This is a genomic window from Mesorhizobium sp. M0048 (assembly GCF_040323405.1).
Classification (GTDB): Bacteria; Pseudomonadota; Alphaproteobacteria; order Rhizobiales; family Rhizobiaceae; genus Mesorhizobium.
Genome location: NZ_JAMYUV010000014.1, coordinates 54,833 through 103,363 on the forward strand (window position 1 = coordinate 54,833; position 48,531 = coordinate 103,363).

Annotated in this window: 49 protein-coding genes and 1 pseudogene; 23 read left to right on the top strand and 27 right to left on the bottom strand. The window is 62.6% G+C overall.

Translation table 11 applies throughout. The annotated features are described in order from the left end of the window. Nucleotides 1-146 precede the first annotated feature (146 nt). Entirely contained in the window at nt 147-896 is a 750-nt protein-coding gene (locus NKJ84_RS15365) for an SDR family NAD(P)-dependent oxidoreductase (RefSeq protein ID WP_352507134.1), read from the bottom strand. A 96-nt stretch (nt 897-992) separates the two neighbouring features. Between NKJ84_RS15365 and NKJ84_RS15370 the strand changes: the two genes are divergently transcribed. Beyond that, entirely contained in the window at nt 993-1,886 is an 894-nt protein-coding gene (locus tag NKJ84_RS15370; protein ID WP_254819431.1) for a LysR family transcriptional regulator, read from the top strand. Nucleotides 1,887-1,966: 80 nt separating this feature from the next. Here NKJ84_RS15370 and NKJ84_RS15375 read toward each other — a convergent pair whose 3' ends face one another. After that, nucleotides 1,967-2,386: a VOC family protein gene (locus tag NKJ84_RS15375; RefSeq protein WP_254819430.1), complete on the bottom strand. Its 420-nt coding sequence runs from the start codon at nt 2,384-2,386 to the stop codon at nt 1,967-1,969. Between the two features lie 217 nt (nt 2,387-2,603). Between NKJ84_RS15375 and NKJ84_RS15380 the strand changes: the two genes are divergently transcribed. Beyond that, complete coding sequence (locus NKJ84_RS15380; RefSeq protein WP_352507135.1) at nt 2,604-3,806, top strand: MFS transporter; 1,203 nt, start codon at nt 2,604-2,606, stop codon at nt 3,804-3,806. 121 nt (nt 3,807-3,927) lie between these two features. On the opposite strand, the gene NKJ84_RS15385 is transcribed toward NKJ84_RS15380, so the two are convergent. Next, a complete protein-coding gene (locus NKJ84_RS15385; RefSeq protein ID WP_352507136.1) occupies nt 3,928-4,830 on the bottom strand; it encodes a sigma-70 family RNA polymerase sigma factor in 903 nt (300 codons plus the stop codon). A gap of 204 nt (nt 4,831-5,034) precedes the next feature. Here NKJ84_RS15385 and NKJ84_RS15390 point away from each other — a divergent pair, with 204 nt between their 5' ends. Further along, the gene (locus NKJ84_RS15390) at nt 5,035-6,441 is read left to right on the top strand and encodes a DHA2 family efflux MFS transporter permease subunit (RefSeq protein ID WP_352507137.1); all 1,407 of its coding nucleotides are present in this window, start codon (nt 5,035-5,037) and stop codon (nt 6,439-6,441) included. Nucleotides 6,442-6,566: 125 nt separating this feature from the next. On the opposite strand, the gene NKJ84_RS15395 is transcribed toward NKJ84_RS15390, so the two are convergent. Beyond that, entirely contained in the window at nt 6,567-6,725 is a 159-nt protein-coding gene (locus NKJ84_RS15395; RefSeq protein WP_352507138.1) for a hypothetical protein, read from the bottom strand. Here NKJ84_RS15395 and NKJ84_RS15400 point away from each other — a divergent pair. The 5 genes from NKJ84_RS15400 to NKJ84_RS15420 all read left to right on the top strand — a co-directional run bounded on the left by NKJ84_RS15400 (nt 6,724) and on the right by NKJ84_RS15420 (nt 12,133). Continuing rightward, on the top strand, nt 6,724-7,002 hold the full coding sequence (locus NKJ84_RS15400) for a hypothetical protein (RefSeq protein WP_352507139.1): 279 nt from the start codon (nt 6,724-6,726) through the stop codon (nt 7,000-7,002). The two genes, NKJ84_RS15395 and NKJ84_RS15400, sit on opposite strands and share 2 nt — an antisense overlap. Continuing rightward, entirely contained in the window at nt 7,002-8,195 is a 1,194-nt protein-coding gene (locus NKJ84_RS15405) for an acyltransferase family protein (RefSeq protein ID WP_352507140.1), read from the top strand. Before NKJ84_RS15400 ends, NKJ84_RS15405 begins: the two co-directional genes overlap by 1 nt. Nucleotides 8,196-8,197: 2 nt before the next feature. Further along, the gene (locus NKJ84_RS15410) at nt 8,198-9,301 is read left to right on the top strand and encodes a glycosyltransferase family 2 protein (protein ID WP_352507141.1); all 1,104 of its coding nucleotides are present in this window, start codon (nt 8,198-8,200) and stop codon (nt 9,299-9,301) included. A 63-nt stretch (nt 9,302-9,364) separates the two neighbouring features. Beyond that, nucleotides 9,365-10,336, top strand: a complete 972-nt coding sequence (locus tag NKJ84_RS15415; protein WP_352507179.1) for a glycosyltransferase family 2 protein — start codon at nt 9,365-9,367, stop codon at nt 10,334-10,336. 9 nt (nt 10,337-10,345) lie between these two features. Continuing rightward, entirely contained in the window at nt 10,346-12,133 is a 1,788-nt protein-coding gene (locus NKJ84_RS15420) for an ABC transporter ATP-binding protein (RefSeq protein ID WP_502896217.1), read from the top strand. Between the two features lie 851 nt (nt 12,134-12,984). Here the strand turns inward: NKJ84_RS15420 and NKJ84_RS15425 are convergent. Beyond that, the gene (locus NKJ84_RS15425; RefSeq protein ID WP_352507142.1) at nt 12,985-15,183 is read right to left on the bottom strand and encodes a sensor domain-containing diguanylate cyclase; all 2,199 of its coding nucleotides are present in this window, start codon (nt 15,181-15,183) and stop codon (nt 12,985-12,987) included. Nucleotides 15,184-15,483: 300 nt separating this feature from the next. Between NKJ84_RS15425 and NKJ84_RS15430 the strand changes: the two genes are divergently transcribed. Continuing rightward, complete coding sequence (locus tag NKJ84_RS15430) at nt 15,484-15,705, top strand: hypothetical protein (protein WP_254819423.1); 222 nt, start codon at nt 15,484-15,486, stop codon at nt 15,703-15,705. A 112-nt stretch (nt 15,706-15,817) separates the two neighbouring features. Then, entirely contained in the window at nt 15,818-16,522 is a 705-nt protein-coding gene (locus NKJ84_RS15435) for an SOS response-associated peptidase (protein ID WP_352507144.1), read from the top strand. On the opposite strand, the gene NKJ84_RS15440 is transcribed toward NKJ84_RS15435, so the two are convergent. Next, complete coding sequence (locus tag NKJ84_RS15440) at nt 16,519-16,779, bottom strand: hypothetical protein (protein WP_023677293.1); 261 nt, start codon at nt 16,777-16,779, stop codon at nt 16,519-16,521. The two genes, NKJ84_RS15435 and NKJ84_RS15440, sit on opposite strands and share 4 nt — an antisense overlap. 3 nt (nt 16,780-16,782) lie before the next feature. Then, nucleotides 16,783-17,043: a hypothetical protein gene (locus NKJ84_RS15445; protein WP_352507145.1), complete on the bottom strand. Its 261-nt coding sequence runs from the start codon at nt 17,041-17,043 to the stop codon at nt 16,783-16,785. Nucleotides 17,044-17,179: 136 nt separating this feature from the next. Between NKJ84_RS15445 and NKJ84_RS15450 the strand changes: the two genes are divergently transcribed. Continuing rightward, on the top strand, nt 17,180-17,359 hold the full coding sequence (locus NKJ84_RS15450; RefSeq protein WP_352507146.1) for a hypothetical protein: 180 nt from the start codon (nt 17,180-17,182) through the stop codon (nt 17,357-17,359). Nucleotides 17,360-17,407: 48 nt separating this feature from the next. Here NKJ84_RS15450 and NKJ84_RS15455 read toward each other — a convergent pair whose 3' ends face one another. From NKJ84_RS15455 to msuE, 10 genes and pseudogenes are all read right to left on the bottom strand, one after another. Further along, complete coding sequence (locus NKJ84_RS15455; protein ID WP_352507147.1) at nt 17,408-18,859, bottom strand: ATP-dependent nuclease; 1,452 nt, start codon at nt 18,857-18,859, stop codon at nt 17,408-17,410. A 332-nt stretch (nt 18,860-19,191) separates the two neighbouring features. After that, nucleotides 19,192-19,290 (bottom strand): annotated as a pseudogene (locus NKJ84_RS15460) (BA14K family protein); the annotation flags it as partial. Between the two features lie 266 nt (nt 19,291-19,556). Then, nucleotides 19,557-19,706: a hypothetical protein gene (locus NKJ84_RS15465; protein WP_023677295.1), complete on the bottom strand. Its 150-nt coding sequence runs from the start codon at nt 19,704-19,706 to the stop codon at nt 19,557-19,559. 3 nt (nt 19,707-19,709) lie between these two features. Then, nucleotides 19,710-20,039 carry a DUF2934 domain-containing protein gene (locus NKJ84_RS15470; protein WP_352507148.1) on the bottom strand — a complete coding sequence of 110 codons (330 nt, stop codon included), beginning with the start codon at nt 20,037-20,039 and terminating at the stop codon, nt 19,710-19,712. Between the two features lie 123 nt (nt 20,040-20,162). Further along, nucleotides 20,163-20,792 (bottom strand): BA14K family protein, encoded by a 630-nt coding sequence (locus tag NKJ84_RS15475; RefSeq protein WP_352507149.1) that lies wholly within the window; start codon nt 20,790-20,792, stop codon nt 20,163-20,165. A gap of 168 nt (nt 20,793-20,960) precedes the next feature. Further along, nucleotides 20,961-21,731, bottom strand: coding sequence for an ABC transporter ATP-binding protein (locus tag NKJ84_RS15480; RefSeq protein ID WP_502896216.1), 771 nt, complete (start codon nt 21,729-21,731; stop codon nt 20,961-20,963). A gap of 32 nt (nt 21,732-21,763) precedes the next feature. Next, the gene (locus NKJ84_RS15485) at nt 21,764-22,762 is read right to left on the bottom strand and encodes an ABC transporter substrate-binding protein (protein ID WP_352507151.1); all 999 of its coding nucleotides are present in this window, start codon (nt 22,760-22,762) and stop codon (nt 21,764-21,766) included. Nucleotides 22,763-22,819: 57 nt separating this feature from the next. Next, on the bottom strand, nt 22,820-23,668 hold the full coding sequence (locus NKJ84_RS15490; RefSeq protein WP_352507152.1) for an ABC transporter permease: 849 nt from the start codon (nt 23,666-23,668) through the stop codon (nt 22,820-22,822). A gap of 40 nt (nt 23,669-23,708) precedes the next feature. After that, nucleotides 23,709-25,091: an LLM class flavin-dependent oxidoreductase gene (locus NKJ84_RS15495; protein WP_352507153.1), complete on the bottom strand. Its 1,383-nt coding sequence runs from the start codon at nt 25,089-25,091 to the stop codon at nt 23,709-23,711. 51 nt (nt 25,092-25,142) lie between these two features. Next, a complete protein-coding gene (gene msuE / locus NKJ84_RS15500) occupies nt 25,143-25,700 on the bottom strand; it encodes an FMN reductase (RefSeq protein WP_352507154.1) in 558 nt (185 codons plus the stop codon). Nucleotides 25,701-26,006: 306 nt separating this feature from the next. On the opposite strand from msuE, the gene NKJ84_RS15505 reads away from it, so the two are divergent. Then, entirely contained in the window at nt 26,007-26,216 is a 210-nt protein-coding gene (locus NKJ84_RS15505) for a hypothetical protein (RefSeq protein WP_254819408.1), read from the top strand. Between the two features lie 32 nt (nt 26,217-26,248). Here NKJ84_RS15505 and NKJ84_RS15510 read toward each other — a convergent pair whose 3' ends face one another. Further along, entirely contained in the window at nt 26,249-27,667 is a 1,419-nt protein-coding gene (locus NKJ84_RS15510) for an Nramp family divalent metal transporter (protein WP_352507155.1), read from the bottom strand. A gap of 138 nt (nt 27,668-27,805) precedes the next feature. Here NKJ84_RS15510 and NKJ84_RS15515 point away from each other — a divergent pair, with 138 nt between their 5' ends. Then, complete coding sequence (locus NKJ84_RS15515) at nt 27,806-28,111, top strand: hypothetical protein (protein WP_352507157.1); 306 nt, start codon at nt 27,806-27,808, stop codon at nt 28,109-28,111. A gap of 536 nt (nt 28,112-28,647) precedes the next feature. Here the strand turns inward: NKJ84_RS15515 and NKJ84_RS15520 are convergent. Beyond that, complete coding sequence (locus NKJ84_RS15520) at nt 28,648-29,502, bottom strand: aldo/keto reductase (protein ID WP_352507158.1); 855 nt, start codon at nt 29,500-29,502, stop codon at nt 28,648-28,650. Between the two features lie 230 nt (nt 29,503-29,732). Here NKJ84_RS15520 and NKJ84_RS15525 point away from each other — a divergent pair, with 230 nt between their 5' ends. The 4 genes from NKJ84_RS15525 to NKJ84_RS15540 all read left to right on the top strand — a co-directional run bounded on the left by NKJ84_RS15525 (nt 29,733) and on the right by NKJ84_RS15540 (nt 32,100). Next, nucleotides 29,733-30,368, top strand: coding sequence for an ankyrin repeat domain-containing protein (locus NKJ84_RS15525; RefSeq protein ID WP_352475611.1), 636 nt, complete (start codon nt 29,733-29,735; stop codon nt 30,366-30,368). A gap of 143 nt (nt 30,369-30,511) precedes the next feature. Continuing rightward, nucleotides 30,512-30,901 (top strand): ArsR/SmtB family transcription factor, encoded by a 390-nt coding sequence (locus tag NKJ84_RS15530; protein WP_254819404.1) that lies wholly within the window; start codon nt 30,512-30,514, stop codon nt 30,899-30,901. Continuing rightward, nucleotides 30,898-31,431 carry an SRPBCC family protein gene (locus NKJ84_RS15535; RefSeq protein WP_352507159.1) on the top strand — a complete coding sequence of 178 codons (534 nt, stop codon included), beginning with the start codon at nt 30,898-30,900 and terminating at the stop codon, nt 31,429-31,431. Before NKJ84_RS15530 ends, NKJ84_RS15535 begins: the two co-directional genes overlap by 4 nt. Before the next feature lie 93 nt (nt 31,432-31,524). Next, the gene (locus NKJ84_RS15540; RefSeq protein WP_352507160.1) at nt 31,525-32,100 is read left to right on the top strand and encodes a dihydrofolate reductase family protein; all 576 of its coding nucleotides are present in this window, start codon (nt 31,525-31,527) and stop codon (nt 32,098-32,100) included. A 122-nt stretch (nt 32,101-32,222) separates the two neighbouring features. On the opposite strand, the gene NKJ84_RS15545 is transcribed toward NKJ84_RS15540, so the two are convergent. From NKJ84_RS15545 to NKJ84_RS15570, 6 genes are all read right to left on the bottom strand, one after another. Next, entirely contained in the window at nt 32,223-33,023 is an 801-nt protein-coding gene (locus NKJ84_RS15545) for a class I SAM-dependent methyltransferase (protein WP_352507161.1), read from the bottom strand. A 152-nt stretch (nt 33,024-33,175) separates the two neighbouring features. After that, on the bottom strand, nt 33,176-34,087 hold the full coding sequence (locus NKJ84_RS15550; RefSeq protein WP_352507162.1) for a DUF930 domain-containing protein: 912 nt from the start codon (nt 34,085-34,087) through the stop codon (nt 33,176-33,178). A 184-nt stretch (nt 34,088-34,271) separates the two neighbouring features. After that, complete coding sequence (locus NKJ84_RS15555; RefSeq protein WP_352507163.1) at nt 34,272-35,021, bottom strand: glucose 1-dehydrogenase; 750 nt, start codon at nt 35,019-35,021, stop codon at nt 34,272-34,274. Between the two features lie 48 nt (nt 35,022-35,069). Continuing rightward, a complete protein-coding gene (locus NKJ84_RS15560) occupies nt 35,070-36,074 on the bottom strand; it encodes a sugar-binding protein (protein ID WP_352507164.1) in 1,005 nt (334 codons plus the stop codon). Between the two features lie 53 nt (nt 36,075-36,127). Beyond that, a complete protein-coding gene (locus tag NKJ84_RS15565; protein WP_352507165.1) occupies nt 36,128-37,189 on the bottom strand; it encodes an ABC transporter permease in 1,062 nt (353 codons plus the stop codon). Nucleotides 37,190-37,244: 55 nt separating this feature from the next. Beyond that, complete coding sequence (locus tag NKJ84_RS15570) at nt 37,245-37,985, bottom strand: ATP-binding cassette domain-containing protein (RefSeq protein WP_254819718.1); 741 nt, start codon at nt 37,983-37,985, stop codon at nt 37,245-37,247. Nucleotides 37,986-38,437: 452 nt separating this feature from the next. Between NKJ84_RS15570 and NKJ84_RS15575 the strand changes: the two genes are divergently transcribed. Then, a complete protein-coding gene (locus tag NKJ84_RS15575) occupies nt 38,438-39,871 on the top strand; it encodes a coiled-coil domain-containing protein (RefSeq protein WP_502900487.1) in 1,434 nt (477 codons plus the stop codon). Nucleotides 39,872-40,042: 171 nt separating this feature from the next. Then, nucleotides 40,043-41,566: a serine hydrolase gene (locus NKJ84_RS15580; protein ID WP_502904021.1), complete on the top strand. Its 1,524-nt coding sequence runs from the start codon at nt 40,043-40,045 to the stop codon at nt 41,564-41,566. 29 nt (nt 41,567-41,595) lie between these two features. Here NKJ84_RS15580 and NKJ84_RS15585 read toward each other — a convergent pair whose 3' ends face one another. Beyond that, nucleotides 41,596-42,531, bottom strand: a complete 936-nt coding sequence (locus NKJ84_RS15585) for a hypothetical protein (RefSeq protein WP_352507168.1) — start codon at nt 42,529-42,531, stop codon at nt 41,596-41,598. Between the two features lie 264 nt (nt 42,532-42,795). Between NKJ84_RS15585 and NKJ84_RS15590 the strand changes: the two genes are divergently transcribed. Then, a complete protein-coding gene (locus NKJ84_RS15590) occupies nt 42,796-43,236 on the top strand; it encodes a lipid-binding SYLF domain-containing protein (protein ID WP_352507169.1) in 441 nt (146 codons plus the stop codon). Between the two features lie 18 nt (nt 43,237-43,254). Here the strand turns inward: NKJ84_RS15590 and NKJ84_RS15595 are convergent, their stop codons facing one another. Then, nucleotides 43,255-43,887 (bottom strand): TetR/AcrR family transcriptional regulator, encoded by a 633-nt coding sequence (locus tag NKJ84_RS15595; protein ID WP_352507170.1) that lies wholly within the window; start codon nt 43,885-43,887, stop codon nt 43,255-43,257. A 719-nt stretch (nt 43,888-44,606) separates the two neighbouring features. Here NKJ84_RS15595 and NKJ84_RS15600 point away from each other — a divergent pair. The 3 genes from NKJ84_RS15600 to NKJ84_RS15610 are packed head-to-tail and all read left to right on the top strand — an operon-like array spanning nt 44,607 to nt 48,390. After that, on the top strand, nt 44,607-45,092 hold the full coding sequence (locus NKJ84_RS15600; protein WP_352507171.1) for a (2Fe-2S)-binding protein: 486 nt from the start codon (nt 44,607-44,609) through the stop codon (nt 45,090-45,092). After that, entirely contained in the window at nt 45,089-46,072 is a 984-nt protein-coding gene (locus NKJ84_RS15605) for an FAD binding domain-containing protein (protein ID WP_352507172.1), read from the top strand. The genes NKJ84_RS15600 and NKJ84_RS15605 overlap by 4 nt, the downstream gene beginning before the upstream one ends. Further along, complete coding sequence (locus NKJ84_RS15610; RefSeq protein ID WP_352507173.1) at nt 46,069-48,390, top strand: xanthine dehydrogenase family protein molybdopterin-binding subunit; 2,322 nt, start codon at nt 46,069-46,071, stop codon at nt 48,388-48,390. The genes NKJ84_RS15605 and NKJ84_RS15610 overlap by 4 nt, the downstream gene beginning before the upstream one ends. Nucleotides 48,391-48,531: the final 141 nt, after the last annotated feature.

Consider the following 48,531-nt stretch of genomic DNA (forward strand, 5'->3'; position numbering starts at 1 on the left):
CATCTAGCGGTCATCGATAGCGCACGGCGCTCCTCCCTTGCTGAGAAACATAGGGCTTGGATCCCCGTCGTCATCGATTGCGGTGTTCCTCGATGTCACGCTGCGGGGGCATGGTCCGTAAAACGGCAGGTCCGCGCCCTGCATATCTATCGCCAGCCGCCCGAGGCGGTGATGCGCTCGCCGGTCAGCCATGACGCTTCGTCGGAGGCGAGGAACACCGCGACGCGAGCGACGTCGTCGGGCCGACCGAAACGGCCGAGCGGGGTCATGGTGACGATCTGTTTTTCGAAGTCGCTGCCGACGATGCCGATACGCTCGAGGCCTTCGGTGTCGACGCCGCCGGGCGCAATGGCGTTGACGCGGATATTGCGGGCGCCGAGTTCCCGCGACATCGACAGCGTGATCGTGTCCACCGCGCCCTTGGTGGCGGCATAGACGAGCGAGTTCGGCTGCGGATTGCGGCTGGCGACCGAGCTTATGTTGATGATGCTGCCGCCGCTCGGGCCAAAATGGCTCACTGCTGCTTGCGTGGTCAGAATGATGCCCAGCACATTGGTGTCGAACTCACGGTGGAACTCGGCCTCCGTCACCGCTTCCAGCGGCTCGAATGCGAAGACGCCGGCATTGTTGACCAATATGTCGAGCCCGCCGAACTCCGACTTCGCCGCCTCAAACAGGCGGCGCACGTCGGCCGATTGCGATACGTCGCCCTGGACGGCGACGGCGCGGCCGCCACGGTCCTCGACCTCCGCGACGACACGGTCGGCGCCTTCCCGTGACGAGGCGTAGTTGACGACCACCGCGGCACCGGCCGTGGCAAGACCCTTGGCAATGGCGGCGCCGATACCCTTGGACGCGCCGGTGACGATGGCGACCTTGCCGTTCAGCTTGCTCATCAATCTCTCCTTTGTCGACGATGAGCGGTATTTAATGATGATCAAAAAGCGTATTAGGATCATAATGATCCATTCTTTCGTGCCTAGAATTCTGGAATGACCACCATTCTCGAAAAGACCGCCGGTCTCGTCGCCTTCGTCCGAACCGTCGATGCCGGCTCATTCCATGCCGCCAGCCGGTTGGTTGGCTCGAGCCCATCGGCGGTGTCGAAAAGCGTGGCACGGCTCGAGCGGCGGCTCGGGGTCAGGCTGATCCAGCGCTCGACGCGTCGGCTCGGGCTCACCAGCGAAGGCCTCGCCTACTACGAGCGGGTGGCGCCGCTGCTCAGGGCGCTGGACGATGCCGAAGACATCGTCCAGGTGGCCGATACGGCGCGCGGCCTGCTGCGCGTCACAGCGCCGGTCGAGCTCGGGCGCGGCCTGATCGCGACATGGGCGCAGGCGTTCCTTGCGCAGCATGGCGAAGTGAAAGTCGAGCTCAGCGTCACCGATCGGCACGCCGATCTGATCCGCGAAGGCTATGACGTTGCCGTGCGCATGGGGGCGCTGTCGGACACGGGGCTGGTTGCCCGCAAGATCGCCAATCTGCCGATCGTGCTGGTGGCCTCGCCGGCGTATGTCGAGCGGCGCGGCCGTCCGGCATCAGTCGAGGATCTGGCGAACCATGACTTCATCCGCTACCAGATGGCCGGCCGGCCTTATCCGGTCACCTTTGCCGACGGTACGATGATCGTGCCGGATGGGCGGCTCGATACCGATGATGGCGGCGCCATCCGCAATGCAGCACTTGCCGGTGCTGGAATAGCGCATCTGATGCGGTTTGCGGTGCAGGGCGATCTCGACGCGGGCCGCTTGGTCCGTATCCTGCCCGAGGTGGCAATGCCGACCATGCCGGTGCATATCGTCCATGCCTACGGGCGGCAGCTACCGGTCCGGGCACGGCTCTTCGTCGACTTCCTGGCGAGCCAGATGGCGGCGCTGACGCGATAGGGCAGACGCGGTCTGACGCAAGCACCCAGGTTTGGCAGAGACCAACCGTGCCGGCCGGTGCGAACCACCTTTACCGGAAGCTAGAAGGTGATCTTCACTGAATCGGCGCTGCGTTTGGCCGGGCCGTGGTGGACGGCCTCGATATTGTTGCCGTCGGGATCGAGCAGGAAGGCGGCGTAATAGCCGGGATGGTAGGATCGCTCGCCCGGCGCACCATTGTCGGTGCCGCCGGCCTCAAGCCCGGCCTTGTAGAAGGCTTCGACCATCGCACGGTCCTTTGCCTGGAAGGCAAGGTGATGGCGCCCGGTCAGCTTTCCCAGGGCCGCCGGGCTGTCGGGGCTGGAAATGAACAGTTCGTCGGCCCAAAAATAATCATCGCCGGCGCCACCGATCGGTATGTCGAGCACGTTGAGAACAGCCTCGTAGAAGCGGCGGCTGGCCTTGAGATCCCTGACCACCAGGTGGAGGTGGTCGATGAGACGGCCGCGATGAAGTTCCATACCCGATAGCTCCTGATGGCCAGGCTGGAAATCTAGCTCGGGACGATGCACGGTCAATGCATTGGAGCAGTTGAGCGGCGCAATTTTCTGACTGGATAAAAAATGCAACCGGATTGTCGGATTCAAAACATCTCCAACGTCCTTCGGACGCAAGCGGCTCGGCGAAGCTCGAAAAAGTCGTGCCGTATCAACGCTTCCGGCATGGGAGAAAATTGAAATGAGCCTTCCCTATCGTTGGGTTATCGTCGCGGCTGGCGCGCTGATGACCTGTGTCGCTCTCGGGGCGATGTTCTCACTGGCGATCTTCCTCGAACCGATGGCGCTCGACACACAATGGTCGCGCGCCGGCATATCGAGCGCGATGACGCTGAACTTCCTGGTAATGGGCCTCGGCGGCTTCGCCTGGGGCGCCATTTACGACCGCTTCGGCGCCCGCATCGTCGTCATGACCGGCGCCGTGCTGCTCGGCCTGGCGCTGGTGCTGGCCAGCCGCACCGGTTCGCTGCTCGTTTTCCAGTTGGCCTACGGCGTGCTCGTCGGCCTCGCGGCAAGCGCCTTCTTCGCGCCGATGATCGCGCTGACCTCCGCCTGGTTCGAAACGAACCGCAGCCTCGCCGTCTCGCTGGTCTCGGCCGGCATGGGCGTGGCGCCAATGACCATCTCGCCCTTCGCGCGCTGGCTGATTTCGGCCTACGACTGGCGCACCGCGATGTTCGACATCGGCATAACCGCGTGGGTGCTGCTACTGCCGGCCGCGCTTCTGGTGCGCCAGCCGCCCAAACCCGCGGCCGACGACGCTGCCCCAAGCGTTGCCGCCGAGGGTGCCGGCATGGCCGTTCCGCAGGCGCTGCGCTCGCCGCAATTCATCGTGTTGGGACTGACCTTCTTTGCCTGCTGCGCGGCCCATTCCGGGCCGATCTTCCATATGGTGAGCTATGCGATGCTGTGCGGCATCGCGCCGATGGCAGCGGTCAGCATCTACAGCATCGAGGGCCTGGCAGGGCTGGGTGGCCGGCTGCTTTACGGCGTGCTCGCCGACCGGCTTGGCGTTAAGCCGGTGCTGATCACCGGGCTGGCCATACAGGCCGTGGTTATCGCCGCCTATCTGGCGGTCAGCGAGCTTGGTCAATTCTACACGCTGGCCATCATCTTCGGCGCCACCTATGGCGGCGTCATGCCGCTCTATGCGGTGCTGGCGCGCGAATATTTTGGCCAGCGCATCCTCGGCACGGTGTTCGGTGCCGTAACCATGCTGTCCAGCCTCGGCATGGCTTTCGGCCCGCTCGCCGGCGGCATGGTGTTCGATGCCTATGCCAGCTATTCCTGGCTGTTCATCGGCTCGGCCCTTGTCGGGCTTGGCGCGATGGCGATTGCGATCGCCTTCCCGCCGCTGCCGCGCAGGGAGTTGCAACCGGCTTAAAGCAGGATCGGCGGAAAAGGGCGGCCGCTTGGATGGCAAGCGGCCGCGATCCAAAATAGCTGGTGCGTTTCCAAGGAAGCGGGCTGGCTCGTGCTCGGTTCGATATTCTGAAAGAGAATTGCTATGCTTGCAGGGCCACCACCTCGGCGCCATCAAGCGTGTAGCGCGCATAGCGGAAATCGCGAATTCTCGCCAATCTGTCGCCCGCCCATTCCAGCAGGATAAAGTATTTTGCCCCTCCGGCCGGGTCATCCGGATCGATCACAAGAATGGCTGGGTGCCGATCGACCAGGCCTGGAAGCAGTTGCCAATCGTGGATACCCGCGTAATTGTGGAAGTATCGGCCCACTTTCGCGCGGCCGCTCGCCCGGAGCCGGTTGACGAGGTCAAGCCGCACGTCCTCGGCCAGCATGTCGCGGATCGTATCGAAGTCGCGGGCGTTGAACCGCTCTACATAGGCTGCCAGACGCACTCGTTCGGGCTCGGCCAACACCGGCACAGGCCGGTCGTCAGGCTCGCCGGCGACCTCGCGCAGGCGCAGACGGCCGCGATGCAGTGCGGCTTTTACCGCTGGAACGCTGCTGTCGATAATGTTGCCGATCTCTTCGATCGTATAGCCGAGCACATCCATCAGGATGACGCTGCTACGCTGCGCCGCGGGCAGCCGCATGAAGGTCTGCAGGCTTGCGGCTGCAGTGTGTCGGCCCTCGGCCGACATGCCGGGGTCAGGTATCATATCGATATCCTCGACGGCATGCGCGGCATCCGCCCTGGCGCGACGGCGCAGGTGGTCGAGCGCTGCATTGTGCGCGATGCGGAACAGCCAGCCCTCGACATTGGCTATCGGCCCGCTCCCGGGGAACGCCTCGAGCGCCTTGACCGTAGCTTCCTGGACGACATCCTCGGCATCGATCACCGAACCGGTCATGCGGGCGCAATAACGGTGCAGTTTCGGCCGCAATTCGCCGAGCAGCCGGTCAAATGGCTCCCGTCCTTCTGGCGTGCCGATTGCGGATCCGGTCATCGCACAAGCGTCGATTTCATGCGTATCTCCCAGGCAGAGGCGCCCGCCATTGCGGGCAGCGTCCTATAGACGCTCGACGATGGCAAAAGGATTCGGTCGAAAAAACTTTCTTTAGCTGGAATCCTTTGGTGGTGCCTCCGCGTCACTGGATCACGGGCCCGCGAGACTGGCGGGCCATCTGTTCAAGCCGGAGGCGTCATAATCATGAGCAAGCAAAGTGCGGGATCAACGAAGATCTGGGTTCTCGCCCTCACGTCGATAGGCTCCTTGATGGTCGTTCTCGATGCGATGGTCGTGGCGACCGCATTAAGTACGATGCGGGTCGAACTCGATGCCTCGCTGGAGACGCTGCAATGGACGATGAACGCGTACAATTTGAGTTTTGCCGTCCTGCTCATGACCGGGGCGGCGCTCGGTGACAGGTTCGGCCGCCGCCGCATCTTCATCGCCGGATTGGCGCTGTTCGTCGCAGCGTCCGTTGCCTGCGCGCTCGCTGGAAATGCCGGATTGCTGATTGCGGCCCGCGCGGTTCAGGGCGCGGGTGCCGCAATGGTCATGCCGCTGGCCATGGCGCTGCTGAGCGTCGCTTTTCCTCCGGAGGAACGAGGCAAGGCGCTGGGTATCTTCAGCAGCATCACCGGCCTGGCCCTGATCATCGGCCCGATGGCGGGCGGTGCGATCTCCGAAGGCCTCTCCTGGCACTGGATCTTCTGGCTCAATGTTCCGGTCGGCATCGTTCTCATCCCGCTGGTGCTGCGTCGGATTCCGGAGAGTCACGGGCCGGGCACGGCAATCGATGTCCTCGGCGTCGTCCTGGTAACTGCGGCGGCATTTGGAGTGGTCTGGGGTCTGATGCGCGGCAACATCGTGGGCTGGAGCAGCTCTGAAGTGCTGTCGGCGCTGACGGCCGGGCTGGTTCTCGCCATCGCATTCGTCCTTTGGCAGTTGCGTACCCGTGAGCCCATGCTGCCTTTGCGGTTTTTTCGGGCGCGCGCATTCTCCTCGGGCGTAGGGGCGAACTTCCTGCTCTGCGCCGCCATGTACGGCCTCGTATTCCTGTTGCCGCAGTTTCTGCAGTTTTCCCAGAGCCGCGGGCCGCTCGGCGCCGGCATGGGATTGCTGCCCTGGACCGCCACGCTTTTTGTGGTCGCACCGATCGCCGGCAGCCTGATCAACCGCGTCGGCGAGCGGTGGCTTGTGGTGGCCGGATTGATCCTGCAAGCGGCTGGAATGGCCTGGCTGGCGCAGATCGCAGCACCTGATCTGCCCTACATCCAGCTCGTCGCGCCGCTGATCATTACCGGCGCAGGCGTATCGATGGCCATGCCTGCCGCGCAGAATGCGGTCCTCAATGCGGTCGCCCGGCCGGAGGTCGGCAAGGCTGCCGGCACGTTCAATACATTCCGCTTCCTCGGTGGCGTATCTGGGATCGCGATCGCCGGTGCAGTGTTCGCCGGGACCGGAAGCTTCGCGTCCACCGACGCGTTCAGTGATGGCTTCACCTCGGCAATCGACGTTTCCGCTCTGCTCTCACTCGCAGGTGCGCTCGTCGGAATGGGGCTGCCGGAGCGTCGCGCAGTGGTGGTCGCGAATGCCAGCAAGGAGGCGTAACTCGGAGGCGGGAAGCTTGCGCGTGAGTGGGTGCCGCGAAGCAGCCCCCTCCTTCAACACGCCCTCCTATTGCCCGGCGGATGCGAGGGTGCCGCTCGCCATGAGACCCCACAGATGGTCGGCGCTCAGGTGCCTGCGGATCCATCATAGGCCACGCGTCCGAGGCTGAGGACCACGATCCTGTCGGCCAGCGCCCGCACCGTGGAGAGATCATGCGTGACGAGGATGACGCCGGTGCTGCTGGCGGCGATCGAGCGGACGAGCTTCGCGGCGGCGGCGAGCATGTTGCATCGCAGCACCCCTGCCGCCGAAATTGGTCGGCCAAGGCAGCGTGTGAAAATCGTCAAAAATGGACAATTCGGGCTGGTTCCCGCTGTTTTTTGTGCTTTATTAGTCGCGTCTCACGTTCCTGTTTCAAATATGTCAACTTTTTGTGTTGCGTTGCACAATGGTGGCCCTATTCTCGGTGAGGGGGGCGCTACCGATTGGAAATGCGCCGTGAACGACGCCGCCATGTTGACCGATTGGCAGTTTCGCCGTCCCGCCGGCGTACGCCGCTAATGGGAAATGCGCGCGACACCCAATTGGACGCGCTGAGGGCCATCGCCGTGACGATGGTGCTGTACGCCCACTTCTTCGCGGCCGGCGGGGCCTCGTTCTGGGGTCATATTGGCGTGCGTCTGTTCTTCGTGCTGAGCGGCTTTCTGATCACGCGACTGCTGCTGGAAGCCAGAGTGGCCGCCGAATTCGAAACCGGACCGGCGCTGAAATCCTTCTATATCAGGCGGGCGCTGCGGATATTCCCGCCCTATTTTGCGGTGTTGGGTTTCGTCTGGCTGGTGGACCTGGAGCAGTCCAGGGGGTCGCTGGCCTGGCATGCGCTCTATCTGTCGAACTTCTGGTACGCATCGCAGAATGAATGGACGCCCTGGCTGCTCTGCCATTTCTGGAGCCTGAGCATCGAGGAGCAGTTCTACATCGCCTGGCCGCTGATAGTCCTGCTGGCGCCGCGCTGGCGCCTGGAAACGATCTGCATCGGCGTTATCGCGCTGTCGCTGGCCTATCGCTTTTATTGGCCGATCGCGGGAACGCCCAGCCTGGCGCGCGACCTGCTGCCGCCGGCGTCGATGGATGCACTGGCGTCAGGCGCGCTGCTCGCCGCCTACAGGTCAAGAGCTGCTGGCTTGCCGCAATGGCTTCGAGTTGGCTGGCCGGGGCTCGCTGCGGCGTTTTTCGTTCTGCAGTGGTTTGCGCCGGCGCCGGCAAATCCGGTGCAGGAATGGGGCCTCTGGCTGCTGTTGCAGATCCTGCCTGTCGCGCCGCTGGTGGTCATCGTTGCAAACTGTTCAACGGGCATTGGCGGTCGCGTCGGAAAACTTCTCGAACTGCCGCCGCTGCTCGGTTTTGGCCGCATCAGCTACGGCGTCTATCTCTACCATCCGATAGTGCTGGCGCTGGTCGTCAAATCGCAGCCGTGGATTCCGCTCAACGTCTCGGAGCAAGGGCCTGGGCGGTTCCTGGTGGCGGGAACGGCAACGCTCATGCTGGCCTCGGCTTCGTGGCTGCTTTTCGAAAAGCCGCTCAACAGCCTCAAGCGCCACTTCCCCTATGTTGCTCGAAGAGTCCCAGGCGCCGCCCCGGCAGGCATCGACGTGGGCAATGCCGGATGGCTTACGGCCGGAGCATATCTGGGTGGACCGCCTGATGGCCCCTCACGCTTGCCACGCAAGCTGCAACGAACCGATCGGGGCTGATCATGGCTGCTCCCTTAGTCTCCGTTCTGCTGCCGATCTACAATGCGGGACCTTATCTGGCAGCTGCGCTGGGCAGCATGCTGCGCCAGGATTACAAGCATCTTGAGGTCATCGCCATCGATGACGGCTCGACCGACAACTCGCTGCAGATCCTGCGGAAATACCGCCAGGCCGACAGCCGCATCTCGATCGTCTCACGCGAAAACCGCGGCCTGATCGCAACGCTGAACGAAGGCTTGGCCATGGCCCGCGGCGATCTGGTCGCCAGGATGGATGCCGACGACATCGCCTATCCCCAACGCCTGTCGCGGCAGGTAGCACTGTTCGACCAGCAGCCTGACCTCGCTCTGTGCGGCGCAAGCTTCGATACCTTGCTCGGCAACCGCATCGTTAGGGGGTCGCCCGATCCGATATTCCACGACAATAGCCTGCGCATATTGTCGATGTTCTTCACGATCTTCATGCATTCAACGGTCGTTTATAACCGGAAGGTCATCGAAGACGGCGTTCTACATTATGACGAGAGCTATAAGCACGCCGAGGATTTCGACCTGTTCAGGCGACTGACCGACCGCTACCCGGCGGCCATGATCCCCGAAAGCCTGATCGCTTATCGAATCCATAACGACAGCGTGACCAACCGGCACAAGCGCGAAATGCGCAGGACGCATTTGAAGATCGTCGCCGAGAACCTCGAGCGCGAAGGACTCGCACAAGAGACGCAAGACCTCCGCGCCATCGGTGAGGTCCTGTCGATGGAGACGATTCGCCGTGCCGCCGAATGGATCCTCGCGCTGGAAGAAAGGATAGCCGCGCTTCCGGCCGAGACGAGGCCGAGCTACCAGGCCGGCACGCTGAACCTGTTCTATTTCCTCTATCAGCTGATAGCGGGAGAAAGGCAGCCGCTGCTGATGCATGAATTCCTGACACGGACGGCGAAATGGAAGCTCATCCGGCGCCGCGAGCAGTACGTGTTTCGCACCGGTGCTTTCGCGCCGCGCTTCAGTCTCGCCTCGATGTCGGTCACCAGGCAGGTGGATGCCCTGTCGCGGTATCTGCAGTCCGTGCCGGCCGCGGCGGTGTTGCCTTCGAACCAGTTGAGCTAGCAACCCATGTTCGTCAAATCGCACCAGCTCCAGCAACGCGGCCGCTCGATGATGCCGGCGGCCATGTCGCCGCGGCCGCAGCAAGGACCGGTCCCGGCGGCCAGCTTCATTGTCTGCACCCGCGACCGTGTCGCCGTACTCGAGCCCTGCATCAGCTCGATCCAGGCCGCGTGTCGTGCCCATGCCGACTTTGCCGCCGAGCTGGTGGTTGTCGACAACGGCTCGACCGACAGCACGGCCAAACGCCTGGCCAGCATCGCCGAACTGTCGGACATCCCGTTCACTGCCATTTGCGAGCCGCGACCCGGATTGGCGGCCGCGCGCAACGCCGGGCTGGAGCGGGCGCGGGGCCGCGTCCTGGTCTTCGTCGATGATGATTGCGCGGTCCACAAGGATTATCTGCGCGATCTGCAGCGGCACTATGCGGCCGGCGAACGGGTCATCCGCGGTGGCCGCGTCGAGCTTGGCGATCCCCGCGACCTGCCGTTCACCATCAAGCGGTCACCGGTGCGCGCGCGGCTCACGCCGGATGTCCATCCTGGTGGCTTCGTGCTCGGCTGCAATATGACGATGCACCGCGATGTTGCCGCCCGAATCGGGCGTTTCGACGAACGCTTCGGCGCCGGCGGTCCGCTGCGCTCCGCGGAAGATACGGACTATCTCGTCCGGGCCGTGCTGCTCGGCATTCCGGTCGAATACGTGCCCGACATGACCATCTATCACCATCACGGCCGGCGCGACCGCAAGGCCATCGAAAAGCTGCATCGCGATTACAGCATGGGCAATGGCGGGCTTTGCCTGAAGCATATCCGCCACGCGCCGTGGCTGCTTCGGCATTTCTACTGGTCGATGAGGGCAGCCTTGCGCGAACTAAGGAAAGGCCCGCTGTTCGATCGTGAACTCAAGCTGTCGCACTGGCCGATCATCGGCATGAATCTGCTCGGCGCGGCCAAGTTCGCGGTGCTTTTGCTGGCGAGATCGCCAAAGACAACGGAAATGCGACAGGAGCAGCAGGCAAATGCCGAAGCGAGGTGATCCGTCATCATGCGACTGATGCCGCCCTGCCTGCCGATGCTGCGCCGCGCGCTCGGGCAAAAGCAGTTGCGCCTGCTTCCGGCCGTCGTGGTGCTCGGGCTGCTCAGCGCCGCGCTCGAAGGCTTCGGCATCGGCCTGATCATCCCGTTGCTGAACATAATCATGGGGCAACAGGGGCAGACCGGCATGGCTGGTTTTTCCGCCGTCTTCCAGCATGTCGGAGCGAGCCTGAGCGAGCGCGACCGGCTGATCGCCATATCGGTCGCCATCCTCGGCTCGATCGTTCTGAAAAATCTGTTCGCCTACGCCAACACGCTGCTGACCACCTTCATCTACGGCAAGGCCAGCCATTCGATCCGCAGCGCGCTGTCGGAGCAGCTGCTTAGGGTAGGCTACCCGTTCTTCCTGCAGCAAAGCCCTGGACGGCTGCTCAACATCATCTCCAACGAATCCTGGCGGGCCTCGGATGCCATCCAGATCACGCTGGGTGCAATCGTCAACGCATCGGCCGCGATCATCCTCCTCACCTTCCTGCTGCTCCTGTCGTGGCAGATGACGTTGCTGGTCACGCTGGGCCTGGCGCTGGTGCAGGTCGCGCACGCCATGCTGTCCGCCAATCTGAAGGCGCCGAGCCGCAGCGTCGCCTCCCGCAACAGTCAGCTCGCCTCACAGATGCTGCATCTGGTGCATGCCGGGCGGCTGATCCGCATCTTCGGCCAGGAGCAACGCGAGAAGGCGGCATTCGACCAGGCATCGGATGCGGTGCGCCGGGCGGCGTTCGTGCTTTTGACGCGTCAGGGAGCGTTGCCGCCGCTGACCGAGGTTCTGCACGCCATGCTGTTCCTGGCGGTGGTGATCGGCGCCTGGTTCGCCAATGTTTCCTTCCCGCTGATCGTCGCCTTCGTCATCCTGCTCTACAGGCTGCAGCCCTATATGCGGTCTTTGCAAATGGCCTGGACACAGCTGCAGGGCCTGAGCGGATCGCTGGAAGAGGTGACGTGGATGCTGGACCCATCCGACAAGCCCGCGCCGCCGCAAGGCAGCGCAGCGTTCCCCGGGCTCAGCCAAGGCATCAAGTTCGAGGACGTCACCTTTACCTATTCCGGCTCGGAGCAGCGCGCGGTGGTGCTGCATGCGGCGAGTTTCGATATCCGCAGCGGCCGCTCGACCGCGCTGATCGGCCGGTCGGGCGCCGGCAAGACGACGATCGTCAACCTTTTGTGCCGCTTCGTCGAACCGGATAGCGGTAGGATCCTCGTCGATGGATCGCCGCTGGACCGCATCGACCCCAGCCAGTGGCGAAAGCACATTGCGCTTGCCAGCCAGGAACTGGAACTGGTCGACGGCACGATTTTCGAAAACATTGTCTACGGCCAGGACGCGGCCTCATCCGACGATGCCGAGCGCGCGGCAAAACTGGCCGAGGCGCATGGCTTCATCGAGCAACTGCCGCAAGGCTACAGGACCGTCGTCGGCTACCGCGGCGTCAATCTCTCGGCGGGACAGCGGCAGCGGATCGCACTGGCCAGGGCCCTGGTGCGCGATCCCGATATCCTGATCCTCGACGAAGCCACCAATGCGGTAGACGGACTGTCGGAGGCGGCGATCGTCGAGACGCTGAAGTCGCGCGCCGGCCGCCGCACCACCATCGTCATCAGCCATCATCGCAGCACCATCTCGTTCTGCGACGACGTGGTGATCCTGAGCCACGGCCGCGTGAAAAAGCAGGCGCCGTTCGCCGCGCTGGCGACGCTCAGTATGGACGAGCTTTACCAGCACGAGGCGCTGGAGGGCTGAGGCCTCGATCCTGCTGCGCGCATTCTGGCCGTCGTGCCGGGTGCAAAGCCAAGCATCTCAGGGGCGAGGAGCCCTCCGCCATGCCTCTCTGCAGGATTTCTGGGATGATGAGTGATCCCGAGCTTACCCCGCTTTCGATCTGGACCATACAGAACCAAGGGTCCGCCTGCCAAATCCAGCAATGGCGAGCGGACCCCAATCAGCGCATGAAGGGACTGATTCTGCGCCGATGTCTCCTCGAGGAGGTGACGCCATCAACTGAAGACGGGCGCAGTTGTTCCCGAAGTTGCCTGTGCACGGGACCATTGCGCAGGCAGGTCAGACTTAGGTCCCTGCGAACGGGCATCGCTGGCTGTGAGTGAAGATCGGATCGGCTCGGCGGTAGCGAAACTTCGTCCGGAGATAGATGCAGCCATCGGGTTCCGGGGCATGCGGCTCGGCGCTGATCATGGGCGTCGATCGATCCCCGCACGGCTGATGCGGAGGGCGCCTGCATTCCTGCGGAATGCGCATCCAATCCGGCGCCAACTGAAGTTGTCCAGGCGGTACAGGGCCCCAGCGGTCGTCAAGCTGTTGCTAATATGCAGCACAGGCAGCGCTCTATGAACAGCGTCGCTTGGAACCGCTACCTCCGGCCAACCGTTGGTGCCACAATGACAAAATAAAAAAGTGAGGCTGACGATGGACCCGCGGCAAAACAACACGTTGGAGATCTGGTGTCTTGCAGCCGTTCCGCTGTCACTGCTCCTTACGGTGCTATTAGCCGGATTTATTCTTTAGCCGAACCCAACGAGGCGGGCTTGGCCTTCCTGCGAACGTCGCTTGGCAATCAGCGGCAAGATGGCGTCCGGCTATTTTTTGGGAGCCGTTACCAACTGGATTTGTCGCTCGCCGGGGGCGCTGTTGCGCGCAACCACGACCCGATCGCGACCCTCACCCTTGGCCTCGTAGAGCGCATGATCCGCGGCATTTGTGAGTTCGGCCCAGCCCGCTCCGTGGTCGGGGTAAGCGGCCACCCCGAACGAAACGGTAACAGTGCCCAGCGTCCTGCCTCGATGCGCCAGGTGAAGCTGTCTGATTGCCTGGCGCAGCGCCTCCGCCCGCTCAGCACCCTCTTCAAGCGAGCACCCCGGCATCACAAGGGCGAATTCCTCGCCGCCATAGCGCGATACGACATCGCTATCCCTGGCATGCTCGATCAAGGTGGCGGCAACTTGCTTCAACACCAGGTCACCGGCCTCGTGGCCGAACGTATCGTTGAACTGTTTGAAATGATCGACGTCAAGCATCATGACGACCAATGGCTGACCCGAGCGCTCCATTCGGCGCAGTTCACGGCTGCTGGTCTCCTCGAGATAACGCCTGTTGAACAGACCGGTATTCGGATCGCGGATCGATTGCTGCCGCAGCGTCTCGCGCAGGCGCAGATTGGCCAGCGCCAATGCCAGCGTGTCGACGACGCCGCGCAGGATCTGCTGCCTTTCAGCGAGCCATTGCGGTTTGTCCGCCGCATTCGGTTCACACAAATGCAAGATGCCCAGTGTTTCGCCTTGCGCCGCCAGCGGCATGCAGACGTAACCCTTGCCGCCATTCTCGGTGATATGGGCGCAACGCGGCGACAACATGCCCGGGCCGGCGACATGCTCCTGGCCGCGCCGCAACGCCCAGCAGTCTTCCGGCGCAAATTGGCCAGCGCTCGACCGGACGGCGCCCCAATGCGCTACCTCTTCCACCAGGTTACGCGAGGCGCTGGTCAGGTGGACGGTTCCGCTTAAGCCGCCGAGGAACTCGGCCATGGCGGTGCCGACCACTGAAAACGCTTCAGGAAACGTAACGCAGGCCTGCAGCAGCTCCCCCAGCTTCACCAGACGGGACGTTGTTTCCGACTTCTCGTGCAATTCGCGGTTCAGCCCCGCCAGCTGATTGGCACGCTCGTTCACAACGCTCTCCGCGCGGCGCAGTTCGCTGATGTCGTTGAGCGTGAGGACGAGGCTTCCGTCCGACTTGCTGAGCGGACTGCAACTCGCGATCACCGGCAAATGCGAGCCGTCCAATTTGGTCAAGCGCACTTCGCCCTGGTGTTGGCGGCCCGAGGTCAAGGCCAGCTCGATGGGAGACGTCCCGGCGGCGAATTCGTCGCCTTTCGGATCACGTATCGTCATGACCGAGCGCCACTCCTGGCCGACGATCTTGTTGGCGCGCCGCCCGATCATCGAGACCGCCGCGGGATTGACGCTGGCAATCCGGCCATCACCGTCGAGGACGGCAATGCCTTCAGCCGCCGTCTCGACGATATCCTCGATGTGGGCCCGCGCCGATTCCAGTTCGGCGGCCATCATGTTGAAGCCGTGCGCCAGCTGCCCGAACTCATCTTTGCCGGTGTAGCTTACACGCGTCATGGCATTGCCTTTGGCCAGCGATTCCATGCCTCCCATCATGCCAGAAAGGCCGGTACCGAAACGACGCAGCAGTACAGCGGCGAATCCCGCCGCAACCAGCATGGCGGCTGTCGCGCTGAGGCCAACCAACCAAAGCATGTTGCTGGTGCGCCGTTCGGCATCGCCTAGCAACGGGTCGTATTCCAGGAGCACGGCACCGATGATCGTGTCCTCGGGATGTTCGATCGGAACGACCAGCATGTCGTTGGCCTCATGAGCATCCTCAAACCTGCGGGAGATGCCATCTTTCAGAGTCTGGCCGACTTCATCGCCGGCGTCGTGATCGAACTTGTCGCCGACCTTGTGGTCCTCGTCGGAAGCGTGAGCCAGAAGGACCTTGTTGCGATCGACGATCAGGAAATCCCTGCGCGAACCATGGTGCTGATGCTCCAAAAACTCCCGGAGCGCGTCGGGTCGGTCGAACAGCGACGGCACCCCATCGGATGACCTGAACACGATCGTGTTGGCCAGTTCGCGCGCGACATTGGTCGCTTCGGTCAACCCCAACGCCCTGATCGCCGCCATCTGCGTGAAAATCGCAACGCCGCCGACCACCCCGATCAAAGCCGCGGCGGCCATCATACTGAGAAGGATCTGGCTTTTGATGCGCACGTCACAGGCCCACTGAGAACGACAGCATCATAGATGCCCGATCAAGCCAGCATTTCATTTCCCGCCTTTTATTACCAAATGCTTATCAACGTCCTAACAATTAGCCTGCCCGAAGGCCGGGTTTCGATCGGGTCGGTACGCGGCGCTTGCCCACCGGACCGGTGCGAGGCTGCACATCTGACCTCGCACAGCCCCGGTACGTTTCTTACACAATCTCTGATTGGTGGACTCGCCCGACGCCATCGACGTTAATTTTGCGTTAGCGACAGGAGGGGGGAGATCGCTAAAGGGAGGAAGAAAATGAAAGAAAACTACGATCTGACGATCGACTACGACGACGACGAGCCTTACGACAACAAACCCTACGATCTGGTCACATTCGCGAGAAAGCACGGGCTCAACATGCGAGCCGCCGAGCTTCTCCTTTTCGCCAAGGGTCCGTCCCGAGCGGCCTGCGATGCCGCGGCCAGGGCTTTTCTCGCGGCAGTCGCCGCACAAGCTATGAGACAATCGGCGCGGTAGGTCTCACAAAACCATTGCTGACACGGCCTGCCGTGTCAGCAACCCGACGGACAGCGCTGGAAATTCCGGGCCGTTTCCAACAAGATGCCTGAGCATCCGGGAACGGCCTGAAATGTGCAATCTTTACAATATCACGACCAGCCAGGAGGCCATTCGCCAGTGGACCCGCGCCTTGCGCGATATCCTCGGCAATCTCGAACCCTCCATCGACATCTATCCCAACCAGCCAGGCCCGGTGGTGCGCAATGCGCCGGACGGCGAACGCGAATTAGCCAATCTGCTGTGGGGCATGCCGACGCCACTGGAGCGGGTCAAGGGCAAGGCCGACTACGGCACCACCAACATCCGCAATCCGCAATACGGCCACTGGCAGCAATATCTCGGCATCGAGAACCGCTGCGTGGTGCCCGTCACCAGCTTCGCCGAGCCCAGCCCGACGCCCGGCGACAAGGACCCCGAGACCGGCATTCAGCGCAACTTCTGGTTTGCACTCGGCGAGGACCGCCCGCTGTTCTTCTTTGCCGGCCTGTGGACGCGCTGGCAGGGCATTCGCAAGGTCAAGGACGGCCCCGCCGAGCACCAGGTCTATGGCTTCATGACGACCAGGCCCAACGCGCTGATCGCGCCGATCCACGACAAGGCAATGCCGGTGATCCTGACCACGCCGGAAGAAACCGAGGCTTGGCTCAGCGCGCCATGGTCGGAGGCAAGACACCTGCAGCGCACGGCGCCCGATGACGCGCTAGTGATCGTCGACAAACCGGCGACGCAGATCAAGTTTCCGCAGCAGGCGCCGGCGCAAGGCTCATTGTTTTAGCGCTTGAATTTCTGCAGCACCCAGATGTAGCCCTTGGGCGGATGATCCTGGTCGATGAACTGCGTCTTCACCGTCGTGTCCTTGCGGCTGCATCGCTTGCACCTGAACCTGATCGCTTCCAGCGGTTTGTTCCAGCCCACCACCTGGGCCACGTCATTCGCCCTGAAGCGCCCGACGTGGTAGCAGTGGCCGCACTCCACGATAAGCAGCATGTTGGCCTTGGCGGCACGCCCAACGCTGTCCATCGGCCCGGCCATGGCTCATTTCCGGGTCGAGTAATCCTCGGGGAGGGGAAGCAGGCCAAGCTCCGCCATCCGATAATCGGGCTCCTTCTCCGCTACGCTGGCCAGCACCTCGTGCAATTTCTCGACAAGCCCGTAAAGCTGCCAGAACAGCTCGCCATGCGCCTTCAGATGCAGCTGGGACGACAGCACCGTCCGGCGCAGGCTCAAAGCGTCCCTGATGATCGCCTCCGCATCCCTCGCCGACAGCCTGTCGAACCGGCTTTTTCGTCTGCCCATCGCGGCTCTCCTCGATTTGTGAGCAACCGCCCCGCCTACTGACAAATAGGAAGGCATTCCTCGCCAAGTCAATTCGCTCTTGACATTTTTGTTCCCGTTTTGTTCAATTTGAACAGAAACTATCGGAGGCATCGCCATGGATCACATCGTGACGCTGGACAGCCGCCAGGAGGCTGCGCTGCAGGCCATCGCCGACAGGTTCATTGCCCAGCACCAGGGCGATGCGGTGAAGGCGCTGAAGGAGATGATTGTGCTGAATGGGCATTTGCAGGAACGGCTGGATGCGGTGGAGAGCCGGCGTCGGGCGAGAGGCTAAGAGTTGCCGAAATGCGCATCTCAGCAGAGCACCGATCCATCTGCATTCTCAGGCCGCTGCTACGGCTTCTGAGGTCACCTCTTCCGAACTGCGTAATTCCGACGTATCTCGACGCACGCCGAGAGTCCGGTACACAGCTCGATCAAGAGCCGATGGGACAAGAAGATAATTTTCTATCTCCTTTCGTTCAAGCACTCTCGCCAGTAGAAGGCCGGCATCGAGAGTTTCTACCACATCAGCGATTTGTTCCTCGCAGAAGTAATCACGATCGTAGATCGCCCCTATCATAAGCGGAGCACCAAGTGCTTCGGCGATGCCCGATGCAAGGATTGTGATCTTTTGCCAAGAGCCAAAGCCTCCCGACGCCAAAGGGATAATTCCAGTGCCTGAACTCAACTCCTGCATCCCGATCTTACGTGCGAGACGCCGAAGTAGCCGGAAATCATTGAGGCCCTCGACAAAGAGGATTCTACGGCTCTTCGCAAGCGCGGTGAGAGTTATGTTGTGAGAGGAGCCAACAGCATCAAGCGCACGCTGAATACCGGATATGTTTCGTATGCGCTCTCCAGATTGGCGGTGCTTGTCGATCATTACGATCTCACTCGGATCGGCCTCGGCAATTATTTCACTCGAGTGAGTGGCGATCATTACGTCTGCCCCGGCGTCCCGCATAATGCCTAGCAGTTGGCGTTGGACATCGGGATGTAGGTACACTTCGGGCTCATCCACCACGATGAGAGAATTTTCGGTCGCGCGAGATAGGTGTGTTAGGAGTTGGCACCATATCTGGAAGCCAAAACCGACCCAATATATCTCTCTGGTTATCCGGTCCTCCAAGCAGAACATGCTCAGTTCTCCGGAAGCATAGTCATACTCCGGGGCACTGATTTGCATTCCTGGCCACGTTCTTGCGACAAGCTCCGAGAACGCATCAAATCCGTCTGGAAAAAAATGCCAGTAGCTTCGAAAATGTCTCGATGCCCGGTGGGTAGACAAGCCGGAGACGACAGTGCTGCGCTCCCGTTTCTTTTCTCTATGTTCAACCGGCCCAAGGACGGGCACAATTATCAAAGAAATTGGGAACTCTCGCTTGAACTCTGATGCGCTTTTGACCACGCCACCATCGACAAAAGGGAGAAAGACACAGCCGCCATCTTCAGGAAAGACCAATGCAAGCGAGTTCCCATTGCTCAGTGAAAAGGTTACGCGCGCTTCAGCCCCGTTGTAGTCAGTCTGTACGTTCTCCAGAGAAATCGGAACGCTCTCTTCGGGGAGGCGGTAGCCGATATAGGAATTGTCGCCGACATACACGCGACTGGGCGGTCGAGACCAGGCGAAACGTATTGCTGCATCGAGTGTCCGAAGAGCTCCGATCAAGGTGGACTTGCCCGAGTTGTTAGGCCCAACAAGAATATTGATCTCGTTTATCGTCAGCGTGAACCGGGACAGGGCCTTGAAATTGGAGAACTCAATCCGCCTTATACGCGCGCGTTTCTGCAAGAATGCCCCCTGATTTGCGCCGGTAGCTTATATGACGAGCTTAATAAGCCAGAATCCTTTTCTGCCACTGCGGCATGGCAGAATCGACGATTCTGTCAATTTGCGTCTCTCCTAGTATCCTCTTACGAACGCGGTGGTAAGACAGGGCTCTCTACTCGAACGGCCTCCGTGTCCGCCCTCACCTCCCCATCATGACCGTGAGGCGCAGGTCTGGCCTCCCGCGTCCTACAAAACGAACTGAGCGGCACTTTCCTCCGCTTTGCGGAAGGTCCGGCACATAGACAGGACCTCAAATCCCCGACAGGCGCGCACTGGATGCTGCCCAGCGCGTGCTACTCGCACTGCCGGCGCGGCCCCCCTGAATAGGGCTGATAGCTGTTGTCTTCCGGCCGATAGGAGCGGTAGCGGCTGAAGCAGTATTGCACATGGTCGGATCAGAACTCGGCGGCGCCGGGTTCATCTGATGGCGGGTAACTCTCCACCGACGACGTATCGCTCGCCTCGACCTAGCTGCCGTCATCGGTGATGTCGAGTTAGGGCGAGATGCAGGGGCGCTGCTCTCCGCTGTAGGACGTGTAGTGTCGTCCCTTGGCCTGTAGCAGCGGTAATGGGTTCGCGACGGCTCGTGAGGGCTGGAATTCAGGTTCCGCCGGGCATGCCGCGCGACTGGCTGGCGGGCACCGGCCACCAACGCCCCTCAATGCCTCTTGAAATACTGCACCTCCCGTTCGTGCTTCTCGGCGGCCTCGCGGGTATCGAAGGTGCCGAGATTGCGGCGCTTGCCGGTCTTTTCGTCCTTCTTGCGCGAATAGAGGCGGTATTTTCCGTCTTTGAGTTTTCTGATCATCTGTCACTCCCTGAGCCGCTGCTTCCCCTTGAGGTTGCGCGCGGCTTGTTCGATCGCCGCCCTGTCGTTGCCCAGCCTGTCGATCAGTTCCTGCGCCTGTTCGCCCGATATGCCGGTGCGCACCGCCAGGGCCTCCACCGTCAAGACGTCGGAGCTTGCGACCTCGCGGGTTTCCGGCAGGGCATCGCCTGCCGTCAGCGGCAGGGCTGCCTCCCTGTCGATCTCGGCCTCGGCCCGGTGCCAGTGCCGCTCGGGATCGCCATGGATCCCGCCTTCGCGTTCCCAGATCTGGTATGCGCGCTCACGAATCTTGTCGTCCCGGTCGTCGCCCATGTTGATTTCTCCTTTGGGTATCGGATGAACGCCGAGCCAACCCGAACGATCCAAGAAATCTGCGTGATCGTTGGTCGCACAAGGCGCCATGCACTGCGGCCGCCGGCCACCTCCCGGCCCGCGCTACTCGCACTGCCTCCGCGGCCCCCCAGAATACGGCTGATAGCTATTGTCTTCCGGTCGGTACGAGCGGTAGCGGCCGAAGCAGTATTGCACGTGATCGGATGAGAGCTCGGCGGCGCCGGGTTCATCCGATGGGGCGTAGCCCTCCACCGACGACGTATCGCTCGCCTCGACGTAGCTGCCGTCATCGGTGATGTCGAGATAGGGCGAGATGCAGGGGCGCCGTTGTCCGCTGTAGGATGTGTAGCGGTTGTCGCCTGGCCGGTAGGAGCGGTAGCGGCTGGTGCACCATTCGACATGGGCGGCGGGTAGCGTCTGCTGCTCTTCCACCGCCGGCTTGATGGAGCCGGTGGTGTCGGGTGTCGAAGCTGCGGCGGTATCGGCGGGTCTCGCGGTGCGATCAACTTCCGAGGTGCGAACGGGAACCGGGCTGGCCGGGAGGCGCTCGAGGCGCTGCGAGGCCGGGTTTACCGGGCGCGGATCCTTGGCCCACAGTTCGGCGACGCTGGAGACCGGGGCGGGCGGCCGCACCGGCTTGGCTATCAATAGCCAGGTGGCGAAGGCGAGACCGCTGGCGAATACGGCGAGCGTCAGGACGAAGCCGCCAAAGATTGCGAACAAAGCTTTCATGCCGCGCTCCTTTGCCTCCCGGTTAAGGAAATGCCGAGGCGGGGAATCCGGTTCCAGGAAAGAGCGTAGTGCAGGGCACTCGAAGGAAGGCCCATCTCCGTCTCGGCTTCGCCGAGACACCTCTCCCCGCTTCGCGGGACGCGGGATCCAAGCCCTCTTAGGCGGCTTTCAGTGCAGCCCGAATTCGCGCAGTAGTTCTTCGCGGTAGCGTACGAAGCGGCTTTCGCTGCGCTCGCGCGGGCGGGGCAGGTCGATGTCGATCAGCCGCGCCGCGCCGCCTTTCTCCTTGGGCAGGATCAGCACCCTGTCGGCGAGGTAGATCGCTTCCTCGAGGTCGTGCGTCACCATTACCATGGTGACGTTCTCCTCGCTCCAGATGCGCGCCAGTTCCTCCTGCATGCCGATCTTGGTCATCGCGTCGAGCGCGCCCAGCGGCTCGTCAAGCAGCAGGATTTCGGGCTGCACGGTCAGCGCGCGGGCGATACCGACGCGCTGCGCCATGCCGCCCGACAGCTGCCTTGGAAACGCATCGCCGAATTCGGCGAGGCCGACGAGCGCGATGTAGAAGCGCGCCCGTTCCTCGGCCTCAGCCTTCGGCACGCCGCGCACTTCGAGGCCGAAGGCGACGTTGCCGAGCACCGTCAGCCAGGGCAGCAGGCGCGGCTCCTGGAAAATCACCGCGCGCTCGGCGCCGACGCCGTGCACCGGCTTGCCATCGATGGCGACGCCGCCGCTGTCGGCCGCCTCCAGTCCGGCCAGGATGCGGAGCAGCGTGGTCTTGCCCGATCCGCTGGCGCCGACGATGACCAGGCATTCACCCGAGCGGATGTCGAGATTGAGGGTCCTCAGCACGGCAAGCGAACGCCTGCCGATGCTGAACGATTTGGACAGGTCGCGTATGCTGACCTCACCGCCGCTTGTGCCGCTCATCGCGCTCATCTCCCAGCTGATTGTCTTGCCGGTTGGCCTTCTCAGTTGGTCTTGGTTTCGCCGGGCCGGTAGAGGATATCTGCTGCCTTCAGCTTACCCTTTGGCAGGCGGCCGTCGCGCTCGAGCACGCTGACCCAGAAGTCGATGTCGCGGTCCGTCGCCTTGGCCCCCTGGCGCAGCCCGAAGCCGGTCCAGTAGCGCGCCAGCTCGCCGTTCTCGCCGCGCTTATCGAGGATGTTTGCCAGCACCTTGCGCGCCTCGTCGGGGTTCTGCAGCGACCAGTCGGAGGCGCGCGCCGATTGCTCGACGAAATTGCGGGCGGCGTCGGGATGCGCGGCGATGAAGTCGCGCCTGAGCACGACGAAGCCGCCGGCCAGCTCGCCCAGCACGTCGGTGTCGTTGAACACGCCGCGCACGCCGCCATTGTCGACCAGCGCCCCGGCAAACGTCGCCTGCCAGTAGCCGAGCGCCGCGATGTCGACCTGGCGGGAGCGCAAGGTCTGCTCGAGCTGCGGTCCGGGTACGACAACGAGATTGGCGGCGTCCGGAGACAGGCCGACGCTGTGCAGCGCCTCGCGCACGGTGTAGTCGAGATGGGCGCCGAGCGTGTTGACGGCGATGGTCTTGCCGGCAATGTCGGCGATCGATTTGATCGGGCTGTCGTCCAGCACGTAGAAGACGCTGCGCACCTTGCTGTTGATGCCGTTGCTCGGATAGACGGCGACGAAGTCGTTGCCGCCGGAGATCGAATTGATCACGGCGGCGGTTGCGGCCGAGCCAATATCGACGCTGCCAGAGGCGAGCGCAAACAACGATTCCGGGCCGCCGCCGGAATAGCCGACATTCTCGATCTCGATACCGAGGCCTTTGAAATAGCCGAGCTCGCCGGCCAGCTCATGCGGAGAGATGCTGCCGCGGCTGGCGAGGGAGCGGAACTTCACTGGTGCGGCTTCGGCAAGGGCGAGGCGCGGCAGGCCGGCGGCGAGAAGGCCGGCGGCGAAGGGCGCGCCAGCAAGCAGGGAACGGCGGGAGATTTTCATGGTCCGGGTCTTTCCTGATTTGAGTTCTGGCCTGGTTGAGATTGATAAAGGCGGTGGTCAGTCGACGGCATTGCTCCAGCGGCAGAGCCGCCGCTGCAGGCTCACCAGTGCCTGGTTGGCGATCAGGCCGAGGCCGGCGAGGATGACGATTGCCGCAAACATCAGCGGTATCTGGAAGTTGTACTGCGCGTTCATCACCTGGAAGCCGATGCCCTTGTTGGCGCCGATCATTTCGGACGCGATCAACAACAGCAGCGCCGTGGTGGCGCTGAGCCTCAGCCCAACGAAGATCGAGGGCACGGCGCCGGGCAGCACGACGCGACGGAAGACGGTGAGCTGCCTGGCGCCATAGACGCGCGCCATCTCCAGCAGTTTCGGATCGACCTGCTTGACGCCGCCGATGGTGTTGAGCAGCAGCGGAAACAGCGTCGCCCAGAAGATGACGAACACCTTGGAGGCTTCGCCGAGCCCGAGCAGCAGGATGAACACCGGATAGAGCGCCAGCGCCGAGGTCTGGCGGAAGACCTGCAGGATGGGATCGAGCGCGGTCTCGACCGCGCGCACCTGGCCCATGAACAGGCCAAGCGGGATGGCGACCAGCACGGCGGCCGCGAAGGCGAGACCGGCGCGCTGCAGGCTGATGGCGATGTCGCCGAGCAGAGTGCCGCCGGCCAGTCCCTTCCAAAGTGCCGCGACAATCATGTCGATCGGCGGCAGCACGGCCGCGTTGACCCAGCCGGCGCTGCTCGACGCTTGCCACATTGCGAGGAAAGCGATGAGGACGCCGTAGCGCGACAGGAAGCGAATTCCCGCCCGGCCGCCTAGGCGCAGGAAATCCGAGCCGAGGCTTGTCGTGCTGTCACGCGTGCCGAGGCTGGCGGCCTGTTCGATGTGCTGCAAGGTCATCGTCGTGCCTCTCGCTTCGAGGGTAGTGGGCTTCGTGGAATTATTCGGCGGCCAGCACGGCCGAGCGGGCGGCGGTCCACGGGTTTTCCGGCCGCCTCAGGCCGAGGTTCTCGCGCAGCGTCCTGCCTTCATAGGCGGTGCGGAACAGGCCGCGGCGCTGCAGTTCGGGGATCACCAGCTCGACGAAGTCGTCGAGCCCGCCGGGCAGCCAGGGCGGCAGGATGTTGAAGCCGTCGGCGGCTTCGTTGCCGAACCATTCCTCCAGCTGGTCGGCGACCTGCGTGGCGCTGCCGATGACGGTGTAATGGCCGCGGGCCGTCGCCACCCATTGATAGAGCTGGCGGATGGTGAAGTTGTGCTCGTCGGCAATCTGGCGGATCAGCGCCTGGCGGCTCTTCATGCCTTCGGTCTCCTTGCTTGGCGGCAGCGGGCCGTCGAGCGGATAGCCCCTGATGTCGAGCGTCTGGCCGGCCAGCCCGTTGAGCAGGGCGACGCCGTCTTCGGGCAGGATGAGATCGTTCAGCTGCTGGTATTTGGCGCGCGCTTCTTCTTCTGTGCGCCCGACGAAGGGTGCCACGCCCGGCATGATCAGCACCTGCTCGGGATCGCGGCCGACGGCCGTCACGCGCGCCTTGATATCGCGATAGAATTCCTGCGCCGACGCCAGGTTCTGATGAGCGGTGAAGATAACTTCCGCCGAGGCGGCGGCGAGCTTGCGACCGTCTTCGGATTGTCCCGCCTGCACCACGACCGGGTGCCCCTGCACCGGGCGCGGCACATTGAGCGGACCCTTGACGCTGAAATGCGCGCCCTTGTGGTCGATGTCGTGGAGCTTGTCCTTGTCGTAGAAGCGCCCCGATTTTTTGTCGCGGATGAAGGCATCGTCCTCCCAGCTGTCCCACAGCGCCTTGACCGTCTCGACGTGCTCGTGCGCGCGGGCATAGCGCTCGGCGTGGGCAGGCTGCGTATCGCGATTGAAGTTGCGCGCGGTTTCGTCGCCGGCCGAGGTCACGACATTCCAGCCGGCGCGGCCATTCGACAGATGATCGAGCGAGGCGAATTTGCGGGCGAGCGTGTAGGGCTCCTCGTAGGTGGTCGAGGCGGTGGCGATGAAGCCGAGATGCGTGGTAAGCGGCGCCAGCGCTGCAAACAGCGTCACCGGCTCGAAGCCGGCGATCTTGGCGTTGCCGCCTTCGCGGGCGCCGAGGCCGACCGTCAGATTGTCGGCGAGGAAATAGGCATCGAACAGGCCGCGCTCGGCGGTCAGGGCGAGCTGCTTGTGGAACTCGAAACTGGTGGCGCCATCGGCCGGCGCCTCGGGGTGACGCCAGGCGGCGATATGCTGTCCGCCGCCGGGCAGGAAAGCGCCAAGTTTGATTTGCCTGGATTGTTTGATTTGCCTGGATTTGGTGGATCTGGTCATCGCGGCGTGCTCCTGGGTGGATCGGGGGTGAATCTCGGGTCAGTGGTGCGTTCAGGCGGCAAGGCCGACGCCGTAGGGCACCCCGGTAACCCGGCATGCCTCGGCGACCGCTTGCCGGGTGCGGGCGTGGATGGCTTCCGACACCAGCACGCCATTGGCAAAATCCTTCTCGGAGGCGTAGATCGCGGTCGGCACGGTCAGCGCCTCGAAGAAGCCGAACAATGGCCGCAACTGGTGCTCGACGATCAGCGAATGGCGCTCGCCGCCGCCGGTCGCGGCAAGGATGACCGGCTTGCCCCTCAGCGATGACGGGTCGAGCAGGTCGAAGAAGTGCTTGAAAAGCCCGGTATAGCTGCCTTTGAAGGTCGGCGAGCCGGCCACCAGGATGTCGGCGCCCAGCAGCCGTTCGACTATGTTGCGCGCCGCTGGGTCGAGGTCGCCGAGGCGCCTTGCCTGCGGCAGGGACGCGCCGAGATCCTCGATGTCGAAGACGGCTGCGGCCGCGCCGATGCTTTCGGCCGCCTGCCCGACAATGTGGCTGATGAACGCCTTGGTCTTCGATGGCCGGGTCAAATTGCCCGACAGCCCCACCACGAGCTTTTTCGACATTCCTGGCTCCCTGTCCAAATGATCTATGTTAAGTCTAGAGAATTTGTAGAATTAAAAGAGCGAGAAAATTTCAAAGGTAGCGCATTGAGCGAACGGAGTTTGCGGAACACCAGCCGTAGTTGGTTCATTCAATGCGGCGTACTGCGCCGGCGCAGCGCATCGAGCAGCGACGCAAAGGCCTGCCAGCGCCTTGTCCTCGGGCTGCGGTGAATCAAGCCAATTTGATTCAAATCCGGCTGTGGATATTTGCTTTTGGGTAAATCGAGGCGGCCATCCTGCCGGCCGGCGGGCAACAGGGAGAAGCCGATGACAAGCGACTTTGCCGCCGCACACCTCCATCTTGAACGAGCCAGCCATTATTTGAGCGGCGAGGACGAGACGAGCCGCACGGCTCGTGCGGCTGTGGATCATCTGATCGATGCGATTGTCGCAGTGCAATACAAACGGCCGATGGGCGACGTAGTGGAATTTCCAGGACCGGCAAAGCTGGGACAATCCGCAAGCGGGACGGGTTAACTCAACCGGCGGCGTCCTTTTGTCCTGCCTGATCACATGAACCAGGTTGCCACCAGGCCGATCGTCGCCGAGAAGATGGCGGCGGTCGTTGCCCAACCGAGTATGTTGGTGCTGCGGCTGTTCACCTGGTTGCCCATGATCCTGCGGCTGTTCGTCATCAGCATGATGAGCAGCAGCAAGGGCGGCGTCGAGAAGCCCTGAACTATGCCGGACCAGACCAGCGCCTTCATCGGATTGAAGCCGAGGAAGTTGAGGCCGGCGGCGATCACCGTAAAAAATCCGATGGCGAGATAAAATTTGGGCGCCTCTCGAGCCCGGGCGTGCAGGCTGTTTTTCCAGCCGATGGCTTGTGCCACGTCATAGGCAGCGCCGGTAGTCATGACAGGAACCGCTAGGAAACCGACGCCGATCACGCCTGCGGCGAACAGGACGCTTGCGGCCTGGCCGGCTAGCGGGCGCAGCGCCTCCGCCGCTTGCGCAGCCGTGTCGATATCGTGGTGGCCCGTCTTGTAGAGCGTAGCACCCGTCGACAGAATGATGAAATACATGATGAGATTTGAAAACATCATGCCGATGAGAATGTCCCGGCGAGAGCGACGGAGTTCGCTGTCGGTAGCGCCCTTCCTTTGCCCGAGCGTCGTTCGCCCCTGTGCAATCTCCTCCTCGACCTCCTCATTGGACTGCCACGTGTAGAGATAGGCGGACAGCGTCGTGCCGATAATGGCGACCAGGATCGACAGGAACTCACGGTTGAATTCGATCCGCGGAAGCAGCGTTCCGCGCAGTACGGCCGCGGCGTCCGGCTTGGCCAGAATGGCGGCACCGACATAGGCGAGCAGCGCCAACGCCAGCCACCGAAAGATGTTGCGGATCAAAGTATAGGAGCCGAAGACCTGGAGGGCGAAGATGATGGCGGCGACGAACAGCACGATCAGCGGGATGGGAAGTGGCACGAACATGTTGATCGCGGCCGCCATTCCACCAAGATCCGCCGCTGCCTCGATGGTGTTGCCGACGAGCACACCCAACAGCACCGACCAGAGCAGCCACCGCGGATAGAAGTCCTTGATGACGTGGAACAATCCGCGCCCGGATACCTGACCAAGCTTCGACGACAGGTAGACGACCGCATACATCATCGGCAACGTCACCGGAGCCGTCCAAAGCAGGTCGGGTCCGAAGCGGGCGCCGGCGCTGGCATAGGTGCCTATCGCAGAACAATCGTCGTCGGCTGCCCCGGTTATCAGGCCGAGGCCGAGCGCTCGGCCTATGCCGCCATTCCTCTCCTCCGGTGAGTTGGAACGGTCAGAACCGGCCTGCCTCATTGCGATCGGACCGGGTTGGGATGGAAGGGCGTGGGCACGGCCTTCCATGCCACGATCGTAAGGATCGGTCGCGCCGCTGATCTCATTTTGCTTCCTCAACAACTTTGCCCAAACCCGGCGCGCCATGACTTGTTCCGTGGCCTGGCGGAGCAGAGGCTTGCCCCAGATCCTTCCCTCCGGGGGGTAAGCCTGAAAGTTCGGGTTGACCGCTTCTGAAGGCGAAGCGACTATCCGTGCGAGGTGAATTCCGCAGGAGGAAATACGATGGACGAGCCCGATCGGTGGCGCCACATGTCGAGTGCGCCAAGGGACGGCAGCAGAATCCTTGTCACGGTTCGGCCATCCGAACAGGGGCCGGCCGAAGTCGACATGGCTTTCTGGGCCCGGGCCGATCAGTTCGGCAGCGAAGGCTGGAGGGCTTCCGACTCTTCTCCGGGACGCATCGTCGAATATGCCGAACCGGAGCTGAAGTGCTGGATGCCGCTGCCGTCGGCCAATCTGAGCAAGGGTTCGATGCCGAGCCCCTGGGAGGAGGATGATGTCCCGCTGCTGGATGGCTCGGGGATCTGAGGTGAGCTGTCGCGGTCGCTACAGGACCGCGTTGGGGCCGAAGCTGCCGATCTCCCCCCTCGTGGGGGAGATGTCCGGCAGGACAGAGGGGGGCGCCGTAGAACGCCGACCTCGATCGCCAAAGAGCGTTGACAATGCCTCACACGCCATTGCCTCCACGACACCGCGCAAATGCCAAATCGATGCCCAAGGCCAGCACATTGGCATTGTGACTGGGCTCGCCGCTGCATCCTGAATGGGTGGCCAAAGCGCGAGTTCCGTGAGCGACGGATGGGCAGCAGAACCCTGGCAAGACCGGCGGGACAGCGCCCCCCTTGTAACTTGGAAACGACCACTTCTCTGTCCTGCCGGACATCTCCCCCACGAGGGGGGAGATTGGCTCTCATCTCGGCTTTTCGCTAGTCTCCAACGTTGCAAGAACGGCGCTCCCGTTGAAGCTGCCAATCTCCCCCGGGGGGAGATGCCAAGTGGTGCCAAAGAGGGCAGGACACAGGGGTCGCAAAGGAATGCCAACGCCGCGGTGATGCCCGCCTTCGTCAGAACAGGAACGCGGCGGTGGCGGGGTTCGGGCCGGTGCGGCCGTCGGGCGAATCCATGCCCCGGATGAGCTCGAGGTCCTTCGCTTCCAGCTCGAAATCGAAGACATCGAAATTGGCGGCGATCCGGTCCTGGTGGATCGATTTCGGGATGACGATCAGCCCTTCCTGAAGGTGCCACCTGATAATCACCTGCGCCACCGACTTGCCGTGTTTCCTGGCGATGCTTTCGAGCGTCGGATCGCTCAACAGCCGGCCGCTGCCCAGCGGGCTCCAGCTCTCGATGCGGATGTTGTGCCTGTCGTGGAATTCACGTTTGTCACGCTGCTGGAAGCGGGGGTGGAGCTCGATCTGGTTGACGGTCGGCGTGACGCCGGTCTCGCCGATGATCCGTTCGAGATGGTCCTGGTTGAAGTTCGAAACGCCGATCGACTTGATGCGGCCTGATTGCCTGAGTTCGATCAGCGTCTTCCAGGCCTCGACATATCTGTCCTGGCTGGGTACCGGCCAATGGATCAGGAACAGGTCGATCTGTTCGATGCCGAGCTTGCTCATCGTCCCGTCGAAGGCGCGCAAGGCGGCGTCGCGCTGATGGGCGCCGTTGCGCAGTTTCGAGGTGATGAACAACTCGCTTCTCGGCACGCCGGCCGAGCGGATCGCCTGCCCGACACCTTCTTCGTTCTGATAGCCTTCGGCGGTGTCGATCAGCCTGTAGCCGGCCTCGATTCCCCAGCGCACTACCTTGGCGGTGATGGCTGGATCGACCTGCCACACGCCGAGGCCGATTTGCGGAATGGCGGAGCCGTCGTTCAATCTGATTTGTTCAGGTCTTTTCAGGGTAATCTGTTCAGGCATGTTCAGGTCCTTCTGCATCGTTCCGCCCGGCGCAGGCTCTATCTAGTCTGAATGGCCGCCAAAGCCAGTCGATATCAGGAGAATGTGAGGAGACGGACGTGAAGCGCTGATCTTCCGCTTCGGGCCGACAGCTCTCTGTGACCCACGGACTCCAGGGAACTCCATTCAGGACGATCCCGCTGTCGCGGATTTCTGTGGTATTCTGTGGATTATTCGAGGAGGCGACTGCGTTGACCAACAGCTTGGAAGCCGAAGGAGCAAGAGACTGGTCGCCCCTGCTGGTCGCGGCAGAACAAGGCGATGCGGATGCGGTTCGATCGGAATTGGCGGCTGGCGCCGACATCAATCAGTCGGACGACGGCGGCTGGTCTGCACTTCACCTTTCAGCCCTCAATGACCGCACAGCGGTGGTCGAGGTGCTGATCGAAGACCCGGAAATCGATGTGAATGCCAGAAACAAGTGGAAGAGCACGCCCTTGAGCCTTGCGTCGGCCAAGGGACATTACTCGTGTATCTCAGGCCTCGTGAGACACCCCCAAATAGAGATCAACGCGCGAGCTGACTACTACGGCAGAACGGCTCTTATCGAGGCGGCGAAGAACGGGCATCTCGAAGTCGTCAAGTTGCTCGTGGAGAATGGCGCGGAAGTAAATCTGACCGACAAGACGGGGAGAAACAACGCGCTCATCGAGGCTATCAAAGGGCGGCACTACGAGATCGCGGAATACCTGCTGGATTCTGGGAAAGTGAGCTTTATCAACAAAGAAATAAGGCTAAACGCCCTGATCTGGGCTGGCAGCTGCCACAACCCTCAGCTTATCGAAAAGCTGGAAGCCGCGATCCACAGTTTCTTCAACGGCAAATAAGGGCCTCGCCCTTACTGTCGCGGGCCGTCCGTATCTCCCGTCACGTCGATGCGCTCGATGGCGCAAACCGCCCTGCGGCGCTTCACATAATTTATTCAACCAAACGGTTGACTATCTCAAAGCGCGCATCTATATTCAACTACATGGTTGAATTACAAACACCTCAGATGGATGCGGTCTTTCACGCCCTTGGCGACGCCACGCGCCGGCACATGCTTCGCGATCTCGCCGATGGCGAGAAAACGGTAAGCCAGCTGGCGGAACCCTTCGCGATGTCGCTCGCGGCGGCCTCCAAGCACATCAAGACGCTGGAGAACGCAGGGCTTATTCGTCGAGAGGTGAGGGGCCGCACGCATCTGTGCCGACTAGCCCCCGGACCGCTGGCCAGCGCCCATCAGTGGCTCAGCTTCTACGAGCGCTTCTGGACAGGTCGTCTCGATGTCCTCGAACGCCTTCTTCGCGAAGAGGACGCACGCAAAGCCCAGGATGAGCCCAGGAAATCGCCCAATCCGAAAGAAGGAGACGAGCAATGAACCAGATGAGAAGCATCGACGCCTATGGCGCGCTAAGCGAGCCCGCCACGTTCACTATCCAGCGCCTTTTGCCCGGACCCATCGAGCGCGTCTGGGCCTATCTCACTGAGAGTGACCTGCGCCGACAGTGGATGGCAGCGGGCCAGATGGAAATGAAGGCGGGCAGCTCGTTCGAATTGGTCTGGCGTAACGACGAGCTGACGGACCCGCCTGGCCAGCGCCCCGCGGGCTTTCCCGAAGAGCATCGGATGGAGGGCCGGATCACCGAACTCGATCCGCCGCGCCAGCTTTCCATCACCTGGGGAAATACCGGCGGCGTCTCCTTCTTGCTGGAGGCGAAGGGTAGCGATGTGCTGCTCACCGTCGTCCATCGCCGCCTGCCGGAACGTGCAATCCAGCTCAACATCACGGCCGGCTGGCACATGCACCTCGACCTGCTGGCCGCCCGCCTGGCTGGCAAGCCGCCGACCTCGTTCTGGGACGGCTGGAGCCGCCTGCGGGAAGAATACGATCGCCGCCTGCCGGCCTGATGTAACTCGCGGCGTCCATCCCTGAGGTCGCCGCCAGCAACACGAAGCAACGATGAAACGTGCTTGCATCCCGCAAGCCTGATGGAGGAAGTCATGCGCAAATTGATCGCTGGGATGAAAATCTCCGTCGACGGCAAGATGGAGGGGCCCGAGGGTTACGCCGATTGGGTCGACGCGTGGTCGGACGAATATGGCCTGACGCCGCAAATCGACGCCTGCCTGCTTGGCAGCGTCATGTATGCCGGCTACGAGCGCTACTGGAGCGCCATCCAGAACGAGCCCGACAAGCCGCTGCCGATGACCGGCAAATTGCCGAAGCCGGCCGAGCTCGAATGGGCCCGATTCGCCGCGCAGACCCCGCATTATGTGCTGTCGAACACAATGACTTCGGCCGCCTGGCCAAAGACGCGCTTCGTGCGGAATTTCGAGGATATCGCTGCGCTTAAACAGAAGCCCGGCAAAGACATCTACCTTATGGGCGGCGCCCGAATTACCGCGAGCCTTATCGATGCCGGGCTGGTCGATGAGCTCAGGCTGATCGTCTATCCGCTGCTCGCCGGTGAAGGAAAGGCGCTGTTTGGGACGGCGAAAAATCGTCGTGGGCTCGAACTGCGCAAAGTGGAGCAGCTTTCGGACGGCCGCGTCAGGCTGGTCTACGGGATCGGCTAATGCAGCCACCCTTGGCGGATCTAGCGGGGCCGAAGCGGAGGCCGTCCCGTCAACAGCGGGACAAGCCGGCGCGAGGAGAGCGATGCTTCCTATGCGAAGAATGCATCCCGGCTGCCGGCCGGTCAGGCAACGATACCGCGGCAGGCCCAGGCGACATTCGCAAAGGATCTCGGGCCGTCGGGCCGGCCGGCCTCATAGGCGTCGCGCATGGCGGCGTCGACGCGCGCCCGCTCTTCTGGATCGAGCGTGGCCACATACTTGCCGAGCGGCCCTTCGCCGGCGGCTATCGGCGCCCAGTAATCGTCGAAGTTTTGATAGTCCATGCGGATCATCAGCTCGGTCTCCGTAACGTCGCGGAGACCCTGCTCGACAAAGGTCCGTTTCATTTCACCCGGCTGCATCATCGGCTGCGTGCAATAGCGGGCGCGCAGCTGGCGTCCGCCTTCGCTGAGCACCGCCACCGTGTCGATCATCATGCGCATCCCCGGCATGCCGCCGAGATGGTCCCATACCGTCGCCGCGACCACGCCGCCCGGCCGCACGACGCGGCGCATCTCGGCGACTGCCTTGCCGGCTTCGGGCACGAAATGGAGCACGAGCAGGGCCAGGGCACGGTCGAACGCGCCGTCCTCAAAGGGCAGGGCGCAGGCATCCGCCTGACGGATTTTTATCCGCGGATCGGAGTTGCGCCGGATTGCCTCCTCGACAAAAACGCCTGAAAAGTCGATCGCGGCGACCTCACGGAGGTCAGCGGCCTTGACGAGCGCGAAGGTCAGGCTGCCGGTGCCGCAACCGACGTCGAGGATCTTTTCGCCGTCTTTAAGGCCCGCAAAGTCGATGAACAGCGGCGCGAGCCTTTGGCTCCAGCGGCCCATGAGCTGCTCATAGCCGGCAGCATGGTGAACATTGAAACTTGAAGTCATCGAAGCCTCCTCCCAAAGCCGTATGCTAGACTTCGGCGGCCACTGACGAAAGCCATTTTTGGCGCGTGTTGGTTCGGTCACCCGGGCCGCGCGAAGACATCGCCAGCCGGATTTGATGGCGCCGGACAGCCAGCCTCCGTGGCCTTGACCACCTAATTGGCGGGCAACCCGCGGCGCTTCCATTCACTGCGCGGCACCGGATTTCCAACACGGAAGGCGAACGACACGACTTTCGTTGCGTCCGGATCGACCTCACAACGAAAGCTCAGATCGTACCACTGCCCGTTTGCGGGGAACGGCGCACTGGCGACGTTCATGACCGTGCCGGCCTTCAGCCGATACTCAAGCAAGCTGTCTGGGAAATAGGGGGGCGACGCGTGCACCAATTGCTGTGCGAGCTCCGTGTTGCAGAGCTGACCGATTCGTACGGCGCGCGGCACGTTTTTCATGGCGGTTGTCGCGATCGGATCATCGGTTGCTGCTTGCGAGAACAATCTTTTCGCTTCTTCAAGCTTCAACGGCTTTTGCACGTTAGCGACATCCGCTGGCTTGGGCTTCGGCGGCTGTGATGCGCCAGGCGGCGGAGCCTGGTCGTTCCCGTCGACCGCAGTCACGGCAGGTGGCTGTGCAAGATCCTGGTTATTGGGATCTTGCGGCGCTGGCGGTTGTTCCGAACCATCCTCCGCACTGTTGCCGTCCAGAGACTTGCGCGGACCGGCGTCCTTCTCACCGAATTGGAAGACAGGTCTCTGCGCGGCGACCTCACGGCTCGCCGTCGGCTCGACCTTTGCTTCCGGCGGCTTTTCCGTCTTGGGCGGTTCAGCGGGGGACGGAGGTTTGGTTTTTTCCGGCGGTTTGGGCGGCGGCACGATATCCACCGCAATGGCCTGCTCCTTCCCTGGCTGCGAGAGCGTTGCCGGCAGTCCGAACAACAAAAACGCGACGATCAGCAGATGCAGGGCAATCGAAGTGGGCAAGGCCCACCCGAATACCCGGCGCTGATCCCGTATGTCGTTTCTCATCGTGGCCGGTGTGTGGAATGAAATATTGGCGGCATCAAGCATCGATGCCGCCAGACGTCGAAATAACCCGCTGCGAATCGAAAGTCGGCGGCTGCAATACGGCGCGTCATCCAATCGTGTGGCGTCTGCGTCCGCGCAGGGGGACCGGGCTAGCAGCGTATGCAGCAAGTCGTCATTTCAGGCGGCTAGCAGGCACGCCCTGTCGGCACGGTGTCGCCGGTTGAAATCACAGGGAAACCGATAGCCCGCCGTCAACGGCCAGCACGTGCCCGTTGACGTAAGCGGCAGCGTCGGAGGCGAGAAACACTACGGCTCCGCCGAGTTCCTCAGGCTGGGCCCAGCGGCCCGCGGGGGTTCGTGCCTCGACCCATTTGGTGAAGGCCTCGTCGTGCATAAGTGCGGTGTTGAGCTCGGTGGCGAAATAGCCTGGGGCGATCGCGTTGACGGTGATGCCGTGGCGGCCCAGCTCAGCGGCAGTTGAGCGTGTCAGCCCATGTAGCCCCGCCTTTGCCGCCACATAGGCGTGAATGGTGGGACGGCCAAGGATCGCTGCGACCGATCCGGTGTTTATTATGCGCCCGAACTTGTTTGGCAGCATCAGGCGCACCGCGTCGCGCATCATGCGGAAGCAAGCCGAAAGATTGACGGCAACCACGTGGTTGAAATCCTCGTCCTGCCATTCGACCAGCGGTTTACGATGCTGGATGCCGGCGTTGTTGACCAGAATGTCGAGGCGGCCGTGGCGTTCGACGATTCCTTCGAGCGACACCCTTGAGATCGCCGCATCGGTGACATCGAACGGCAGGGCTTCTGCACCTATCCTGTCCGCCGCGGCGGAAAGGGCGGCCACGTCGCGGGCATTGACGACCACCGTCGCGCCGTTTTCCGCAAGTGCCTTGGCCATGGCGAAACCAAGACCACGCGAGGCACCCGTGACCAATGCGACACGGCCCTTGAGCGAGAACAATTCCGGCATTGAGATCCCCTATGGAAAAGGGCGGGAGTTTCCTCCCGCCCAAAAGCACTATTTGGCGACGCAGGTGTCGGCTGTCTCCGGAGTGCAGACATCGAGGCCCGTGTAGGTCGGGTCGGCCGGCGGAGCCTTGCCGTCCTTCATGTCCTTCAGCGCCATCATCGTCTTGTAGCCCATCTCGAACGGCCGCTGGCCGACCTGGCCAAGCGAGAAACCTTCCTTCATCTGGTCGATCTGTACCGGAAGCGTGTCGGCGACGACAAGGGCCAGGGCCTTCGAGGCGATCTTGTCCTTGTACGGTGCGACGGCGGCGCGGTTGGCATCAGGGATGAACTGCGGGAAGCCACCGGTTGGGACAAACGCGTCGAGGTTCGGGTTTTTCGCCATGATATCCTCGAACTGTTGCACCGAAAGCGGGAAATCATCGTTGGTGTAGAGCGGACAGCCTTCGATTTCGGTCCAGCCGTTCTGGCCTGTCAGCCGATCTCCGGGCGAGGCCGCCGATTTGGTGCCCGAAAGCTTATCGCGAATGCCCTGCATGCGCTCGTTGTGGTTGGCCGCCGCGGCGCCGCCGGACTGGATGCAGATCGTGCCGCCTTTGGGCTTGATCTGCATGACAAGCTTGGCGAGGTTCACGCCGATCTCGTAATTGTGGGTGCCTATGTAGGCAACGCGCAGATCCTTGTTTTCGGGCAGGAGATCGGAGTCCCAGGTGAGAACCGGGATACCGGCCTCCTTGGCGGCCTGCAGCGCAACCGCCATCGCCGCGGCGTTCGATGGCGACACGGCGATGCCGTCCACCTTCTTGGCCACGAGATCCTGCACGATCTGCACCTGCTCGTCGCCGCCGCCATGTTCGCCGGGACCGATATACATGCACTCCACAGCGCCATTGGATTCGGCCTCGGCCTTCTTGCAGCCGTCGCGTGCCTGGTCGAAGAAAGGATTGTTCATGTTCTTCGGCACCAGGGCGAAGGTGTATTTCGCCTGGGCGCCGGAAACGGCGAGCACCATTGCGCCAAGCGCGACGGCGGCCGTGAGCAGATGTTTTTTCATGTGACGTTCTCCTCCTTGGTGTGATGTCCCGCAAGCCTCCCGCCGGCGGGTTTCTAGCGGCGTTTTTTGGGCATCAAGACTGCCAGCGACGCGGCGAGAATCGATTTGCCGCCGGTTTGCATGCCCAAGAGAACCGCAAGAACGATGAAGGCGCCGACGAAGGCACCCTGCCAGTTTGAATCGATGCCGGCCATCAGCAGCGCGTTCCTGATCACCTCGAGGAAGGCGGAACCGATGATCGCACCGAAGGCCGTGCCGGCGCCGCCCATGAGGCTGGCGCCGCCAATGACTGTCGCGGCGATAACGCGCAGCTCATAGCCTTGGCCCATGGCATTGATGGCCGAGCCGTTATAGCCGAGGAGCAGGAGCGAGGCGAGCGCGGCGGTGAAAGCCGAGAAGACATAGGCCTGGAATTTGATCCAGTTGACCGGAACGCCGGTGAGCCGTGCCGCCTCCTCATTGCCGCCGATGGCGAAGAGATGCCGGGCCCAGGCAGTGAAGTTGAACACGAAGCCGACAATCAGGGCCAGGATCACCATGGTCCAGAATTGTGACGACAGTTCTGGTATCCAATGCGGTGCCCAGTCCTCCAGACCATGCCGCGGCCATTTCCACTGACCGATTGCCTTTACGATCGGGGCATCGGGCCCGAACTGGTAGAGCATCTGGTTGGCCGAGAATACGACCGCCAGCGAGCGCGCGACGGACAGCATGCCGAGGGTGACCACAAAGGACGGCATCCCGACATAGGCGACAAAGAATCCATTGACCGCGCCACAGGCCAGACCGGAGAAAAGGCCCATGGCGAAGGCGACGTACCAGGGATAGTGCCAGGTGAGGAACAGGCCGGCGACGATGACCACGAGACCCATGACGGAGCCGACCGACAGATCTATACCGCCGGTGATGATGACGATCGTCATGCCAAGTGCCATGATGCCGAAAGGTGCGAAATTGCGCGTCACATTGGCGACGTTTTCAGAGGTGCCGAAGCTCGGCTCCATCGCAGTCATCAACATGACGAGCGCGATGAGCGCGATCGTCACCCAGAAGGGCTGACTTGAAATCACACGTTGGAGAACTGTTTTTTCCTTGGTCGGAACGAAATCCGACATGACCGGCCGGCCATGTTCTTCGACTGAGCCCTGAACGCCAACTGACTCCTGAACACTATTCGCCACGGATGGCCCCCGTTATCAGTCCAGTGATTTCCTCGGGCGACGTTTTGTCGGCTGGCTTGTCGGCAACTTTCGAGCCCCGCCTGAGGACGATAATACGATCTGCCACGGCGAACACGTCAGGCATTCGGTGACTGATCAGCATGACGCCGACTCCTTGTGCTTTGAGGCGTCGGATCAGTTCGAGTACTTCCGCCACCTGGCGCACCGAGATGGCGGCCGTTGGTTCGTCCATCAGCACCAGCTTGGCATTTGAAAGCCGGGTCCGCGCGATGGCGACCGCCTGGCGCTGCCCACCCGACATCTTCCTGACGAGGTCGCGCGGCCGGGTTTCCGATTTGAGTTCCTTGAACAGCGCTGCCGAGCGATCGATCATCGCCTGCTTGTCAAGAATCCTGATCGGCCAGAAGCCTTTCTTGATCTCGCGCCCCAGAAAGACGTTCTGCGCGGCCGTCAAGTTATCGGCGAGCGCCAGGTCCTGATAAACAACTTCGATCCCTTTGGCGCGGGCCTGCACAGGCTGGTGGAAGTGGCACACCTCGCCCTCGACTACAATTTCGCCGTCGCTCGGAGGAAAATTCCCGGCCACCGTCTTGACTATCGTCGACTTGCCGGCGCCGTTATCCCCCATGAGACCAACGACTTCGCCTCGCTCCACCTGGAAGCTGACGTCGGTCAGGGCCTGGATAGCCCCGAAATTCTTGGAGACGTGGCGAACCTCAAGCACCGGCATCGCGGTCCTCCCGGGACAACATTTTGTCGGTCTTGTCCCTGGTCTATTCACAGCAGCTAATCAGCGAAACGTATTCAACACAATCATTTATTAGGTCAGGCCTCTCGGCAGTGACACGCGTCGTCTTAGGCCGTGACCTTGTAGCTGCTGCAGAACACCGAGGTGCTCGGCCGGTCCTTAAGACAATTACCAGGCGATTCTCAGGCTTGCGCCGCTTGATATTCGTTTCGGGTGAAATGAGTGGCATTTTGCGAGCGGTGCCAACGCTTCGGGTATGGAGCGCCGCAGAACACGGCTTTGCGTCATTCAAACACACGAGGACAGTGGCCAAGCCTGTCCCTAGCCTGCGTCGGCCAGAGCGCACGTCAGGAGATGAACCCGTATTCGGGGAGGCGAGGTCAAGTGTTGAAAGTCCGCTCCTTAACGGCGCTGCACGAGAGGGATATTCGGTCATGAATTTCAAAGGTTTGATCAAGCGTGCCGAGACTGTGGAGAGAGCGTTCAAGGAGCTCGAAACCGATTTGGCGGATGCGTTTAGCGAATGTCTCAACGTGGACGATCAGCCGCCGCTGAACGACGTCACCGTGCCGGATGAGACGGAATCGGATAAGAATCTCGCGGCAACGGATGACAGCTCGCAGATCGAGGCCAATGCGGACGCCTTCGAGACCGCACGAAGGCTGTCCCCCCATACGCAAACCCGGCTGGCTGCCTTAAGCGCGGTCGATGGGCTCTTTCACGACGCGCAGGAGTATCTGGGGGAGATCAATGCGAAACTGTCGGAGATCGCGACCTCGCATCATCTGACGGGCGAATTTCTAAAACTGCTCCACGGCGACATTCTTCGCGCCAACGAATTGGAGCTGGCAAATACCGGCCTGATGGCGCAGCAAAGGGTGCTGTCCGAACAGCTCCACGATGCAACCAGAAAGCAGCGCGAGCGCGACAGCGCTATCGAGGCCCTGCAGCAGCACGAGGCGAGCCTGGTCGAGGACAAGGAAGCACTTCGCGGCGCGCTGGCTGCGGCAAGGCTGGAACTCGTCGTGGCAGGCAATGCGAGCGCAAAACGCGAGGCCGAGTTCGGCGAGCTTGTCAAAACACTCTCGGCCAGAGCCGTCGAGGCCAACAGACGCTCGCGCGAGAACGAAATGCTGCGGGAGAAACATGTCAGCCTGTCGATCGACCTCGACAAGGCGCTGAAACGGGAGGCCGAGGCCCGGCACAGGCTGGACGAACTCTCGACTGTCCATGCCAATGATGCCGCGCAGCTTTCGGAACTGCTGGCCGCGCTTGGCAAGAGCGAGAAAGAGGAGATGCGGCTGCAGAAATCGCTCGATATGGCGCAGGCGAAGCTATCGGAAATAACGGAAGCAGCCCGCCTCAGGGACGGTGACAGGGAAGCCGAGCTTGCACGCAGTGTCGCGGAGATGACCGGCCTGCGTTCTGAAATCGAGGACCTTCGATCGCGGCTGGAGGCCGCCTCCAACCAGAACAGCGAAGCCGCCAGCGAGATCGCCATGCTCAAGGCCCAGGCGAGCGACGCGGTGGCCGAAAGGCAAATTGTCGAGCAAAAATTGTCTGCTCTCATGAAAGAGAGCGAAAACGACAAGATGAACCTTTCCGCAATCAGCGCAAATTTTTCGCAGCTTTCTCTGCAACAGGCATCCGAACAGATACAGTTCGACGTCCAGAGGCAGGAATGCGAGGATCTGCGAGCCGAAGTCGCGTCGCTTCAAGCCCGAGTCAAGGAACTGTTGCCCTATGAGCGGCTCCACAAGGTCACCAACGCCAGACCGCGTGAAGACGGCGTGGTCGAGATCACCGCCGCGGCGGCGGAGAAGGCCCGCGCCGGCAGGCGGCGCCTCCGCCTGCGCGCTGCATCCTAGCTCAGGCGCGGCTGTCTGAATTTCGACTGGTGTGAAGCGGACATCCGTCAATGGATGGCGGGTCGAGCGTGAGGCTGGCCTTCCCTGCGTCGGCCTGCAATAGTGCACGCCGGTGAAGCGGAGGGGCTGAGCATGCGGCGGTTCACAAACCGGAATCACCTCCGGTGGAGGATGTTGGCCTTCATCGCAATCATGGTGCTTTTGCCGAACGCGGCGTCGGCCGATACCATCCCACCCGACAGGATCGCCGCAGCTCTGTCGAAGCTCGAATTGCTTGCCGAAGGCGTCGTCGCGGATGGTAGCGTGCCCGGTCTGGCCATCGGCGTCGTGCACGGCGACGAGGTGATCTTCCTCAAGGGGTTCGGGCATCGCGAAGCCGGAAAACCGGAGATCGTCGATGCCGACACGGTCTTCCAGATTGCCTCGCTCTCCAAGCCGGTCTCCGCCACCGTCGTGGCGGCGCTGGTCAGCGACGGGATCGCTTCGTGGGATTCCAAGATCGCCGACCTCGATCCGGCTTTCCGGCTCGCTCAGCCCTATCCGACCAGCGAACTCACGGTCCGCGACCTGTTTGCGCACCGCAGCGGGCTTCCCGGCACCGCCGGCGACGACCTCGAGGACATCGGCTATGACCGCGCGGAGATCCTGCGCCGCCTGCGGTTCGTGTCGCCGTCATCGAGCTTTCGTGCGGGCTATTCCTACAGCAATTTCGGACTGACCGAGGGGGCCGTCGCGGCCGCGAAGCCGACAGGCAAATCATGGGAAGAGGTCGCCGAAGAGAAGCTCTACCGTCCGCTTGGAATGGTCTCGACCAGCTCCCGTCATTCGGACTTCATCAAGCAAGCCAACCGCGCCGAGCTCCACGCCAAAATCGATGGCGCGTGGACCGCCAAGGTCCAGCGCTATCCGGATGCGCAGGCGCCAGCAGGCGGCGTCAGTTCCACCGCACGCGACCTCTCGCAATGGATGCGCCTTGTGCTCGGCAACGGGGCCTACGCCGGCAAGAGACTCATTGCCGCCGATGCGCTGGACCAGACACATATTCCCTTGATGGTTCGTGGCAAGAACCCCGTGTCCGGAGGCGAGGCCTTCTACGGCCTCGGTTGGAATGTCGAATTCGGCCGGCACGGACCGATCTGGGGTCATGCGGGCGCCTTCAGCGCCGGCGCCCGCAGTCTGGTGATGCTCTTTCCCGAGGAGAAGCTTGGCATCGTCGTCATCGCCAACGCCTTTCCGACAGGCGTGCCGGAGGGACTGTCCGACAGCTTCGCCGATCTCGTCTTCGACGGAACGCTGGGAAAGGACAAGGTAAAGGCTTGGAATGATATCTATGCAGGCATGTTCGGCCCGGTGATTGCGGCGGCCAAGGCTACCTATGCCGCGCCGCCCTCTCCAGCAAGTCCGGCGGCGCCGGCCAGCGCCTATGCGGGCCGTTACTTCAACGACTTCATCGGCGATGCTATTGTGTCAGGCGAAGGAGACGCTCTTGTCCTCAAGGTCGGGCCTGCCGGTGCGCGGTCCTATCCACTGAAGCATTTCAACCGCGACCTCTTCGTGACCTTCCCCGATGCCGAGATGCCGGACAGGCCTTCGGCCGTCAGCTTTGCCCTCGGCCCCGACGGCAAGGCGTCGGCCATGACCGTCGAATTTCTCGACGACAATCGTCTCGGCACGCTGCAACGCGTGGGGGATTAGCCGCCGCCGGGCGGGCGATGCTTGCCGGTTCAGGATGCCGGGCCGAACTGGAGCAATTTGAAGCAATCGCCGCTTCCCGACTTCAACTGCGTCAGGAAGCCTTTTGACCGATCGATCCATTCCTGGTGCGACCTGGCATCGGCTTCGATCTCATTGGCCGGTGCAAGCTTGACGAAGTCGCGCCCCTTGCTGAAAAGCCAGCACGCGCGGCCGAGAAACCGCCTGCTGCGCTGGCGCAGGAGGTCGGCATCATAAAACACGTCGAGCACCTCCTGCTTGATCTTCCGCTCCTTTTCGGGATTGGCGATCGCAACCTCGATAGGCTCGCCGCCGATCGCATCCTGCAGGTCCTTGTAATCAAGGGCCATCTGGGTGGTGGCATATTTGATGTCGCTCTCGTCCCGGACGACGTTGAACCATAGCGTTGGGTTGAGCTCGTTGACGACGAACGATGCTTCGAAATCGCGCGACAGATTCAGGATATCGAACCCCTGAACATCGACGTCGCGCTCGACCAGAAGGATCTGGGAAACCTGCTTGGCGAGCGCCGTTCCGTGGGCGCTGACAGCGGCGTTGTCACCGCCGTGTTCCGGACTGACATAAGCACCACCATCATCCAGCAGCGCGTCGAATTCGCCGAGGGCCTCCACGACAGCGCTGCCGCGGGCAACACGTGCCGCCAGTTTGGCGAGAACCTGCTGGAGCTCCGCTTCGCGTTTGCGCTGGTCCTGATAATTCTGCTGGAAAAAGAAGATGAACAGGGACACGCCAATCCCGATCATGATCACGCCCAGCTGCGAAAAGATGTTGCGATAATATTCCAGCAGCTTTTCACGATGGCGTACGTCGTCGCGCACGCTGTGCGCCACGCGAAGATTGACGATCAGCGAAAGGACCAGCAGCCCGGCACCGACCAGGATAAGGCCGCCGATCAGGAGGTAGCCATGCCGTGAGTTGAAATCCATTCCTTTGCCGCGCTCCCGAAACCCCAGGACAGCGCAGACTAATACCATTCCGCCTCAACACCTACGATCATCCCCACCATCAGTCATGTTCTTACAGCCAGGACTACGCTCGCCATCCGCCTCGTTTCGTAGCGGTCTTCTCGCAGCCGGATTCAGGCCGCGTGCTTGGAACCAATGACGGGCGAGACTGTTCAGCTATGACTTTGATACGGCGCCGACGTGCCCGGCCGGCTGGGCATGCGGCGATCTTGAGGAGTTCTCATCATGAAGATTTCGTCCAGATTTCGTTCAGTCGCGGTTGCCGTCATAACTGCGGCGGCAGTTAGCTTTGCCAGCGTCGCACATGCCGACAGCGGTACGATCCGCTTCGCCATCTACAAGGCGGCCTTCTTCATCGGCGGCGCCGGAGGCGAGGGCACACTGACCTTCCATGGTCGCCGGTATCCCATCTCGGTCGGCGGCATCTCGGGCGGCCTCGCCTTCGGTGCCTCCAAGACCTATTTCAAAGGTACCGTGCGCCACATACGGCGCGCCCGGGATGTGACGGGGGTTTACGGCGCAGCGGGCGGTGGCGGCGCGCTCGGCAAAGGAGCCCAGGTGATCGTCATGACCAATGACAAGGGTGCCCAACTCGAACTCACGGGCAGGCAGGTAGGCCTGCAAGTCAATGCCGATCTCAGCGGTATGAGCATCTCGCTGAAATAAGGACAGTCACTGCATTCGTTATTCCTTGGATGGGCGGGATTTGGCCGCTCCAAACCGCAGCCCATCCATCAGCAGCGACACCAATCGGCGCGAGCGGTCGCGCCAGTCCTTGGTGTCCGGGGCCGAATAGATGCCGCCCAGCGCATGCAGCACGTCGGAGGCATCGACGTCGCTGCGGATCGAGCCGTCGGCGACCGCGGCATCGATCAGCCGCCGCAAGGCGAGCGTCACCCTGCCCGAAACGTCGGAGAACAGGGTGGAGTTGGTCGTGAGCAGGATGCGCAGGCTTGTCGACAGCCCGCGCTTGGTGGCGATGTAGTCGACGAAGCGCTGCATCCATTGTTCGAGCGCCATATCGGGCGAATGATCGTGGGCGAGTTCGTCGGCCGCCTGGCACAGCCCTTCCACTTCGCGCCGATAAACCACCTCGACCAGATGCTCGCGGGTTGGGAAATGCCGGTAGAGCGTGCCGATGCCGACGCCGGCCTGGCGCGCAATCTCCTCCAGCGAGGCGTCGACGCCATGCGCGGCAAAGGCCTTTGCCGCGACCTCGACCAGCGCGTCGCGGTTGCGCTGCGCGTCGGCGCGCAGCGGTTTTGCAACGGCGGTTTCGGTTTTGTCTCCAGGTATGACGGGCGGCTCCGCGGCCAATTTCTTCTCCAGTGCTGATCCGAAGCATACCCGGATAGGCAGGCCCCGTTTCAAGAACGCAGACTCTTCCACCTTCGTTACGTCTCCGACAAATATAATCGCAAGTAACTATAATCACAGGATCGAGTTTGGGCCGGCGTTCCGGCAGGCGAGGCATCTTGCCCGCCTCCGGTGCACGGCGGGTGACGACGGAGGATATTTCCTCGCGGCGGCACTCCTCATCTGTTCGGCCGATGCCGTGGGGCAAAAATGAGCCCACGTTGAGCGCGATCCCCTCAGGATCATTGGACTGTCCTGCCCCTACAGACAGTCCAGAGAGCACCACCGGCTTGGGCCGGTGGTGCTTTTTTGTCTCCCGGCATGACGGCTGGCTGCCCGCCCCCAATTTTCTCCAATTTCGATCAATTTCGATCCGGGGCTTGAACAGGGCGGAGCAGGCCCCTAGTTAATAAACGGAGGCGCCTCCGATTTGTGGAGCGCCTTTATCATGTAATCACGGGATCATGTAATCACGGGATCGGGTATGTCACGTCTTTCAACCTCGCAAACCGCGGCCCTCCCGGAGGTCGCATCAAGCCAAGCGGACCCCCGCTGCCCTGCCGGGCATCTCCCCCGCAAGGGGGGAGATTAGCTCACCTAGCCATAACCTGATCTTGCCGCTCGCTGGCCGGGCGCCAGATCATCCCCTCTCGCGTCAAGCAACTGGAGCCAGACGCCCCATGACAAGCAAAACCCGAACTCCGATCCAACTTCAAATCAACGGACATCGACATGAGCTCGAGGCAGAGCCGCGTGTTACCCTGCTCGACGCCTTGCGCGATCATCTCGGCCTGACCGGCACCAAGAAGGGCTGCGACCAAGGCCAGTGCGGCGCCTGCACCGTCCATATCGACGGCCAGCGCGTGCTGGCCTGCCTGACTCTTGCCGCGCAGGCCGAAGGACGTGCCATCACCACCATCGAAGGGCTTGCCGGGGAGGATGGCGCGCTACATGCGGTGCAGGCCGCCTTCCTCGAACAGGATGCCTTCCAGTGCGGCTATTGCACGCCGGGCCAGATCATGTCGGCGGTCGCCTGCATTCGCGAAGGCCATGCCGGCTCCGATGAGGAGATCCGCGAATACATGGCCGGCAATCTCTGCCGCTGCGGCGCATATCCGCATATCGTCGCCGCCGTGCGCCAGGCAGCCGTGGAGGCCACATCATGAGGGACTTTTCGTATCTCCGTGCCGGCTCGGTCGACGCAGCGCGTGAGGCAGCAGCACTGCCCGGCGCCATGCTGCTCGCCGGCGGCACGACGCTTGTCGATCTCGCCAAATGCGGCGTTGCCGAACCCGAGATCGTGGTCGACATCACCCATCTCACCGGACTGGACACGATCGTGATCGATGACCGGGGCGCCACGGTCGGGGCGCTGGCCGGGATGAGCACCGTGGCCGACCATGCCGGTATCAAGAGCCGGTTTCCTGCCGTTTCGGAGGCGCTGTGGCAGGCGGCATCGGCGCAGCTGCGCAACATGGCGACGATCGGCGGCAATTTGATGCAGCGTACACGCTGCCCCTATTTCCGCGATCCGTCGAATTTCCCCGCCTGCAACAAGCGCTCGCCCGGCAGCGGCTGCTCGGCGATCGGCGGCGTCACCCGCGGCCATGCCGTGCTCGGCACCAGCGAGGCCTGCATCGCCACCTATCCCGGCGACCTGGCGGTTGCACTCGTCGCTTTCGACGCAATCGTCCATCTCGGTGACCGCCAAATCGCCGTCGATAATTTTTTTCTGCTGCCGGGCAGCACGCCCGACAACGAACATGCGATCGAGCCGGGCGAGGTGATCACCGCGATCGGCATTCCCGCTTCGGCCGCCGCCCGCCGCTCGACCTATCTGAAAGTCCGCGACCGGCAATCCTATGAATTTGCCGCCGCAAGTGCCGCCGTCGGTGTCGAATTCGAGGCGGACGGCCGCACGATCCGCGACCTGCGCGTGGCGCTTGGCGGCGTCGCCACAAAACCGTGGCGGGCGCGTGCCGTGGAAGAGGCGCTGAAAGGCAAAGTGCTCGAGCCGGAGGTCGTCAGGCAAGCCAGCCTGCTCGCCGTCGAGGGCGCCGTCGACCATGGCGCCAACCACTACAAGATCCAACTGGCGCCGCGCGTCGTCGCCCGCGCCATCCTAAAAATGGGAGAAACGGCATGACCGTTCACGAGTTGAGAGCAAGACCCGGCGATGCCAAACACGGCGACGCTTCGGACGGTGCCGTCCTCGCCGATCAGGTCGGCGGCCGGCTGTCTCGCGTCGACGGCCCGGCCAAGATCACCGGTGCCGCCAAATATGCCGTCGAGCAGCGGCTCGACGGGCTTACCCATGCGGTGCTGGTCGAGAGCACCATTGCCGCCGGCCGGGTGCATTCGATCGACACGGCCGCTGCCGAAGCGTCGCCCGGCGTGCTGCTGGTGCTGACGCCTGACAATATCCTGCCGCTGAGAACCGCAACGGATTGGCTGGGCACGCCGCCGCCGGATGTCGCCTATTGCCCGCTGGCGCGCGACATCACCTTCAGCGGCCAGCATGTCGGGGCAGTCATCGCTGAGAGCTTCGAACAGGCGGTCGCGGCCGCGGCGCTGGTCAAGATCGCCTATGACGAGACGCCGGCGATCGTCGACCTCAGCGATCCGAAGGCCGGCGACGGCATCCCGGTCGACGCCATGACCAAGGAATGGGGCGAGGCGGAGACAGCGTTCGCCTCGGCTCCGGTCAGGATCTGCAACGCTTACAACACGCCGCGCGAATACCAGGCGCCGATGGAGCCGCATGGCCTGATCGCAAAGTGGCAGGGCGACCAGCTGACGGTCTGGGAGCCGAGTCAATGGGTCGACGGCATGGCGCGGACCTATGCCGAATGGTTTGGCGTGCCGTTCGAGAATGTGCGCCTTGTCTCGCCCTATATTGGCGGCGGCTTCGGGTCCAAGGCGTTCGCCTATGGCTACGGCGCGGTGGCGGCAGCGGCCGCGAAAATGCTGGGACGGCCGGTGAAGCTGGCGGTCACCAGGCCGCAGACCTTCACCGCCTATGGCGGACGGGCGGCGACGCGCCAGACGGTAGCGCTCGGCGCCGATCGCGACGGCAAAATCCAGTCGATCGTGCATCGCGGCGTCAACGAGACCTCTGTCGACGGCATGTGGGTCGAGCCGCTCGGCTCGGTCACCTCGGTCATGTACGCGACGCCGAATTTCTCGTCGCGGCAGAACGTCGTGCGGGTCAACACGGTGGTGCCGGGGGCATTGCGCGCGCCGGGCGAGAACCCGAGCGCCTTCGGCATCGAAAGCGCCATTGACGAGCTCGCTTACGAGGCCGGCATCGATCCGCTGGAAATCCGGCTCAGGAACTATGCCGAGCAGGACCCGCATGCCAAGAAGCCGTGGTCGACACGGCAGCTGCGTGAGGCCTTCGCCGCCGGCGCCGAAGCCTTTGGCTGGTCGAAGCGGAACCCCCGGCCGCGTTCGATGCGCGACGGCAACCAGCTGATCGGCTGGGGTGTCGCCGCCGGCACCTATCCGGTGCGGCGCGCCTATGGCGAGGCCATGGTGCGCATCCTGGCCGACGGCTCGGTCGAGGTCGAAAGCTCATCGATCGACATGGGGCAAGGCACCTACACGATCCTGGCGCAGACCGCCGCCGAGGTGGTGGGCGTGCCGGCGGAAAACGTCGTCGTCAAGCTTGGCGATTCCCGCTATGCGCGAGCCGGCGTCACCGGCGGTTCGCGGCTGGCCGGGGTGATGACCGGCGCCGTCCACAAGGCGACGAGTGCCGCGCTCGACCAACTGATCGGGCTCGCCATCAGCGATCCGGCTTCGCCGTTCCATGCGCTGCAGGCCAACACGCTCGTCGTCGCCAATGGCCGCATCGCTTCACCGCGCGGCAACGGCCCTGAAGTTTCCATCGCCGAACTGCTCAGGAGCGTCGGGCGCGAGCATATCGAGGCGAAGGGCGACACCATGCCGGCCAATTCGACGGTCGAGGACCGCTACAAGAACTACACCACCATAGCCATGGCGCTGCCACACACCGAGGGCGACTATTCCCGCTACAGCTGGTGCGCGCATTTCATCGAAGTGCGCGTCGACGAGGACTTTGGCACGGTTCGTGTGTCGCGTGTGGTGTCGGCGCTGGATTCGGGCCGGCTCTACAACCCCAAGCTCGCCGAAAGCCAGTGGAAGGGCGGTATCATCATGGGCATCGGCCAGGCGCTGCTCGAGGAAGGCATCGTCGACCGCCGGCATGGGCGCATCGTCAACAACAATCTCGCCGACTATCTCATCGCCACGAATGCCGACATTCCCGATATCGAGGTGATCTCGGTCGGCATTCCCGATCCGCACTCCTCGGTGCTTGGCGGCAAGGGGGTCGGCGAACTGGGCATTGTCGGCGTGGCGCCGGCGACCGCCAACGCGGTGTTCCACGCCACCGGGAAAAGGGTGCGGGACCTGCCGATCACGCTGGAGAAGCTGATTTAGGGGCAGACGGCGAAGGTGCCGATCTTCCCCCCTTAAGGGCAGGGCTATCGCATATGAGTGATGGCATTGATGAGATAGTCGTCGTTCCAGGCGCATTTCTTGATGCGATGGCTGATGGGGACTTTGGCAGCATCGGCGGTC

Bases quoted from the DNA above. Each gene is read 5' to 3' on its own strand.
- NKJ84_RS15435 (WP_352507144.1), top strand. From the start codon at position 15,818: ATGTGCAATCTTTACAATATCACGACCAGCCAGGAGGCCATTCGCCAG.
- NKJ84_RS15485 (WP_352507151.1), bottom strand. From the start codon at position 22,762: ATGAAAATCTCCCGCCGTTCCCTGCTTGCTGGCGCGCCCTTCGCCGCC.
- NKJ84_RS15530 (WP_254819404.1), top strand. From the start codon at position 30,512: ATGGTTGAATTACAAACACCTCAGATGGATGCGGTCTTTCACGCCCTT.
- NKJ84_RS15365 (WP_352507134.1), bottom strand. From the start codon at position 896: ATGAGCAAGCTGAACGGCAAGGTCGCCATCGTCACCGGCGCGTCCAAG.
- NKJ84_RS15605 (WP_352507172.1), top strand. From the start codon at position 45,089: ATGAGGGACTTTTCGTATCTCCGTGCCGGCTCGGTCGACGCAGCGCGT.
- NKJ84_RS15570 (WP_254819718.1), bottom strand. From the start codon at position 37,985: ATGCCGGTGCTTGAGGTTCGCCACGTCTCCAAGAATTTCGGGGCTATC.
- NKJ84_RS15585 (WP_352507168.1), bottom strand. From the start codon at position 42,531: ATGGATTTCAACTCACGGCATGGCTACCTCCTGATCGGCGGCCTTATC.
- NKJ84_RS15430 (WP_254819423.1), top strand. From the start codon at position 15,484: ATGAAAGAAAACTACGATCTGACGATCGACTACGACGACGACGAGCCT.
- NKJ84_RS15490 (WP_352507152.1), bottom strand. From the start codon at position 23,668: ATGACCTTGCAGCACATCGAACAGGCCGCCAGCCTCGGCACGCGTGAC.
- NKJ84_RS15515 (WP_352507157.1), top strand. From the start codon at position 27,806: ATGGACGAGCCCGATCGGTGGCGCCACATGTCGAGTGCGCCAAGGGAC.
- NKJ84_RS15600 (WP_352507171.1), top strand. From the start codon at position 44,607: ATGACAAGCAAAACCCGAACTCCGATCCAACTTCAAATCAACGGACAT.
- NKJ84_RS15400 (WP_352507139.1), top strand. From the start codon at position 6,724: ATGTTGCATCGCAGCACCCCTGCCGCCGAAATTGGTCGGCCAAGGCAG.
- NKJ84_RS15475 (WP_352507149.1), bottom strand. From the start codon at position 20,792: ATGAAAGCTTTGTTCGCAATCTTTGGCGGCTTCGTCCTGACGCTCGCC.
- NKJ84_RS15480 (WP_502896216.1), bottom strand. From the start codon at position 21,731: ATGAGCGCGATGAGCGGCACAAGCGGCGGTGAGGTCAGCATACGCGAC.
- NKJ84_RS15410 (WP_352507141.1), top strand. From the start codon at position 8,198: ATGGCTGCTCCCTTAGTCTCCGTTCTGCTGCCGATCTACAATGCGGGA.
- NKJ84_RS15390 (WP_352507137.1), top strand. From the start codon at position 5,035: ATGAGCAAGCAAAGTGCGGGATCAACGAAGATCTGGGTTCTCGCCCTC.
- NKJ84_RS15445 (WP_352507145.1), bottom strand. From the start codon at position 17,043: ATGGGCAGACGAAAAAGCCGGTTCGACAGGCTGTCGGCGAGGGATGCG.
- NKJ84_RS15565 (WP_352507165.1), bottom strand. From the start codon at position 37,189: ATGTCGGATTTCGTTCCGACCAAGGAAAAAACAGTTCTCCAACGTGTG.
- NKJ84_RS15495 (WP_352507153.1), bottom strand. From the start codon at position 25,091: ATGACCAGATCCACCAAATCCAGGCAAATCAAACAATCCAGGCAAATC.
- NKJ84_RS15395 (WP_352507138.1), bottom strand. From the start codon at position 6,725: ATGCTCGCCGCCGCCGCGAAGCTCGTCCGCTCGATCGCCGCCAGCAGC.
- NKJ84_RS15440 (WP_023677293.1), bottom strand. From the start codon at position 16,779: ATGGCCGGGCCGATGGACAGCGTTGGGCGTGCCGCCAAGGCCAACATG.
- NKJ84_RS15450 (WP_352507146.1), top strand. From the start codon at position 17,180: ATGGATCACATCGTGACGCTGGACAGCCGCCAGGAGGCTGCGCTGCAG.
- NKJ84_RS15470 (WP_352507148.1), bottom strand. From the start codon at position 20,039: ATGGGCGACGACCGGGACGACAAGATTCGTGAGCGCGCATACCAGATC.
- NKJ84_RS15535 (WP_352507159.1), top strand. From the start codon at position 30,898: ATGAACCAGATGAGAAGCATCGACGCCTATGGCGCGCTAAGCGAGCCC.
- NKJ84_RS15610 (WP_352507173.1), top strand. From the start codon at position 46,069: ATGACCGTTCACGAGTTGAGAGCAAGACCCGGCGATGCCAAACACGGC.
- NKJ84_RS15465 (WP_023677295.1), bottom strand. From the start codon at position 19,706: ATGATCAGAAAACTCAAAGACGGAAAATACCGCCTCTATTCGCGCAAG.
- NKJ84_RS15555 (WP_352507163.1), bottom strand. From the start codon at position 35,021: ATGCCGGAATTGTTCTCGCTCAAGGGCCGTGTCGCATTGGTCACGGGT.
- NKJ84_RS15560 (WP_352507164.1), bottom strand. From the start codon at position 36,074: ATGAAAAAACATCTGCTCACGGCCGCCGTCGCGCTTGGCGCAATGGTG.
- NKJ84_RS15580 (WP_502904021.1), top strand. From the start codon at position 40,043: ATGTTGGCCTTCATCGCAATCATGGTGCTTTTGCCGAACGCGGCGTCG.
- NKJ84_RS15545 (WP_352507161.1), bottom strand. From the start codon at position 33,023: ATGACTTCAAGTTTCAATGTTCACCATGCTGCCGGCTATGAGCAGCTC.
- NKJ84_RS15415 (WP_352507179.1), top strand. From the start codon at position 9,365: ATGTCGCCGCGGCCGCAGCAAGGACCGGTCCCGGCGGCCAGCTTCATT.
- NKJ84_RS15405 (WP_352507140.1), top strand. From the start codon at position 7,002: ATGGGAAATGCGCGCGACACCCAATTGGACGCGCTGAGGGCCATCGCC.
- NKJ84_RS15380 (WP_352507135.1), top strand. From the start codon at position 2,604: ATGAGCCTTCCCTATCGTTGGGTTATCGTCGCGGCTGGCGCGCTGATG.
- NKJ84_RS15510 (WP_352507155.1), bottom strand. From the start codon at position 27,667: ATGGCGCGCCGGGTTTGGGCAAAGTTGTTGAGGAAGCAAAATGAGATC.
- NKJ84_RS15590 (WP_352507169.1), top strand. From the start codon at position 42,796: ATGAAGATTTCGTCCAGATTTCGTTCAGTCGCGGTTGCCGTCATAACT.
- NKJ84_RS15520 (WP_352507158.1), bottom strand. From the start codon at position 29,502: ATGCCTGAACAGATTACCCTGAAAAGACCTGAACAAATCAGATTGAAC.
- NKJ84_RS15505 (WP_254819408.1), top strand. From the start codon at position 26,007: ATGACAAGCGACTTTGCCGCCGCACACCTCCATCTTGAACGAGCCAGC.
- NKJ84_RS15385 (WP_352507136.1), bottom strand. From the start codon at position 4,830: ATGACCGGATCCGCAATCGGCACGCCAGAAGGACGGGAGCCATTTGAC.
- msuE (WP_352507154.1), bottom strand. From the start codon at position 25,700: ATGTCGAAAAAGCTCGTGGTGGGGCTGTCGGGCAATTTGACCCGGCCA.
- NKJ84_RS15375 (WP_254819430.1), bottom strand. From the start codon at position 2,386: ATGGAACTTCATCGCGGCCGTCTCATCGACCACCTCCACCTGGTGGTC.
- NKJ84_RS15420 (WP_502896217.1), top strand. From the start codon at position 10,346: ATGCGACTGATGCCGCCCTGCCTGCCGATGCTGCGCCGCGCGCTCGGG.
- NKJ84_RS15550 (WP_352507162.1), bottom strand. From the start codon at position 34,087: ATGCTTGATGCCGCCAATATTTCATTCCACACACCGGCCACGATGAGA.
- NKJ84_RS15540 (WP_352507160.1), top strand. From the start codon at position 31,525: ATGCGCAAATTGATCGCTGGGATGAAAATCTCCGTCGACGGCAAGATG.
- NKJ84_RS15575 (WP_502900487.1), top strand. From the start codon at position 38,438: ATGAATTTCAAAGGTTTGATCAAGCGTGCCGAGACTGTGGAGAGAGCG.
- NKJ84_RS15370 (WP_254819431.1), top strand. From the start codon at position 993: ATGACCACCATTCTCGAAAAGACCGCCGGTCTCGTCGCCTTCGTCCGA.